This window comes from Alteromonas sp. BZK5, assembly GCF_014349115.1.
Lineage (GTDB): Bacteria > Pseudomonadota > Gammaproteobacteria > Enterobacterales > Alteromonadaceae > Alteromonas > Alteromonas macleodii.
Genome location: NZ_JACSOE010000038.1, coordinates 1 through 41,415, shown reverse-complemented (window position 1 = coordinate 41,415; position 41,415 = coordinate 1). Strand labels below are relative to the sequence as shown.

The following is a 41,415-nucleotide window of genomic DNA, read 5'->3' as shown; positions in this document are numbered from 1 at the left end:
CACTAGCTGTGTGAAAATAACCGCCACAATCATTGCCCCTCCCGCTGGCCACGATTGTGCAAACGCCCTTTCTACCGCTTTTGATGCCGATCAGGTAGTCGATGCATCAAGCACCGACTTTACTTTTCAAACGGCCGATGAAAATGGCGATAGCTTTTCTCAAATTCAGTTTGATGGGTTTGGCAGGCCGCGAAATATCGCGTGTTCAACGAATTGTAGAATTCAAATAAATACCTTTGCCATGTGTTTACAAAGCGAAGGGGCAGTTTATGCGTGCTAGGGTTGTATTGCCTGTACATAAAAAATGCGTGAACGGCTTTACCCTGTTAGAGCTGGTGATTGGTATTGTTGTATTTACGATTAGCCTAACCGTAGTTCTGTCGCTTATTGTCCCGCAAGCTGAACAAACCGCAGAGCCATTTCGTCAGGTGAAAGCGGCGAAGCTAGGGCAGTCTTTAATGAATGATATTCTTAGTCGCTCTTATGATGAAAATAGTGACAGAAGCCCGCCATTTGAAACCTGTAATGCCAAAGGAAATTGCTCAACAACACTTGGTCCAGAAGAAGCCAACGAAGACGACTACGACGATGTAGACGATTACAACGGATACACAGTTAACGACGTGGGCGGAAACTATAGCAGTTTCGGTTTTACCGTAACGGTAGATTACGACAGTGACCTAAACGACAGTACGCCAACAGACGGCCTAACGTTTAAACGTATTGACATCGCAGTTACGGCACCAGACGGCCAAGTTTACAATTTTAGCGCTTATCGAGGGAGCTATTAATGTCTCCACGACGAGCACAGCGACAACACGGTTTTACATTAATAGAACTTATTTTAGTGATCACTATTTTAGGTGTGATAAGCGTATCTGTAGCTCAAGTGATTTCTTTAAGTGCACAAATCTATATAACCGGCGCAGAGCGTACCCGCCTTGTTTCAGATGCGCGCTTTATTATTTTGCGGCTCGAAAAAGAACTGCGTAATGTGGTGCCAAATTCTGTGTCATTCGATTCGAGTTTAGGGTGTCTTTCTTACTACCCAATTAAGGAAAGTGGCACCTATGTGGGCGACGCGTTTAATAATCCTATGCACGTAGTCGTGTTCAATAGTCAGTTAAGTAAAGACGACACTCTTGTTATATACCCAACAAACCCACAGAGCGTGAATGATAACGGGCGAATAATAGATGCTATTGCCGACGCTGCTTCCGATCCGACTAGCGATAATCAATATGACCTCACACTCAGTGCCCCCAATACACAATCTTCTCCGGGAAAGCGCTTCTTTATTCCTGAAGCGCAAGTAACCGTTTGTAGAACATCTACCGTTCAAGGTGAACGCTTAATTAGGACGCAAGGTGCTACGTCGGGCGTCCTTGGTACTAATGTGGTTTCGTGGAGTGCGAATGTGGTCACTGCAGGGTTACGGCAAAATGGCTTAATCGAACTGCAAATGACCTTACAAAGCAGTGACGATGAACAGATATCGGTTGTACACGAGGTGCATTTCCCTAATGTGCCATAGTAAAACACGCCAACAAAAAAAGTATCGTATAGGCCAACGTCCTGTTGGGTTGTCTGGTTCTCCAGCGCGCCAACAAGGCTCAACCACCATTGTAGCAATTATCATTAGTATTATACTTTTAGGTCTTGGTATTGCGCTGTCTAATCAAATCTCATCGAATATTCGCCAGCAATCCATTGAATATTATGGCGCTCGTGCTTACTTAGCGGCGCAAAGTGGGATGGAAGTCGCTATTTCTAGGCTAATTAACGGCGATAATCCGGCGTGCACAGTCATAACACAGCCGGTAGTTATTAGTGTAGTCAACATGCAGAATTGTACGATTACGCTATCTTGTGAGGTGGAAACTGAAGTCGAAGAGCCTGAAGTTGCCGCTGGTGAAATAAGGGTTTATGCGTTAGGGGCCGAAGCGCAGTGCAGTACCGGCCAGCTCGAAACCTCAAAACGCGTTCTTGTTGAAGTAAGGCAGGAAGAATAATGACATACTGTAATTCTGTTGCTCGACTCTTTTTGATTTGTGCCTTGTTTATACAAGCGTTAGCTGTGCAAGCCGTTCCTCAAATCGAAGGCAGGTTCATCGAGCTTCAAAACACCTACAATAAAGCAGAGTGGACAACCATTAGCTTTTCACAGGTATACGACGAGCCGCCAGCAGTGTTTATGCTCTCTACCAATCAAGGTAGCAACCCAGCGATTGTCAAAATTCGCAATGTTACCCGCACAGGTTTTGAAGCTTTGCCCCTTGAGCCTTCTGGAGAAGATGGTCCGCATATCACGATGGGAGCACATTACTTAGCGATTGCGTATGGCGTTCATGAATTTCCTGACGGTGATATTGTTGAAGTCGGTAAGATGGAGCTCGGAGGGGGGACTATTCAGGCATCGACAAGCTCTCCTTGGTATGAACCTAACGGCCCTTTGAAGGTGGGCGAAGAAAATGCGAGATATGCTCGCGTTTCACTTGAAACTGATTTTGGTGAACAGCCTGTTTTCTTTCACTCTATTCAAACGTTAAATAACCAAGTTGACGTTAATGGAAAGAAGCCACCCAACGAACATTTGTTACCGTTTCTAACTATTGCAGCAAAGTATGAAGCACCGTCTTATTTTATGGCGTTGGAAGCGTCTGAAACGGATTATGCGCCAGTTACACGCAATGAAACGGTAGCTTACATGGCGACAACAGAGGGATTCAATCGTAGATTTTTCGATGACAATGGTATTGAAGTGGTTTGGGAAGCCGATTTTGCCGACGTACGCATACAGGGGTGGGACGATGGTTGCTTTCGAAATGACTTTAAAAATAACTATGCGCAAACTCCTTTGGTTGCAGCCAGTAAAATAAGTAGAAACGGCGGCGACGGCGGTTGGCTTCGCAGCTGCGGCGTAAACAAAAATAGGCTTGGACTGCGTGTAGATGAGGATAGAAGTTTAGACTCTGAGCGCAACCACACTGAAGAAGACGCTAGCATTCTGGCTATGACTTCAGAGTTTGTGTTTAGTGGTGAAGTTCCTAGTTGTGATGACGCCTTTCCTGGCGCGGTTGCCGCTTTTAGTGGTTCCGCAATTTCACTCGCAGCTGGTAGCCGAATGATTGATGAAAATGCAGGTGTGTTGTCAGCACAGCAGTTTATCACCGACGCTACAAGTGGATCTGTAGACTACCCAAAATGCGGACAGAACCCTGTCGACTGTACCGTGAACAACATAGATGCGCTTACCGACTCACAAGCGAGAGCGATACCAACAATTACCATTGACGATAGCGGCCCAGAGATAGCAGAAGGGGATTTAGCGGGGGATTATTATTTTAACCGTCAACTGGTAACCATGGCGGCGGGTAACTACACCGTAATTGCACCCACGCGAATTTATGTTTCTGACCCAGGGGACAATATAGATGGCGTGGCTACAAAGTTCACCATGGTGAACGCAAATATCACTGTCGCTGAAGGGGCTTATCTCGCTATTTATGTCGATGGAGATGTGGTCATCGATGGCTCAAACCCCAACGCATTGGTTTTAGCAAAAGGTGAAATAACCTTTGCCAATGTGTCTGAAGGCACATTGAGAGGCCGCTTTACCGCAGGAGGTGGCGTCGGCTCACCTGCTACTCTGAGGGTGACGGCTAATGCAGTGCCAAACAATATTCCTGGCATCTGCGGTCGGGAAGTCATTGAAGTACTGAATCACTATCGTTTTGAACTAGCTGATAACAAGGGTAGTAGCTGCGCCGCGAAAGAAGTTACCCTAAAAGCCTGTGCAGACGTCAACTGTAATTTACTCTACTCCCAGCCATCAACAGTTAACTTAGTGCCCGTTAATAGCGGTAACTATAGATGGTCGCCTGACGACAGCGTAACGTTTATCGGGCAGACCTCGCTAACGCTCGATAGCCTAAGAGGCGCAGATCCTGAACTTGCTACTTCGGGAGAAAATCCATCTTCTCAATTGCGTTGCTTTATCGGTGGTAAAGAAGTGAATTTAGGTAGCTGTAAAATAGATTATGAATCCGACGGGCTGGTGTTTAAGAATATCACTGATGATTCAGAAACCATCGTTACTCAGCTTTCTGGTAAGCCTTCAGACACTGGCTTTAACAGCAAGACCTATGCTATCGAAGCATGTGGGAATTCTGACACGCTAAAAAATCAAATTGTCGATGTTGAATTAAATTATAACTGTTCTAGTTCGAGTAATTGTTCTAACACCCTACTGCTTATCAATAACGGTAATGAACATCAACTGGGGCTAACCCCACGCACCTTTCCTATTCAATTTGATGCTGACTCGCGAGCTGCCTTTACAATTCAATACCCAGATGCGGGAGAGTTGTCGTTGTCAGCAGACATAACAAATCGAAGCGGTATTGCAGGTTCTTCTAATACTTTTAAAGTGCGTCCGTTCGGCTTTGCTATGAATATCTTAAATGATAGCGGCACGAGCTCCAATCTTAACGGTTACGCGAATAGTGCGAATGGTTCGCTGCTCAAACTGACAGGGGAAGACTTTGTCTTAGGCTTGCGAACAGTACAGTGGGTCGATGGTGAAGACAGTAACGACGATGGAATACCAGATAACTTTGCAGCACTGGAAAATAATAATACCGCGGAGCATTTTTCAGGTAGCGCGTTGTTAACACCCTTAAATATACTTCCTAGTGGCGGCGCAACGGGTACATTGAGCGTGCCCAGTGTTTTATTTAGCGATGAAGGTAAAGTTAACGTTGGTATTAATTACGATGAGGTAGGTACAATTTCCATTGCGGCACAGAGTACTTATTTGTCAGATACCACCGTGCAAGGGCTGGTGCAAAACGTTGGGCGTTTCGCACCTTCTAATTTTGCCTTGAGCGGAAATGTTGAAGCGGCGTGTAACGTCAATGGCGCATTTAATTACTTTGATCAACCCATTAGCGAAGTAAGCTTCTCGCTAACCGCACTTAACCAAAATGGCAGCCGCACCACAAACTACTACGATGGTTTTGATAAACTGGTCAATATCAGCTTACAAGTCGAGCACGGCACAAGCTTGCTAAATAGGCTTGAAAACATTAATTCAATAAGTTGGCCGCAAAATACCAGTGCTGGTCTTATTTCATTTTCTGACAACGATATCGTATTTAGTCGCCTTGCTGATAACAGCGTAGATGGGCCTTACCTCGAAGCACACATTGCGCTGGTGGCAGACCAAGCACAAACTGAGGGCGCAAACTTCAATGGACTTTCTTGTTCCGGTCAGTGCGTTGACGATTTTGGTGATTCAATCAGCTTTGCCTACGGTCGTGCAACGTTGATAAATAACTACGGTGCAGCCGACGAAGCGCTTTTGTTACCGCTTCGCACCCAATATTGGGACGGAAATAATTGGCGAATTAATAAGTATGACAGTTGTACGGCTTATGACCACGATAACGTGAATGACGAATCTGGTGAATTGGTTTCTTCGGGGGAAGAGTCGTTAAGTGAAGGAGCCTATAGAAATAGTGACGGAATTCGCCTGTCATCACCAAACGGTGCTGGCAATTATCCTGTAAGTTATACGCCTGATGCTTGGCTATTTTGGGATTGGGATGGAGATGGTGAAGCTGATAACCCTCCAAACGCAACGCTCACGTATGGTGTGTATCGAGGAAACGACAATATCATTTACAAGCGCGAGCAAATTAATAATTAGCAAAGAAGGTTATCCCGCTTGGTCGTAATGCTGGTTGCGTAGCACACCGTAGTGGCGCCAACATAAAGAGATGTAAATTATTAGCAAATTGTTTTTGAACCTTCTAATTTTCACAGGGTCACTATGTGGGTCTAATTTTAAAATTATTTGGAAACGCGTGTGTGGTATCCCTTCATGGGTAAAGCGCTAAAACTACTAAGCAAAAATGCAGTTATTTCGTCACTTAATTACAGCATTACTTGCCCAAAATAGCCCCCATTGTTAAAGTGTGCGGATAAATATCGACTTCACGTTAAAGCGTCGCCATCTCACCTTTGCAAATACGCGTTAACACAGAAACAGGAATACACTCTTCATGTTTAAAAAGCTTCGAGGCATGTTCTCTAACGATCTGTCCATCGACCTCGGAACAGCTAATACGCTGATTTATGTAAAAGACCAAGGTATTGTTCTAAACGAGCCTTCAGTAGTAGCTATTCGTCAAGAGCGCGCAGCAGGACCAAAAAGTGTTGCAGCAGTAGGTGCAGAAGCTAAGCGAATGCTTGGTCGTACGCCGGGTAATATACGTGCAATTCGTCCGATGAAAGACGGTGTTATTGCCGACTTTTACGTCACTGAAAAAATGCTTCAGCACTTTATTAAACAAGTGCATGACAATAATTTCTTGCGCCCAAGTCCTCGTGTATTAGTGTGTGTTCCTTGTGGTTCAACACAAGTAGAGCGCCGCGCAATTAAAGAATCTGCATTGGGTGCAGGTGCCCGCGAAGTTTATCTTATCGACGAGCCAATGGCGGCTGCTATTGGTGCGGGTTTACCTGTATCAGAAGCAACAGGTTCAATGGTGGTCGATATTGGTGGTGGTACAACAGAAGTTGCCATTATCTCACTTAACGGCGTAGTTTATTCATCATCTGTTCGCATTGGTGGTGACAAGTTTGATGAAGCTATTATCAACTATATTCGTCGTAACTTCGGTTCACTTATAGGTGAAGCGACAGCCGAACGTATCAAGCATGAAATAGGTGCTGCCTACCCAGGTGAAGAAGTGCGCGAAATTGAAGTGCGCGGTCGCAACCTAGCAGAAGGCGTACCTCGCGGGTTTACGCTAAACTCAAACGAAATTCTTGAAGCGCTTCAAGAACCACTAACCGGCATTGTTTCAGCAGTTATGGTGGCGCTTGAACAGTCTCCGCCAGAGCTTGCTTCAGACATTTCTGAGCGCGGTATGGTACTTACCGGTGGTGGCGCGCTACTCAAAGACTTAGATAGATTGCTAATGGAAGAAACGGGCATTCCAGTTGTTATTGCTGATGATCCGCTTACTTGTGTAGCACGCGGCGGTGGTAAGGCATTCGATATGATTGACCTTCACGGTGGCGACCTGTTTAGCTACGAATAAACAGGAAAGGCAACCGTAAGGTTGCCTTATTTGTATCATGGATACTATTTTTACCCGCGGCCCTTCGTTAAATAACAGGCTTACACTGGCGCTTGTGCTGTCGGTGGTTCTGATATTTGTCGACCATAAGCTAGACGGTTTCAATTCAACGCGGGTTTATCTAAACTCATTAATGAGCCCACTTCAGTATTTAGCAAACCTTCCCGGTTTAATGCTAAATGAAAGTGCCCAGCGTCTTACGTCTCAAGAACAATTGCTGTCCGAAAACCAGAAACTTAATAATCAGCTGTTGCTAATGAGCGAAAAGCTCCAGCGGTTCGATGTAATTGCAAAAGAAAACGCGCAATTACGAGAGTTACTGCAGGCCCCTATTCGGGTTTCTTCTCGAAGAATGGTTGCTGAGTTAATGGCGGTGGATAAAAATCCGTACAGCCAGCAGGTGGTTATCAACAAGGGGGCAATAGACGGCGTATATCTGTCTCAGCCAGTCATTGATGATAAGGGCATAGTGGGTCAGGTAATGGAAGTTGGGTCTACAAACAGCCGTGTATTGCTGATTGCCGACGTTACCCACGCTATTCCTGTGCGATCTCTTCGAAACGATATTCGCTTTATCGCAACCGGAAGCGGCGCGCTAAACGAGCTGTATCTAGAGCATGTTCCTCACAGTGTCGATATTCAAGAAGGTGACACATTAATTTCGTCTGGCTTAGGAAAGGTCTTTCCAGAAGGTTACCCTGTGGCAAGAGTTTCACAAGTCGTCCGAGATGAAAGCCGCCCTTTTGCTCGTGTTATTGTCACACCTTTAGCAAACCTAGACAGGCTTCGACACCTATTGCTGTTATGGCACACGCCTGAGTCAGAGAGTGAGTCTGATGCTAACTCTACTGACGACACTGATAAGCCAGCTGTAAACGAGGAAGAATCTTCAGATGCGTAAACGTAACCTCGTTATATGGATTAGTTTGTTAGTTGCTCTGGTACTGCAAATTGTTCCGCTGCCCACTCAAGTAGATGTGTACCGCCCTGACTGGGTACTGGTTGTATTAGCATATTGGAGCATGGCACTGCCCCACAGAGTGAATGTGGGCGTGGCGTTTTTAACTGGTGTTGCTATGGATGTGCTTGTAGGCACAACCTTGGGCATTCATAGTTTCGGCTTAAGTATTTGTGTTTATATATTAGCGGCTAATTACCAAAGACTAAGAAATTACTCCGTTTGGCAGCAAGCCATTATTATCGGTCTACTATCGGCGCTATACCACTTACTTACATTTTGGGTGCAGCATCTACTGACTGATATTTATTTCCAAGTCGATTACCTGTGGCCGGTGATAACGTCAATGGTGTTGTGGCCGTGGGTATTTTGGCTGCTTCGACGCACGCGCAGACAGTTTTCAATTTCGTAACCCGAACACGTTCTCGATTAAACCAAAGGTAAGCCAATGACAAAATCGGTAGTGTTAGCGTCAGCCTCTCCACGACGCACCGCTTTGCTCAAACAAATGAACATAGCCCATACAATACAGCCTGCCGATATTGACGAGTCGCCCCGTGACAACGAGCCACCGATGGAGCTTGTCGCAAGGCTAGCCAGTGAAAAAGCCCAAGCGGTGAAAGCATACCTTGAGGATCAGCTGGCAATGACCGACGACAAGGTTATTCTGGCCAGCGACACCCTAATATCGTTTAACGGACAAAGTGTTGGCAAGCCAGAAGACAAAGCAGATTCTAAGCGCATCCTCACTATGCTTTCTGGTAAAACTCATGACGTCCTTACCGCTATTTGTGTGCTTGATAACGCTCAGCAACAGACTCAAGTAATTACCACATCTGTGACTTTTGCAGCATTGACGGATGAGCAAATTGACGCATACTGGGAAACAGGAGAACCTGCCGACAAAGCAGGGAGTTACGCTATTCAAGGTATTGGTGGTGAGTTTGTAGTTTCCATTAACGGCAGTGCAAGTGCCGTAATAGGCCTACCACTGTACGAAACCCGCCAATTACTTAATGCATTTGGAGTTGTGTCGTGAGTGCTGAACTGCTTATTAACGTTACCCCGTCAGAGTCACGGGTGGCGCTTATTGAAAACGGAATACTGCAAGAAATTCACGTAGAGCGTCATACCAAACGCGGTTTGGTTGGCAATATCTATCGCGGTAAAGTTAGCCGTGTATTACCGGGAATGCAGGCAGCATTTGTTGATATCGGTTTAGAAAAGGCCGCCTTCTTACATGCATCTGACATTGTCATTCACAATGAAATTGCTGAAGAAGTCTCGGCAAGCCATATTCAAAAGCAAGACATTCGCGAGTTGGTGCGAGACGGTCAAGATATTGTGGTTCAGGTAGTGAAAGATCCTATCGGTACCAAAGGCGCACGCCTTACCACAGACATTACTATCCCCAGCCGTTATCTTGTATTTATGCCTTCGGTAACTCACGTAGGCGTATCTCAACGCATTGAAGAAGAAGCAGAAAGAGAGCGCTTAAAGTCGCTGGTGCAAGAGTTTTGTGATGAAAACGGTGGCTTCATTCTGCGTACTGCGGCTGAAGGCGTGGGCAAAAACGAACTGCAGTCCGACGCAGCATTTTTGCGAAGGCTGTGGGATAAAATTCAGTCGCGTATGAAAAAGCGTAAGTCGAACGTGCTTTACGAAGACTTACCGCTAGCACGACGAGTGCTACGCGACTTTGTTGGTACAGAGCTCGACAGAATTCGAATCGACTCGAAACTATCATTCAATGAACTTCACCAGTTCACCAAAGAGTACGTGCCTGAAATGAACGGCAAGCTCGAATACTACCCGGGTGATAGACCTATTTTTGATTTATACGATGTGGAAAACGAGGCGCAGCGAGCCTTGGAACGCCGTGTCGATTTAAAATCTGGCGGCTATTTGATCATCGATCAAACCGAAGCGATGACCACAATCGACATTAATACGGGCGCTTTTGTTGGCCACCGGAACTTAGAAGAAACAATTTTTAACACCAATATTGAGGCGACGCAGGCGATTGCCCGTCAGTTAAGATTGCGCAACTTGGGTGGGATGATCCTTATCGACTTCATCGATATGATTGAACCAGACCACAAACGACGTGTCTTACACTCATTAGAGGTGGCGACGAACAAGGACAGAGCCAAGATAAATATTCACGGTTTTACTGCGCTAGGGCTAATTGAAATGACCCGTAAGCGCACCCGTGAAAGCATTGAGCATATATTGTGCGGAGAATGCCCGGTGTGTAAAGGGCGAGGCACGGTAAAAACCATTGAAACCATTTGCTTTGAAATTATGCGTGAAATTGTACGGGTGAATCGCGCCTACGACGCAGACAAGTTTGTGGTTTACGCTTCACCAAAAGTGGCGGAAGCCTTAATGGGTGAAGAGTCTCATATGCTGGCAGAACTGGAAGTATTTGTGTCTAAACAAATCAAGGTTCAAACAGAAACATTGTACAATCAGGATAAGTACGACGTCGTCATGATGTAATGCATTAACGTATACAAAGGCAAAATGTGACAAATTTTTCGTCGGTAGCCGCTTATCTACTTAAGAAGTTTTGGCTGCTACTCGCCGTATTGCTTGTACTTTTCGCGCTTGTTTTAAGCGCTGCACGCTATGCTCTGCCGCATATTGAGCACAACAAACACCTGTTGGAAAATTATATTAATGAGCAGTATGGCGTAAACCTATCCATCCAAAGTGTGCATGCTGTTTGGCAGCGCAATGGTCCAAGTATTGTGCTCAATTCGGTGTCGTTGGCAAAAAACGATGCTTCCCCTGTTGCATTGGATATCAGGCAAATCTACGTCGAGCTAGATTTCTGGCAATCGCTACGCCACCAACTTATCTCATCTACCCGTTTTGAGCTGCGTGGTCTTAAGCTTGATATTGACGCCGATCGCCTTTCTGGAGGCGATAAGAATAATTTCCCTGTAGTAAATGCACTAGAGCGTCTGTTTTTAGAGCAGCTTCAAAGCTTCTCGTTAGAAGACGGGGTGGTATCTGTCACTCATCTTAATGAAACCAATTCATTTGATATTGAAAGTTTATCGTGGAACAACCATGAAGAGCGACACCAAGGTTTAGGTCAGCTCAAGGTTGCAGATTTAGCGGCTAACTCGGCGTCGTTTATCATTGATATCACGGGCACGCGGGAAGACTTTGACGGCGTGTTTTACGCCAAAGCAGAAGAGCTCGATATTTCTCCGTGGGTTAGCGATCTCATCAAAACCAAGCGTCCACTAGCGCAAAGCCGCGCAAACTTTGAAGTATGGACTAACTTTTCTCAAAGTGAAGTCACTAGCGTACAAGCCGAGCTTAGTGAAAGCCTTTTAGAGTGGGGCAGTGGCCGCGCGAAAACGGTAACAGGTATCAGCGGAGGTAGTCTTCAAGCGTTGCCTAACGATGAGAACAGACAGGGAGGCTGGAATGTCCGAGTGGATCAATTGGTGCTTAATTCTCGCAACGAGACCCTTACAACAGACCTAATTGGCAGTATAAGTGCAAATGGTGATGCGCTGATAAACACCGTAAAGCCAGTGCAAATTAACCCCTTTCTGCTGCTGTTGCCGCTTTTCATGGATGATACCAGTGAAGAAGAAATACGCGGGCTTAATCCAAAAGGCGAGTTGGCCACGTTGCAGATTCAATGGCACAACGGTCAGCCTTCTTTAGCTGCTAAAGTGCTAGATTTGCAGTGGGACAAAACAGATAAGGTACCAGGTCTTTCGTCGCTAGACGCAGACTTTTTCTGGTATAAAAATAATGGCGCTATCTACTTAGAGAGTGCGGATAGCTTACTAAGTGCCAACGGCGTAATTAAGAAAGACGTCAATATAAAGCTGTTTAAATCTCAGTTTTATATTTACCCAGAGCAGATAGATAGTGAAGACAAGCAGTGGGTAGTAAAAGGCAGCGATATGCTGTTCGATAGTGATGCCGTTACTCTTCGCCCGCAGTTTAAACTGAATACGTCGACAGGGTTTATGTCGCTTTATGTGGATGTAAGCCCATTGGCGTTAAATGAGGTGAGCAGTTTATTTCCCTCTTCTTTAATGGGGACCAATACCGATAAATACCTTACTCGCGCGTTTACAGGAGAAGGTGAAATCGCAAATGCGCGCGTGCTGTGGCACGGTCGCACGAGTGACTTCCCGTTTGACGACAACACGGGCATTTTTCAGGCGTATGTCGATATTGAGCAGGGGGATTTTCTTTTTGCTCCAGACTGGCCGGCACTTAATAACTTAGACCTATCTTTGTATTTTGTGAATAATGCATTAGTGATGGAGAGCCCTAGTGCGACGCTTGCTGGTATGAAAATCAGTGATATGTCGGCTGCCATTCCAAGCTTTAGTCCAGATGCTCGCCTGATTATTTATGCCAATGGTACTGGCACTGGTAACGCGCTAACCGCGTTAATGATGGATTCGTCCCTTAAAAAATCTTTAGGCAAAGTACTTAACGAAGACGTGCAAATTGGCGGGCCTCTATCTGCCGATATAAAGCTTGATATCCCGTTTAAAGGCAAAGATGTGGTGGCATCGGGAACGGCGCACTTGTCGAATAACCCCGTTTTTGTTGCGACCACAAATATGCTATTTGATAAGGCATCGGGAGAGGTGTCATTTGTTAATGGCGATATAGACGCAAGTGGGCTTCAGGCGCAGTTTCTTAAACAGCCGGTGAGCTTGTCGCTATCCGGTAGACAGGGCGACACGTACGACCTAAATGTAGAGTTAGGTGGACGATGGCATGTACATCCGCTGGCTAACTATGTGAATACAGACCTCACCGAATACATCGACGGCGAAAGTGATTGGAACACTACAGTTCAACTGTCGCTTTCAAACAGTGGGTTTAACTATACTGCCAATTTAACTGCAGATTTAACGGCGACACAAAGTGTACTGCCTGCTCCCTTCGATACGCCAGCAGGCAGCAGTTTACCGCTGCTTATTACCAGTAAAGGCGATAGCAAAGCATCAAATGTGGAGGCGTCACTTGGTGATAACATTCGTTTTGATGGCATACTACCGCACAAAGAAATGCAGTTTTCACGTGCGCACTTGGCACTTGGCGAAAGCGATATAGCCAACATTGGTACAGGTTTTAGTATCAGTGCGAATCTAGCTCAAGCTGATGTGCAAGAATGGTTTACCACTATAAATATGTTACTTTCCGGTAAAGGGAAAGACACCAGCACCGCCGTTGCAAAAACAAATGCTCAATCGAGTATCCAATCAAACGAAAGCAAAAAAGCGAATTTGTTTGGTACTCCCTCGCGGATATTCGCCAAAGCCGACAAGCTAAATTTTGCTGGCCACAGTATTAAAGATGCGCAGCTCAGTGCAACAGAACGCAATAAAGATTGGATCCTAGACTTAGCGTCGCCTCAGGCAAGAGCCACTATTCGTATTAATAGTGATTTAGACGAGCAGGGCATTGAGATAAATGCCGACTATTTATCACTAGAGAAACCTGTTGAAGCCGGGGGGACGACAAAAGCCGACTCAGAGAGCGGCGTTGAGTTAGCTACCAATAGTGCTATGCCAAATGAGGAAGGCGAGTCGCCCTACAATATTGACCCAAATACGCTACCGCCCATTTATTTTTATTGTCAGTCCTGTGGCGTGCATGGCATCGATTTAGGTGAAATTACCTTAGACATCGCGAAGGAAGAGAATGGTTTAGCCATTCGTCAGCTTCTAGTGAAATCTGATGAAACTAACGTTACCGCAACGGGTTATTGGAAGCACATCGGAGGCGAGATTCAAAGCGCGTTAAACGGAACATTAACGTCTCCCGACGTTGGGCAGATGCTAAAAGAGTACGGTGTTGAATCAGGTATAAAAGATTCTAGCGCAAACGTCGCGTTTGATATCAACTGGCCAAATGCGCCGATGGATTTCGGGTTTGAACAGCTAAACGGTAATGTTGAGTGGTCGCTGTCAGATGGGTATCTAACTGAGTTGAGTGATAAGGGGTCACGTATCTTTACCCTGTTTAGCTTGAACTCGTTAGTGCGAAAGCTCAGCCTCGACTTTCGAGACATTTTTGCTAAGGGTTTTTTCTACGACGATATGGGCGGTACGTTAAGTATTGTTAATGGCAAAGCGTATACCGACGATACTGAAATTGACGGCGGCGCTGGTGAAATAGAGATCACAGGCTTCACCGACCTCAACACTGGTGGATTAAATTACAACGTATCGTTCGCACCGAACGTAACCGGGAACTTACCGTTTTTAGTGTATTTCTTGGCTACGCCGCCCACTGCACTCGCTGCTCTTGCCATAGACCAGGTGCTAACCTCTGCGAAAGTTATTTCGAATGTGAACTATCGCGTTACAGGCACCATAAAAGATCCTAAGTTCGACGAAGTTGAGCGCAACAGCAAAGACATCAGCTTACCTGCGCAAAATGCGCCTGTACCGGCCAACCCGCAAGACAGGCCATTAACGGAAGATGACGTACGCAGGCTTAAAATGGAGGTGATCGATGGTTAATTTAGTTGCATTACAAATGACATCTGCGCCAAGCGTGGAAGAAAATCTCGACACCGTTGCAAACGAAATGGCATCGGCAAAGATTGAGAAAAACAGTTTAGTTGTGCTTCCAGAGTGTTTTGCTTATTTCGGCGGTAAAGACAAAGGCCAACTTGCTGTGGCAGAAACAAAGGGCGAAGGCGTAATTCAGCGACGTTTGTCAGCGCTTGCTGCACAATACCAGTGCTATCTGGTTTCGGGTACGTTTCCAGTGAAAACCAATAGCCCAGAGAAGTTTTCCGCAGCCTGCATGCTGTTTGGCCCCAATGGTGATGTGTTGGCAGACTACCGAAAAATTCACATGTTCGATGTATCAGTTAACGACAACACGGGCAGTTATCGTGAATCGGCGACAACCGAAGCGGGCAGCAAGGTGGTTACTGTTGAAACGCCAATAGGCAACATTGGTCTTGCGGTGTGCTATGATGTACGCTTTCCAGGGTTATTTACTGCAATGGGCGATATCGATATTTTGGTGTTGCCAGCGGCCTTTACCCAGCGCACCGGAGAAGCGCATTGGCATGCGTTGTTGCAAGCCAGAGCCATTGAAAAGCAGTGCTTTGTGGTAGCTGCAAATCAAAGTGGTGTGCATGCAAATGGCCGTGAAACATACGGTCACAGTCTTGTACTGTCGCCTTGGGGGGAGACCCTTGCCGAACGCAAAACCGACGTAGGGTTAGTTTCGGCAAAAGTAGATATTGCAGAAAGAGAAACCATTAAACAGAATATGCCGGTTGCCGAACATAACCGATTCAGGAGTCACTTTGTCTAAATCTGTTGAGCGTCATTTATTATCTGACTCAGGGCTAGATATCTCTAAGCTAGAGCGTGCTTTAGCGACTATTCATCGTCACGATACCGACTATGCCGATTTGTATTTTCAGTCAAGCCAGCACGAAAGCTGGGTGTTGGAAGACGGCATTATTAAAGAAGGCAGCTATAACATAGAGCGCGGCGTAGGCGTGCGTGCAATTAGCGGCGAGAAAACAGGGTTCGCTTATTCCGACGAAATAAGCGAAGAAGCGTTGACCAAAGCGTGTAAAGCGGCTCGTGGCATTGCGCCAAGCGGCGGGTCACAACAAGTTGCTTCGCTTGGACAAAAAACAGTGCAAGCGCGATACAGCGAAAATAACCCTATTCTTGCGATGCAAGACGCTGAGAAAATTTCGCTTTTAAAAGCAGTTGATGCCTATATCCGCAAACAAGAACCGTCTGCCAATCAGGTAGTGGTGAGCTTAAGCGGTGTGTATGAAGAAATTATAGTTGCTGGCAGTGACGGTACGTTAGCTACTGATATTCGCCCGCTAGTGCGCTTGAACTGCTCGGTATTGCTAGAACAAGGCGATAGACGTGAACGTGGTTCAGCGGGGGCTGGTGGTCGCTATGCCTACTCGTTCTTTAAGCAAGACGAAAACGGCAAACCGTATTACGAAACCTTGGCAGAAGATGCCCTTCACATGGCACGCGTTAACATGCAGGCTGTGGCGTCACCGGCAGGCGCTATGCCTGTAGTATTAGGTAACGGTTGGCCAGGTGTTTTACTTCACGAAGCGGTAGGGCACGGTCTTGAAGGCGACTTTAACCGTAAGGGTGCATCAACATTTAGTGGCCGTATTGGTCAGCGCGTTGCAGCAAAAGGCGTGACGGTTGTTGACGATGGGACATTAAACGACCGTCGTGGCTCGTTGTCGGTAGACGATGAAGGCACACCAACAGCGCACAACGTGCTTATTGAAGATGGTATCTTGAAAGGTTATATGCAGGATAAACATAACGCCAAGCTTATGGGCGTTGCGCCTACCGGTAATGGTCGTCGTGAATCCTATGCGCACTTGCCTATGCCCCGCATGACGAATACTTATATGTTGGAAGGCCAACACGATCCGCAGGAAATTATCGCGTCTATCGACAAAGGTATTTACGCGCCGAACTTTGCTGGCGGACAAGTAGACATTACGTCAGGAAAATTTGTATTTTCTAGCGCGGAAGCTTACTTAATTGAAAACGGTAAAATTACTGCGCCAGTAAAAGGGGCTACCTTAATTGGTAACGGTCCAGAGGTTATGCAAAAAATCTCAATGATTGGCAACGACACTGCCCTAGATAAAGGCGTTGGTGTATGTGGTAAAGACGGTCAAAGCGTGCCGGTGGGTGTAGGTCAGCCTACGCTTAAAATTGACGAGTTGACGGTGGGTGGTACGGCTTAATTCAGCCTAAATCATCACACGAAAATTTCACACAAAAACTAAGAAAAGGTTGGGCTTGGGCACCAACCTTTTTTTGTAAGCGGACTGGTATAAGTCGTGGCTAACTTTCAAATCCTTTTTCATTCAACCACTTAATGGCATCTTCCTCATTGCCAAAAATACCTAGCTCAAGGCCTGCATTGTCGTAAATTCTCTGAAATTGGGCTCTTACAATGGGCTGCACCGTGGTATCGCCGATAACTAGCGCGCCAAGCGCCATTCCGTGCTTCGCACGCCACTCTATTGAACGCTGCAGTTCTGTCTCACCCGCTTTAGTGAGAAGAGCAGAACCATGCAAAAAACCTAAAAATGCCCAGTGATTCCCATCAAAACTGTTAATCACATCCATCATATCCCGCGCATAGCGTTCAATGGCTGAACCATCGGCAATACCTTCGGCCGACACGCCAACAATGCTACCAAGCACAGCAATTTGGTACTGGCCGTACTTGCTTTTCAGTGTTGCGTTAGGGTTGGAAAATATTTTCACACTATCCCCCTTTGGCTGGTGAACGAAACTGTGATGTTGAGATTAGTTTTATTTAATTATAGACGGTTAATCCTCATGAATAACGTCTTTTAAATACTGAAACAGCTCTCTGAATGCTTTAGGAGGCGCATTTTTTTCACGCTCTTTCTTAATTTGGCGGTGAAATTGGCGCAGCTTCTGGCGGTCAAGTTCAGGGTGCGCTTCAATCAGCTTTTGAATAGCGGGGTCGCCCTGTTCAATTACGGCTTCACGGGCTTTTTCTAGTGCGTGAAAAGCAGCATTGCTCGCCTGGTGCTGATGAGAAATTTTAGCCAACGCCTCTTCAATAGGGGCGGTGTCTCGCTGGCGCAATACCTTGCCGATAAACTGAAGCTGGCGACGATAACCGTCTTTTTTCTTGTTTACTTTGCGGGCAATAGCGATGGCGTCAGCAAGCTCTTCATCCATAGGGATCGTAGCGATGTGAGCATCGGTCAGGTTAACCAAGGTTTCACCTAGCTTGTGAAGTTCTTTAGCTTGACGCTTCAGCTCAGTTTTACTGATTAATTCTTCCTCTTCGAACTCATCTGCTTGCGCATCTTCGAAGTAAGGATCTTCAGGAGAATTGTATTTCTGATCACTCATTTCAAACTCATTAGTGTTACACTTTAGCTAAATTGTAACTATCACAGTCGAATTAAGACAGCGAAACTTACTATGCAAATTGAGCAGCAGTTAGCCGACATTCAAAATGTCGTAGATGATGTACTGAAATTAGCCCTTTCTAAAGGCGCAACACAAGCCGAAGCCAGCATGTCTAAAGTGCAGGGCATCGCCGTTTCTTCACGTATGCAAGAAGTTGAAAACGTTGAATTTACCAACGACGGCGGCTTAGGTATAAGCGTATACGTAGGCAAGCGAAAGGGGAGTGCGTCTACCGCAGATCTGAGCAAAGCGGCGCTAACACTCGCGGTGGAAAAAGCCGTCGATATTGCTCGCTATACCAGTGAAGATCCTTGTACAGGTTTGGCCGATGCCGACCTTATTGCTACCGAGTTCCCTGATTTAGACCTGTATCACCCTGAAGAATTAGATACTGAAAAGGCCATTAAAACTGCTATTGAAGCCGAAACGGCAGCAATGAATTATGACTCGCGCATTACAAATTCAGATGGCGCGTCGTATAACGCAAATCTAGGTATGCGCGTGTACGGCAACACGCATGGAATTAACGCCGGTTATCCTAGCAGCCGTTATTCACTAAGCTGTATGGTTATTGGCGCACAAGATAACGATATGCAGCGCGATTACGCTTACACAGTAAGTCGTAAAGCCTCTTTGCTGCAATCAGCTAGTGCAGTGGGTATTGATGCCGCTAAAGCTACTGTAGACCGTTTGGGGGCTCGTAAAATCAACACCGCAAACGTGCCTGTGCTTTTACACCGTGACATCGCATCTAGCTTGTTTGGTCATTATGTCGGAGCTATTAGCGGTGGTAGCCTTTACCGTCGTTCTAGTTTCTTGTTAGATAGCTTGGGTAAACAAGTTTTCCCAGAGTGGCTTAATATTGAAGAGCGTCCGTTTATTAAAGGCGGTCTGGCAAGCTCAAGCTTCGATAACGAAGGTGTGGCATGTTCAGACATGACCATTGTCGATGCGGGTAAATTGGCTACATATCTTTATACCACTTACTCGTCGCGTAAGCTAAACACCCGCTCGAATGGCCACGCCGGTGGTATTCATAACTGGCTAGTAGGTGATACGGGTCACAGCGACGCCGACCTGCTTAAAGAAATGGGCACAGGTTTGTTCGTAACCGAACTGATGGGGCAGGGCGTTAACGGTGTGACGGGCGATTACTCGCGCGGCGCAGCGGGATACTGGGTTGAAAATGGCATCATCCAATACCCAGTTCACGAGGTAACTATTGCTGGCAATCTGAAAGATATGTTTAAAGGCATTGTGGCAATTGGCGCTGAAAAAGATGTGCGTGGTAGTGTACAGACCGGTTCGGTGCTTATTGACCAAATGAAGATAGCAGGCAGCTAGTTTACGCTTTCTCGAAACGCTGAAGGAGACAGCCCGGTGGACTTCTTAAAGCGTTTCGAGAACGTAAATACATTTGCGTAGCCTACATAACTGGCGATATAAGATACGGGCCACTGCGTGCTTAGTAATAAGCTTTTGGCTCGTGTCATACGCAAATGGATAACGTGCTGTTTGGGGCTGCGCCCAAACACTTGTAAGCACAGCCTATGAAGGTGAGGGGAAGAATAATGCGCTTTCTCACTTAAGCTCTCCATATCCCAATCAAACTGAAGCTGTTTTTCAACCGCTGAAAAGAGGCTGTGTAGTCTGCTTACCTGGCGTCGTTCTTTCTCATCGTGAGTATGTACGTCACTCAAAGGCGCATCAATAATACGATACAGGTATCTAGACACGAGCTGCATTGCCGCCCCTCGACTGTCCACATCGCGCTCTATGTAAAGCAGCTCCATAGCGTGATGTAGACCCTCTAGCTTGGCATTATCTAACACCACAGCCTCACTTTTACTGAATGATTTCCAGCGTTCGGAGTCTGCCAAGTTTACCCAAATTATATCCCATTGCTCACTGACTATTGTGACTTCGAAACTTTGTCCAGCGGGTAAAATAATTAGCTGTCCTTCATCCAATTGCATCTCGCCTGACGGGACACGAAATTTTCCTTGACCATGAATGCTGTAAAACAAGGTGTGGTTAGGAGGCGAAACGCGACCTACCGTATAGTTACCTGATAAGTTAGAGCATCCTGCTAGTTCAATCTCCAGGTCGCTGATTTCAGGCGTATCACTACTATCAATAAAGCGTTCAAAGCACTTAGGGCCTATGTCTACAATGTCTCTAAAGCTAAGTTGCATAAATGTGAAATAATAGTTTTGGATAAATATATGAAAGATTAGAGCATAAAGGATTTAATGAAAGTTAGCTATATTGCGCTTAACGAAAAAGTAAAGGATATGACATGCTTAATGTTGCGCAAGTAGTGGCTCAAAACGATTGGCAAAACCCGGTTGTATTTCAGAGGAATCGCATCAATGCCCACAGTCCACATCACGGATATAAAACGCTAAAAGACGCATTGCAAAATACCAATGCGCAAAAGCGTAGTTTAAACGGTCAGTGGGATTTCCGTTTATTTGAAGCACCAGCAAACGTACCTGAAAGCCTGCTTTCTAAAACATTAAGCGATGATGAATCTGCTAATTGGCAGCCTATTGCGGTACCTTCTAATTGGCAGCTGCAAGGTCACGATAAACCGATTTACTGCAACGTGAAATATCCCTTCGCGGTGAACCCTCCAGTGGTACCCAGCGAGAATCCAACGGGTTGCTACCGAACAACGTTCAACGTTACCAAGGATGAGTTAAAACAGCGCAATCATATCGTCTTTGAAGGGGTAAATAGCGCGTTTCACTTGTGGTGCAACGGCGAGTATGTAGGCTATTCCCAAGACAGCCGACTACCGGCTGAATTCGATTTGTCTGGCTATTTGGTAGAAGGTGAAAACCGACTAGCGGTAATGGTTATCCGATGGTCAGACGGCAGCTACTTAGAAGATCAGGACATGTGGTGGCTTAGCGGTATCTTCCGCGACGTAAATCTAGTCACCAAACCTCAGCATCACATTCAGGACGTGTTTGTTACGCCAAGCCTTGACGCATGCTATCGCGACGCAATAGTAACCGTACGTACCGCCATCAATGCGCCTTCTACTTACAAAGTGGGTATTCAGCTTTTTGATGGCGATAACGCTGTTACCGAGCAAGTTATTACCGGCACTAACAATAAGCGTATTGATGAAAAGGGCGGTTGGGATGATGTAGTTTTTCAAACGCTTCATGTGAATGAACCTAAACACTGGACTGCTGAAACACCGAATCTGTACCGCATCGTAGTCTCACTTATTGATGAGAATGGCAACGCCGTTGATGTTGAGGCCTATAACGTTGGCTTTAGAAACATTGAAATGAAAAACGGCCAGTTACTGATAAATGGTAAAGCTGTGCTAATTCGTGGGGTTAACCGTCACGAACACCATCAAACGAAAGGGCATGCAATCAATGAAGATGACATGCTTGAAGACATTAAGTTGTTAAAGCAAAACAACTTCAATGCTGTGCGTACCGCTCATTATCCAAATCACCCTCGTTGGTATGAGCTTTGTGATGAATACGGGCTTTATGTGGTAGATGAAGCCAACATCGAAACCCACGGTATGTTCCCAATGGGAAGGCTTTCTCGCGACCCGCTATGGGCCGGCGCCTACATGGCGCGCTTCACGCAAATGGTCGAGCGCGACAAAAATCACCCCAGCATCATTATTTGGTCGTTGGGGAATGAGTCTGGTCACGGCCCTACCCACGATGCAATGTATGGCTGGGCAAAGTCATTTGACCCATCGCGCCCTGTACAGTACGAAGGCGGCGGCGCTGATACTTCGGCTACCGACATTATTGCGCCAATGTACGCACGGGTTGATACCGACATTAAAGACGATGCAGTGCCTAAGTGGGCCATTAAAAAATGGTTGTCGATGCCGGGGGAAAACCGCCCCGTTATTCTATGCGAATATGCGCATGCTATGGGTAATAGCTTGGGTAGCTTTGATGAATACTGGAAAGCGTTTAAGGCTTATCCTCGCCTTCAAGGTGGCTTTATTTGGGACTGGGTTGATCAAGGGTTAGTAAAGCACACTAATAGCGGCGAAGCATACTGGGCTTACGGCGGAGACTTCGGCGATACTGAAAACGACAGACAATTCTGTATAAACGGTCTGTTATTTCCAGACAGAACGCCACATCCGCACTTATTAGAAGCTAAATATTGTCAGCAGCACTTAAGCTTTTCGTTGGTTGAGAAAGACAACAAGTTTGAGCTTACAGTAAGCAGCGGTTACTTATTTAGACGCACAGACAACGAGTTATTACGTTGGCAAGTGTTAGAAAATGGACAACTGATTGCTGAGGCGAAGGGCGAATGCGAAATCGACATAGCGCCACAACAAGCACAAACGCTCAGTCTTAGCCCAGATATTACGTTTAAAGCAGGCGCTGACTACCACTTAAATATTGATGTGGTACTAGCGAATGACTGCTCGTGGGCTAAAGCAGGGCATGTTATGGACACCGCCCAGTTAGCGCTAGTCAACAAGCGTGGAATAGTATCGTTTTCTCTTAATGATAACGAAACAACAAGCGGCACTAGTGAGCTATCAATTGAAGCTCAGGATGGGATGTTGCTGGTACATGCGCAAAATAACGTATTTAGCTTTAATAGTGAGAGAGGGCTATTAACCTCGTGGCTTCAAGGCGCGGAGGAAACACTTGCCGCGCCGCTAGAAGATAACTTCTTCAGAGCGCCGCTAGATAACGACATTGGGGTAAGCGAAGTTGATAATCCAGACCCAAATGCGTGGGAGTCTCGCTGGCGTCGTGCTGGTATTGGCAAGTGGACACGCACTTGCACGGGCGTAAACGTAGAGCAGGGCGCGCAAGACGTGCGTATAACATCGTTATTTGATTATCACCATTCAGAAAAGCTGGTAGCTGCAACAAAGTGGGTTTACACCATAAATGCACAGGCTAAGCTATCGGTAGACGTTGAAGTGCTCTTGGATGACGGTTTACCACCTATGCCGCGAATTGGTATACAAACGGCAGTGCCTGTAGCCGATAAGCCAACGTCGATTACCTGGCAAGGACTAGGGCCATTTGAGAACTATCCTGACAGAAAAGCGGCAGCGCGTTATGGTCGCTACACCTTACCTATAGAAGAGATGCAAACGTGCTACATATTCCCAACGGACAACGGCTTGCGCTGTGGCTGTACGCAACTTGAAGTTAGCGGCCTGAAAGCAAGAGGACAGTTCTATTTTAACGTGAGCGAATATGGGCAAGCACAGCTAGACGAGGCAAAACACACCTGTGATTTAACACCTCAAGATTGTGTGTTTGTGTACATAGATCATGCCCACATGGGCGTAGGCGGCGATGATTCATGGAGCCCAAGTACACATAAAGCATTCTTGTTGGAAGAGAAGCAATACCGCTACTCAGTTTGCTTTAGCGCTGCTGACAGCTAATCCTCAGTGTGAAGCCGAGCATTTAGCACTCGATATCTCAAATGACAATTCGCGGCATAGCATAGCTATGCCGTCATTGGGATAAAGTGTTTACATATAAAAAAGCCGCTACACAGTAGCGGCTTTTCATTAATTCAAAACTCGTTCAGGCAACGTCTTAGCCGTCAACCTGACCGCAGAAACGGTAACCTTCACCGTGAATGGTTACAATCAATTCTTCATCTGAAGGATCTGATTCGAAGTGCTTACGAATACGACGAATCGTTACGTCAACCGTACGGTCATTCGGACGAAGTTCACGCCCCGTCATTTCCATAATTAGCTGCTCACGGGTAAGGATCTTACCTGGATTGCTTAGGAAAAGGTGAAGAGCGCGGAATTCACTGCGTGGTAGACGGAATTCTTTTCCGCTAGGCGAAATCAATGAACGGCTATCACCGTCAAGCGTCCAACCGTTGAAGCTTACACGGCTTGGTAAATCGTCGTCTTCTGAAGAGTTTGTAGTACGAGACAGTAAGTTGCGCGCGCGAATAGTCAATTCACGAGGGTTGAATGGCTTAGTCAGATAATCGTCTGCGCCAATTTCAAGACCTAGAATACGGTCAACGTCGTTATCACGACCCGTTAGGAAGATAAGCCCAACGTTTTTACGGTCACGTACTTCACGTGCCAAGATAAGGCCATTTTTACCCGGTAGGTTAATGTCCATGATAACCAAATTGATAGCGTGATTCTCGAAGAAATCATGCATTTGATCACCGTTCTCGGCCTCAAACACATTATACCCTTCCGCTTCAAATAAACTCTTAAGCGTGGTACGGGTTACCACCTCATCTTCAACAATTAACACATTTGGCGTCTGCATGGTGTTCTACACTCTTTCTAAAATACGATTTAAGCAACTAACTGGTTAAATTTTAATATTCATGTACTTGATTGCAAGCAACTTGTGAATATTCTTACTGTTAAGGTATTGGGGTTAGCCAATAAAAATCAAGAAAAGTTCATACTTTATACAACTATTCTGACGTTTTCGCATTAACAACGGGGAAGATAATTACAAATTCTACGCCGTTGCCTTCCTCACTGGTGATCGATATTGAACCATTAAGGGCTTGCGTTACTAAGTTGTATACCAAGTGCATTCCCAATCCGGAACCACCTTGCCCACGCTTCGTGGTGACAAAGGGATCAAATATCCGTTTGCGAATCTCTGGGGAAATGCCTTTTCCGTTGTCGGTATAAACAAGCTTGAGCTTATTGTTACTCACCAATTCGGCACGTATATCAATTGTGCCTTCATCCATGGTTTCAAACCCATGAATAACCGAATTCATGATTAAATTAATCAAGATTTGATTTATTGGGCCAGCCTTCGTTTCAACGCTAAGGGTAGGGTCGCATTCTACGTTGATGTTGTGTTTTAATTTTTTGAGTCGAGGCTGCAATGACAGTAGTATCTCATTAACTAGCTGCACAACGCAAAAACTTCGACTAGATTCTGAGGTTTGATCGACAGCAACCTGCTTAAAACTGCTAATAAGCTCGGCAGCTCTGTTCAAATTTCGGTAAATAATATTCAGGTTTTCATTACTCTCATCCAAAAAGCGCTTCATTGCACTGGCTTTGAGCGTTTTATTTTCGAAGTCTTTTTGGATAACCGCTAATCTGTCTAACATCATTGTCGACGCAGTAACACCTAAACCTATCGGAGTATTTACCTCGTGCGCAACGCCCGCAACCATATCTCCGAGCGAGGCCATCTTTTCATTCTGTACAATTTGACGCTGGAACTGATGTAGCTTTTCTAACGTTTGAATAAGTTCCTGGTTTGCATCCTTAAGGGCGGTGGTTCGGTGACTTACCATATCTTCTAGGCTGGCATTGAGCTTTCTATGTTGCTCCTCCGCCTGTCGTTGCTTTTGCATATACTCTTGCATGCGAAATAGCATCACATTCACGGCGTCAGCCAAGATATCGAGTTCTCTAATGGTGGAGCCGCTGGCACGGGCTGAATAATCACGTTGTCGTGAAGTACGCTGCAAGAAGTTAGCAATGTCTTCAACGGGGCCAGTTACAATACGCTGCATACGCACTGCAAAGTAAAAGCTAATAGCCAATAGCGCCAAGGCTACTGCTAAATTAAGCCAAATCGACTTTCCAACAAGCTGGTTAAAATTCTCTGAGGAAATTCGTAAATATATCCAGCCCAACTGAATGTTCGTCTCTGTGTCGAAGACTTTTGCACTTAATTCAAGGTATTGCCCATTGTCGGCCAATTGAGGTGTCATAAACATGGACGCCAGTTGATTTTCCTTGCCTCCTAACAATAACTGGCCTTCCTTGTTATAAGAGGCGAAAATCTGGGGCTCTACGTTACCGCTTTGTGCTTTGTAAACGTGGGCATTTAATACATGGTCGGCGGCAGCAAGGTTACTTAGGGCAAGTTCAATGCGCTCTGGCGTTTCGTCATAAAGATACATAGCTGAACTGCTTGCGACCAACTTGGCTAACATGAGTGCGTTAGACTCAAGTTCATGACGGTAGGTTTTAATTTGCGTGTAGACGGCAAGACTGGATAACACTGCAAGCGAAAAGGTAGCAATTGACATTACCACCCAAATGAAAAGGCTTTTTATAGTAAGCTTGACTACTTTATCCGTCATATCCGTTTTGCGTATTGTCCATCCACGTCTTACATACATCAATAGTGGCGCAAAAATGCGCAAAAAGGAAGATGCCTATAAACAATAATTAATGTAAGCAGCGCCCGCTAGTTGAGGGTTGAAAGGTAAAGTTGCTGGTAATTTTTTGCAGCCGCTTCCCAAGTGAATCGCGTTCGCATACCCCGTTGCTGCATTGCTCTGAACTTGCCAGCGTCTTCGTAGAACGCTAGCAGTGCTCGGCGAATACACGATAGCAAGGCGTGCGGCGTAGGGTCGTCAAACACAAAACCCGTCCCATCGCTATCATTACTGTAATCGATAACCGTGTCTTTGAGTCCGCCCACCGAACGCACGATAGGGATGGTTCCATAAGCTAAGCTGTACATCTGGTTCAATCCGCACGGCTCAAACTGAGAAGGCATTAGAAAAAAATCAGCGCCGGCTTCTACAAGGTGGGCATGTTCGGAACTAAAGCCGTTTATAAACGCGAATTGGTCAGGATGCTGTTGAGCAAATTCGCCAAGATCCATACAGACTTTAGGATCGCCCGTTCCCACAATTACCATTTGAACATTGTGCTTAATCAGGTCGTCCAAGATGGGCAGTATGTAGCCAAAGCCTTTTTGTTCTGTAAGGCGGCATACCATTCCAATAAGAGGAACATTGCCATTCTCAGGTAATCCTGACTTTTCTTGTAATGCTCGCTTACATGATGTTTTCGGGTGAAGATTATCTACACTGTAGTTCTCAGGTAGGAATGTATCTGTCTCTGGGTTCCACTGGGTGTAGTCGCATCCGTTCAGAATGCCACTTAAATCGGCTTGACGGCTTACCAGGCGTTCATGAAGGCCATGACTACCCAAGTCAGTGAGTAGCTCTCTTGCATAGTTTGGGCTTACCGTTGTCACCTTCGTGGCAAATTCAATGCCGCTTTGCAGCATGTTTATGTAACCGCCGTGAACTTGCGCCAGAATATTAGGGTGATGGCGAAGAAACGGGATAGTTTCCAGCCTATGAACGCCTTGGAAAGCGGCATTGTGGATAGTGAATACCGTTTTCGTGCTGTCGAAATACCCTGATTTGTCATGGGTAAGTAAAAACGGAAGCATGGCTGCATGCCAGTCGTGACAGTGAATAATGTCAGGCTTTTTATCGATAGCTTTTAGCGTTTGAAGTACGGCGCCACTGAAAAAGCTAAAGCGCTCACCATTGTCTTCATAGGCTTCAAATGCGTTGGCGTATAGCCCTTCACGCATAAAGTATTCGGGCGAGTCTACAAAGTAAATAGGAATACCGTGCCATTGCATGTAGCGAATATCAAAATGGTACACCTGACCTTCAGTAAACAGGGTTTGTTGCTCGGTTACAGTTGGTAGGTTCAACTGTTCAGCCAGTACTTGGTAATAAGGCATAACAATGGTGATGCTTTCGCCCAAGGTATCAAGCGCGAGTGGGAGTGCTTTTCCAACGTCTGCAAGGCCGCCGGTTTTTACCAATTCTTCAACTTCTGAAATAGCAAATACAATATTCACAGGTGATCCCCCAGAGCGTAACGTGCAGTGCACTTGTAATGCTTAAATATAGTGTACGGAAAAAGCGCCGTATGCCATTGCGTGGAGTACGCAATGGCATGAGCAACAGGTAGAAAAGCTAAATTAGCACAAGCTAATGGTTTTTTTAATTACAAAGCCGCTTGATAAACAGAAAATTGCGACGTTTGTGCTGTGGTATAGACCGTTTGGAAGTGCTCAGCGAGTAAACCTGGGTAGGGTAAGAATCGGTTTGCCACCATCTGCATAGTGCCGCCACGACTTAAGCTTGCTTTAGCGTCAGAAATAAAGCGCTTAGTGATGGTGTAGTCAGTTTTAATGCCAGTATGAAATGGCGGGTTGGTGACAATGTGCTGTACTTTTTGAGTAAAACCGTGCAATCCATCCGCAGCATAGAGTGTTGCTGATAACCCATTGTCAGCTAGGGTGAGTGCACTACAGTAAACCGCAAGTGCGCTAACATCAGTAAGATGAAGCTTCAAATGCGGATACTTAAGCATTATATAACTGGCAATCACGCCAGCGCCGCATGCGAAATCCAGAATTTCACCGCTCAGTGATGTTGAGAGTTTTTCTAGTAAAAGCTCAGTTCCCGCATCCAGTTCTTTGTAGCTGAATACGCCAGGCATAGAGGCCACTTGCCAAGCTGTGCCCTCAACGTGATAAGTATTCATATCGAGCCATGCATCCGGTTCAAAGGCAAGATGTGGCTCTTCAACAAAAACGGTAATAAGACTGCAGTGGCGAGCAGAATCAACCTTTTGGGTTGGGCCGTATTGGTCCATCAACTTAGCAGCACTCTTTATACCGCCCTTATTTTCACCCACCACGTGAATACGACCATTTTGGCCCACCATACTCGCGGCCATTCGCAATAGCATCTGAAAATGGGTTTTTGCTTTGGGTAAGAAAATCATCACGTCAGTGTGAGATTTCTCTAGTGCAACGAAAGGCGTAAATATATGAGTATGATTTCCGACTTTTTGCGTCACCTCAAAACCTGTGCGCGTAATATCTCGGCTATCAAACGATACCGAGGGTACGACTCTTACGCACTCTGAAAAAATATCGAAATACTGGTGAATTACCGTGACTTCTTGCGATTTAAGACCGTCCAGAAAATACGCATCAGAAGGGTTGATAAATGCCCACTGACCTTCGTCGAAAAGCGCGATATTACGTTCTAACAGTTGGCTTTGAGGAGATAAAATCATTACTTAGTACGCTCGAAAATTAGATCCCAAACGCCATGACCTAATTTTTGGCCACGGGTTTCAAACTTGGTAATTGGGCGGTAGTCTGGACGAGGTACATAGTCGCCGTCAGTTGCAGTATTGGTGTAACCGTCGGCATTGATCATAACGTCTAACATGTGCTCAGCATATTGCTCCCAATCCGTCGCCATATGAAAACAACCGCCAATAGCTAACTTGGTGCGAACCAGCTCAACAAATTCAGGCTGAACAATACGGCGTTTGTGGTGACGCTTCTTATGCCAAGGGTCTGGGAAAAATAGCTGTAGGCGAGACAACGAACCGTCTGGGATCATATTTTTAAGGACTTCTACCGCATCATGGTCCATTACACGCAGGTTTTCGACGCCTTGTTCGCTTGCTTCAGCTAAACATGCGCCAACGCCAGGACGGTGAACTTCAATGCCGATAAAGTCTTTCTCAGGGGCATTCGCGGCCATTTCAACCAGTGACTTGCCCATACCGAAGCCTATTTCTACAACGACAGGTGCGCTTCGGCCAAAAATTTCTGACAGCGATAACGGTGCTTCAGCGTAGTCAATGCCCTTGGTTGGCCAGTGATCTTCTAGCGCTTTTTCTTGTGCTTTAGTAAGTCTACCTTCGCGTTTCACGAAGCTTTTTACCTTGCTTACGTATACTCCAGCGGCTTCTGCTTCCGCCTGACTTTTGAATTGCCTCATTTGCAATGCCTTTCTTACCCAATTTTATGGTGGCGCATTATCCACTTACCCACGGCTTATGCAACGCTATCGTGGCAAAAATGCTGTAATTTTATACGCCAATTTGTTTCGCAATAATAGACGCTACGGCGTCAGTTTTCTCAAGTACTATCATATGCCCGGCGTCACTAATGGTGTGGAACGTCGCTTTGGGTAGTACATTTTTTAGCTGCTTAATTGTTTCTGCTGGTGCAATGGCGTCTTGCTGGGCAGTAATAAACGTTACTGACGCGTTGATCTTTGCGAGCGCTTTAACGGTACTTTCTCGTGGTGTGGTTGCTAGCGTGTGGTTGAGTAACGTTGTTTTACCTAAATCCTGCGCCATCGATTTTACCACACCAGCCACGTTTTCATCCGCTAAGCGGGAAGGGTGGATAAATCGCGAAAGATAAGCATCGTTGTCGGGCTTGAAGTTTCCTTGCTTAAGCATGGTGGTCAGCTGCTTACGCTTGGCTATTTCTTCTTTTGAAAGCCCTTCTGGGTTATAGCCAATCAATGTTATGGAAGCTACATTTACAGGGTTGCGCTGCGCCACCAGCGCGGCAATAAATCCGCCCATGGAATAACCCACAAGGTGCACTTTTTCGTTTTCGAGAATACGATCTTCGCTTAATGCTAACATTTCTTCTTGTGAAGCTGCCCACTGAAGTGGCACATAGCGACGTTGCGCAATACTGAGTGTGCGCCAAAGAGGCAGAAATATTCGCTCGTCACAGAGCGTACCGGGAAAAAATAAAACAGGGTGCTGCACAGACACGTGTGCTCCTTAACAATAAACTGGCTAGTTACATGCTACCATAGCGCGCTTTTTAATGAATGGTCGCTAGGTAGAAAGCGACCAAGCGGTAGTAATTGCCCATACAGACGATTATGACAGAACAACAATATACAGGTAGCTTTGCAGAGCGAGTGCTCGCATGGTTTGATAAACACGGGCGAAAGCATTTGCCTTGGCAACAAGACGTTACGCCATACAAAGTGTGGGTGTCTGAAATAATGCTTCAGCAAACCCAAGTCACTACGGTAATTCCCTATTTCAAACGCTTTATGGCGTCTTTTCCTACCGTGCACGACTTGGCTAAGGCATCTCAAGACGACGTGCTTCATCATTGGACTGGGCTTGGCTACTACGCAAGAGCAAGAAATCTTCACAAAGCTGCGAATACGCTGGTAGAAAAATACAACGGCGAGTTTCCCTATAGTCTAGAAGAAGTCATGGATTTGCCCGGCATAGGGCGCTCTACCGCTGGGGCGATACTTTCGCTATCTCGCAATATGCGCTTTCCTATATTAGATGGCAACGTGAAGCGTGTGTTGGCCCGATACTATGCAATAGGCGGGTGGCCGGGACAGAAAAAGGTAGAGAATCAGCTTTGGGAAGTGGCCGAGAAAAACACGCCCACTAATTCAGAAGGCGGACGTTGTGCCAACTATACGCAGGTGATGATGGACTTGGGCGCGATGATCTGTACGCGAAGCAAGCCAAAGTGTGATGAGTGCCCGCTTCAAGCCGACTGTATAGCCTACGCCCAAGGCACGCAAACCGACTACCCGGGTAAAAAACCAAAAAAGACGCTGCCCGAGAAATCCACCTTTATGATGGTGGCACAGTTCAATAGCCAAGTATATCTAGAGCAGCGCCCTTCAACAGGGCTGTGGGGTGGCCTATATGGTTTTATTGAGGTGTCTTCAATAGAAGAGGGGATAGAGCAGTTGGCCAAGCGAGGTATCAGTGTCGACGAAACCCGAACGCTTGAAGGGTTCCGTCATACCTTTAGCCATTTTCATTTAGATATCACCCCGGTGGTGGCCGTGGTAAACTCTGCTCCAACAAAGCGCGTAGCCGAAATGGCATTTCGTTGGTTTTCGTTGAACGAGCCTATTGAAGTTGGTTTAGCGGCACCTACAACCAAGATTATTCAGCAGTTAATGCGTTAGGCGTTCTAAGCCCAACGTAATATTGATTGCTAAGCAGATAGCGAACGAAAGGAAATAACATGGCAAGAACGGTATTTTGTCGCAAGCTTCAAAAAGAAGCTGACGGCTTAGATTTCCAACTTTACCCGGGTGAGCTGGGTAAGCGTATTTTCGACAACATTTCTAAAGAAGCATGGGCTGAATGGCAAAAAAAGCAAACCATGCTAATTAACGAACATAAGTTGAATATGATGGAGCCGAATGCCCGTAAGTTTTTGGAAGAAAAAATGTCGGCATACTTGTTCGACGACGTAGAGCCTACGATTGAAGGCTACGTTCCGCCTGAAAAATAAGCAAAAAAGCCTTTTTTGAGCAAACAATGCGCAAACAGTAATAAAAGCGCAAAAAAAGCGAGAAAAACGGTTGACTTGTGAAGGCGAAAACCGTTTAATACGCACCCACAGCAGGACAGGCAGTAAACGCCTAGAACGCTAACAAGTTTCAGCCTCGATAGCTCAGTTGGTAGAGCAGCGGATTGAAAAGTGCAAGCACTTCCAATCAGATTTACCAAGAAAGCTTTTAGAGCAATAGTTTTAAAGTTAGTAAGCACTTCGATAAAGCTTGCAAAGTTTTGTAAAGTTTTTTATAAAGCTTACATAGCACAGTTTAAGTGCCTCGATAGCTCAGTTGGTAGAGCAGCGGATTGAAAATCCGCGTGTCCCTGGTTCGATCCCGGGTCGAGGCACCATTTATACGAAAGCCCTGAGCAGAAATGTTCAGGGTTTTTTTTGTTTAATCTTAGAATAGTTCTAATCTTAAAAGCTTTACTGTATGGTCTAAATTGTAAAGGTGTAGCTTTTCATCTTTACAACATGTTTTTGCTTGATGCATTGAATACAAAAGGAAATGTTTTAGATCTATGAAATTGGCTGTAATTAGTGATCTTCATGTCGGAGACTATGCTAGAGCGAAGGACTTCAATCCTAGTGAAGGTGAACATTCGGTCATCGACTGTTTCATGGACTCCTTTAAATCTAAATTTGGTAAATGTGACTACAAATGCGATTATTTATTTGTAGCTGGTGACATAACAAACCGAGCAAATAAAACAGAATTTGACTTAGCTACCGTAAGGATATTAGAGATTGCTGAAACCTTAACTGTTCCGGAAAGTAACATTTTTATTGTTCCTGGTAATCACGACTCAAACTGGAGTTTAGGAGCGGCCGATGCAGAAAATGGAGTAACTAATAAGCAAGATATTCGAGACTCCAGATATAAATATTTTAATTCTAATGAACTGATTAAAAATATGCTGAGCAGAGCAAAATTTGGAAGCTTTCATGAAAGCCCATATTTTGTATTTTGGGAAACAGAAGATATCGCAATTTTGGCTTTTAACTCATCTGCAAATGACAATGATGAGGTAGCTATTCACCATGGCGAAGTGACGTCTCAACTAGTTCAAAGTGTTAGGGTTGAATTAGACCAAGTCGTAGATTTGCACGAAAAGAAACTTAAGGTAGTACTTTTTCATCATCATCCATTGAACTACGAAGAAAAGACTTACGTTCAAACAGATCATAGCATTATGAGTAATGCTGAGGCGTTACTCGATCTAGCCAGCGAATACTGTTTTGACTTTGTGATACATGGGCATAAACATATTCCAAGATATAACCATTTTGTCAAAAATGGTCTTCACCCACTTAATATACTCTGTTCAGGAAGTTTCGTTGCTCGACTTGATGACCGTTGGTTTGATGATGTTGGAAATTCTTTTCATATAATTGAAATTAATCAGCATTGTTTGACACATCGCATTCCACAGGGACGTATTTGGAGCTGGAGTCATTTTGTTCAACACGGATGGATTGAGAACAATCAGGCTAGAGATTCAATTCCTTTTGAATCTAAATTTGGCAGTGGATACAGTCGAACGGTGTTAGAAACTAAGCTGGAAAAGCTTATTAAACAGGAATTCACGAAGAGCTCTTACGTAAAGTGGTCTGACTTAGAAGAGAGAGATAGCGAACTGAGCTTTTGTTCCTCGCAAATCTTGACATTAATATTGCAACGCTTAAAGAGTAAGATTGGCTTTTCTATCTACTCCGATCCAGAAATAATTTTACTCAAGGATTAAGGCTTAGATATGGACAAGAACGTATTTGAATCTTCTAACGCAAGAGATATGACGACAAAGCAACTTGCTTCTGAATTCATATGGACTAATACATTTGAGCGACTTTTCTCTAAAAGAAATCATATTATTCTGGGAGCCAGAGGTACTGGAAAAACTGCTTTTGCCAAAATGCTAGCGTTCGATGGGTTATCTCAATACACGGATGAAAGAGCCAAGAAAATAATTCGTAATAAGCAGTTTATTGCTACTTTTGTCCCTTTCAAACCTGAATTCTTAGCAAAGCTTAAAACTATCCAAATTGATAGTCAGTTAGAAGATTTTTTCTTTATTTGGGGAGTCAATTTATCTAGTAGTAGTCGTTTTTTAAATGTTGCAAAGCATTGTGTTCGTGCTTACTCCAAAAATTCAATTGAAAGCGCACAGCATGAAAAAAATATTTCAATAAGCCTAGGGCAACATTGGCTGGGCGAAAAGCATACTACTTTTAATAGTATAGATAAATCATTATCGTTGTTGGAATTTGACAAAAACTATAGCTTCAATAAAGCTGCTTTAGGTTTTAATTTAACACACGACGATTTTAAGGTAGGTGAAAAATTTCATACTGATTTATTTTCCCCTTTAAAATTGGGCATTGATACTCTGAAACGTGAGCTAGATATTTCAGACGAAACTACGTGGGCAATATGTTTAGATGAAGCCGAGGTATTAAACGAGAATCAATGGAAAATCGTTAATACCCAGTTACGGACTTATACCGAAGTGGTTTTCAAAATAACGACAATGCCTTATAAGCATAAGACCTTGAAAACTAATCTTGATGAAAATTTGAACCCAAAGCATGATTTTGATTATTTGTATTTAGATCGTTTGGGGACAATTGATAAGGCTCAAAAGGATGCTGATAGAATAATTTTGGATTTTGCTGAAAAATTATTTTTAAAAAAAGTCAGTGGCTCTAATTTATATAATTCAGGTATTACGTTGAAAATGTTATTAGGTAATTCTGACCTTACTGATAACTCAGCAACAATTGTCCCGAACGATAAATTAATGACGTTAATAGAACGCTATTGCAATGAAGCTACCGTAACTAGAGCTAAAAGGCTTTACGGTAGAAATCCGAAAGGGAAAAGTTTCAGTGATGAAATTGAGCGAAAGCTCAGACCATTTTTAATAATTAAAGATTATATTGAATCAACTACAGGTCAAGGATACGCAGCTCCAAAAATATTTTCTGGATACGATGTGGCAGTGAAATGTTGTGATGGGAATCCTAGAAAGCTAATCAATCTATTTAACAGGTTCATTACTTCATTAAATCCTGGAATAGGTTTTAGTCCGATTGAAAAAGGAAAACAAGGGCGGATCATCAAAAGTTTCTCTATTTCCGAAATTGACTCAATTCGAGCAGAAGAGAATGGACTAAAGGCCGCGAATTTTCTAACTCAAGTCGGCAACTATTTTAAAGGCGCGCTTCACAACGAAAAAATAGGAACTGAGATTAACTTGTCTTTTGATTTTGACCTTGATGATAAAAGTATGTGGGAATCCGTAAGAATTGCTGTTGATCTAGGTTTGTTAGTTCCACACATAACGACAGCCGACGGTGATGATAATATGCCTGTAATGTCGGGACGGTTTCACTTTTCTGGAAGCATTTGCCCTCAATTCTTCCTGCCCCCAAGACGCGGGGGCGTATTGAAGCTCAGTACAATATTGAGACGAATATCTAGCAGTTCTATTAGAAATGTAGATAGTTCTGGTTCCAACCAATTGGAAATGTTTAATGAGTAAGTTTGATGTTTTAGATATATCTAGAAAAGACATGCTTAGTAAAGAATATGATCTGGGTATCTTTTGTTGTGGATATGAACCCCGTTGTACGTTTCTTTCGGAAATATTAGATCGAAAAAGGTTAAGGAAATCGATTGTCTTTAGTTACAAGGAGCTTTCTGAACTCCCACATAGAAAGTCTATAGATAGTTTTTTTATCAATTGTTATACAGAAAGTGATATTTTTAATACATCAACTATGGACGTGCGAGGTCAGTTCCAGAAGCTTAATTCTTGGTTTAATGACGATAATATGGAAATCAAAGATGAGTTGAATATATTGATCGATTATTCATCGATGACTAAATCGCTGCTTTCTGTATGTGTATTTTTTTTTATAAGGTTCATTCAGAGAATAAAAAAGATATCGGTTAATATAGATTTTTCTTATTCAATCGGTGAGTATCCAGAGATAAAGCAACATTCTAATTTTTCCCCTCCTTTAGTTCTTCAGGGCTGTGAAGGCGCGCCGCTTACATACACCAAAAAGGCAGGTATATTTCTACTTGGTTTTGACTCTGTCGGGCCTCAGGTTGTTTTTAACACAGTGAATCCGGATGAGAGCTATGGGGTTTTTGCTTCTCCAAGTGCTAAAGAAGGGTATGCAGAAGCTGTACTAGCGTACAATTCTGAGTTTATCGACTCCCAATTAGGAGGTAAAAGGAAGGTTCTGGGTTTACCGTTGACTAACGTTACAATCTGTTTTGATTATTTAAATCAGATAATTTCACCACTTAAAAGCGAATGTAATATTTCGATAGGATTATTTGGTCCGAAGCCTCATATTTTAGCTTCCATATTGACTGCAAATTTCCATAATAATGTTACATGTCTGCATTGTAAGGCTATAGATTCAAAACCTCGATTGGTTCAAGGGATCGGTGAATTAGTTTTGACTCGATTGAGCTTCGCTTAGTAGTTACCTTTTAAATGATACCTTCTGACTTATCGTTTAAACTATGATTGGAAAAGCATCTCGACATGATTACCTCCTTTGGTTTGTCAGCTTTCCCAATGTGTTTACACTTTTATGTTTTGTAGCTACTCGGATACCGATATCGAGAAAACATCTAATTCCAGCCAGTAATGCAAGAAGTTACCTTCCCATATTTGATACGTATCGGTTGCTTGCTCAATAGGAAACACACCGAACAGGTTTTGAAAAACACCTGCATCGAAATCAAAGTCGAGGTCTTTTGCTAGCTCTGCATAGAGGCTGTTTCCTATATGGGTAAAATCGGTGACATAGCAAAAGTGCCATGCGTTGTTGCGTTTCTCCAAGCGAATCTCTACAGGGTGAAAACCACCACTTTCAGCTGAATAGTTAGGATCTCTGAAGTTAATTGTCACGCTTTGCTGTGACATGCGATGCTGCACAAGTAAATCGACCAGTGCTTTTGCAAATCGCTTTGAGACAGGCAAAGCGAGTCCCTCATAATGAATATGCATGATAAAAACTCTTCTAATTGAAATCTATGAATGTGAGCGCTGCCTAGCGCGTCTGTACGATGCTTTCAAGCAGCTAAGCAAAGTAACTGACTAACAGTTAGCGGTGTCTTCTACGTCGCTTTCAGTAGCGTTATTCGTTATGTTTCTGAAACGCTAGTGCGACTTACTTTTATAAAATAGACAGCACTCGATTCTTGGTTCGCTATCGTTGTTCGCGCAATCAAGCGCTAAGGACGATAACTGATGAGTAGAGCAGGGGGCTAACTACGATTTTGCTAACTTTGCGTTGGCTGGAGTTTTCCCCTTGGTTTCAGTCTTTGGCGGCGATATTAAGAACTCATCAAGCTCTCCTTTTTCTACCGCGCTTATCAAGATGTCGATGACCTCGGGGAGCTTTTCTTTATCGCCAACATCTATGGCTGGTTTTCCCTTTTGTAACTCTATCGCTCTTATGCCCACTTTTACTTCAAGGAAATAATGGTTATCGGTGTTGTAGTACCAAGGACGAACAGTAGCCTGCCAACGCTTTTTAATCCGCTCTTCTGTTTCTGGATCTTTGACTGTTTTTTCTTTGTATGCCACGAATGGTGTGCCTTCAAGCATACAAGTGGCGAGCTTTTTTTGCTGTTCGAGTCGGTTGATTAGCTTCATGCGCTTGTTCAATACCGGTGGCTTTTGCTTAATTTCAGGACGAGCGATAACCTTGAGCGAACTCAATACAGATGTAGTCATAATGTTTACCTTTGAATGTTAAGGGCGGATAAAGCCCATTGAGGTGCGTTTCTGCTTACGCAGGTTTTCGTCTGCCAACAGGTTGATGGCAAAGTCACGAATTTGAATTTTGGGTTGAAACTTCTTTCGACGAGCCAATAGAGCGAAATCACCGGGTGTAAGGTTGCGCAGTGAAGATAGCTTTTGTGTCTCAGCTTCCTTGAGCGTTCTAACTTTAGTGAGTTTTTTGTACAACTCTACTACTTGAGTAGATGTAAGGTATTGGCAGTCTAGTTTGAAATCGAACCGACGTAACACGGCTTTATCAAGCTTGTCGGAAAAGTTAGTAGCAGCGAATAAAGGCTGTGTGAAACACTCTATTTGCGTTAAGAACTCATTAACAAGCTGATGTTCGTGATGAGCGGTGAGCGCTTCGCGTGAGCTTAGTAAGCTATCCACTTCATCAAGCAAGATGACTTGCTCTTCATCATGAGCGCGTTGAAATAGTTCAGCCACCTTTTGCTCACTTTCTCCCACCCATTTACTTAAAATATCAGAGCATTTAACACGTAGCAGTTTCCTACCATGTAGCTCTGTCAAATAGTGCGCGAAAGCAGTTTTGCCTGTTCCTGGAGGACCTGAAATTAATGTTCTCGCTGGCTGGTTGTGCTTAAGTGCAAACGCTATTTCGTTGAGATACTCCTTTGACTGCTTAATATTTAAGTAGCTCGTATCGAAAGGTAGCTCACTTTTGTACTCAAGTTTATTTTGCCATTGCTCCGTCGCTCTAAGTGACGCTTCGACAACTTGACCGATTACAGCTTCTGCGCGAGCACGTTTAGCGCTTACAGCGTGAGCGACATGTGTTGCGTTAGCAACAATTGCTGGCGTAATGTTCTCTGTTTGACTAATCATTTTTCGTGCAGATGAAGAAACACTTAAGCCGTGATAGTAAGGCCGCGTTATCTGTTCGATTTCTTCTGGTCTCAACGTAGGAACATCTAATACGAGCTTGAATCGCCTGATAAAGCTTGGCTCAAGATATTGGATATGATTTGTAATCCAAATACAGGGAATTTCGTTTTGCTCAATGAATCGCTGTAGATGTTCTTTACTGTATTGGCTGTCAGCACAATCGAATAAACTCTCGCATTCATCTACCAGCAACATAGCGTCTGTCTTATGCGTCAGCAATGATTGAAGTAACGCTAAATAACGAAGCCTTTCTTTGTTGGGAAAGCGGCTATTGAACTCATCTTCAGAGAAATTGCTAGCAAGTGCAGTAGAGCGAATTTCGTAAAGTGTTCTATCGCAGTATTTGGCAAGTGTCCTCGATAACTCTGTTTTACCTGTTCCTGAAGCTCCATAGAGCAAAATGCTTGCTCCAGACTGTCTAGACTTACTAGCAGCAGTGAGATATTGCGACAAAAGCGCAGTATTCACGTGAGGAAAATCATCTAACGTGAAGCTTGCATCGGGCGAAGGATGCAGCAACGGTGCTATAAGTGTTTCCCTTGAGGTAATTGTTTCACTTAACAACGTTCGAACAAGTGCTTTTGGCATTGCACCATACTCGAAGGACAAAAAGTCTGTATCAGGCAGAAAACCATAATGATTTAGCTGTGCAGTTGCGTGAGAAAATAGTTCGTCACTGATGCCTGAAATGTCTTTGAGGATTTCGTTTAACGAAAGGTGGCTTGTTTGCATGTGCACCTCCGAGGAAAGCGCTCTAATCCACTTGTTAACCTGCGAGAGTAAGGCGAACTGAATCAGTAACTCGGTTTGCTTAGGCAAGTCCATCACGGTTCTGATATAGCGACAATTTGCTAAAAAGGTTTTCGTTACCTGAGGCTGAGTATCAGTAATAGTGAGGCAAGCTTTGTAATTGACGTTTTTGCTTCTACCTATGAAAAACGATTGTGTAGCTACCTTGCTACCACGCAAATTACTGGCAAGACTTTTACTGAGTATATCGGTATCGATTGAAGGCAGATAGTTGAGTAATCGCTTGCCCCATTCACATGCAAGGTAATTAAGCTCACTCGACTTATTGAGTACTTTATAAGACATGCTAGCGCCCCATTATTGATAGGAAAGTAGAGATGCAGCTTCTTGCATCACTTTTTCATTTCGCTTGTCGTACATGATGGTTGTACTGATATCCTCATGTCCTGCCATTTGGCGCACAGTGTTTATATCTACATTTTGTTCAAGTAATCGCGTGATAAACGTTCGTCGAAGGTCATGCGGCGAGACTCCTTCTACGCCAATTGATGCTAGCGACTTTTTAGTGAGTGAATAGATAGAGCACGATGACAACGCGGTGTTGTGTTTAATACTTCCACCTTTTGCGACACGAACAAACAAGTGGCCGTTGCTTTTACTTCGAAGTGCTAGCCATTGATTCAGCGCAAGTTGCGTCCATGCTGGCAGATGAACAGTTCGGCTCTTGTTACCTTTTCCTTTTTTGACGATCAGAGCAGTACCTTCGATAAAGTCTTCTACCAAGAGTGCTACTAGTTCACTTCGTCGTAACCCTGTGCCTAAAAGTGTTGAGATTAACGCGTAGTTTCGAATACCAAGAACAGATGTATCGCGTTGTAACTTTATCAGTAGTTTTCTGACCTGCTCAGTTGAGAGAGGCTTTCCATTATGTTTGCCGTGATTCACTTTGCTAATAGCCCGAAGTTGAATCGACTGCATTTCTGGAACGAGCTCAGACAGTACAGCTATTTTTACGATACTTCTGATTGCTATCATTGCTCTGTTGATAGATCTAGCTGACCATCCCTGAGTAATAAGTTTCGTTTTAATATAGGTCGCTTGTTGAAAGTCGATATGATGATATTTATCTGTTCGCTCTTCATCAGTCCAACCCATCATGTCTGCGATGCTATTTAGTTGTGAAGCAATAGAGCGCTGACTATTAGGCGCAAGTCGACCTAAATACAGCGCGTAGGGGCAAGCTGCATTCATAAGATGCTCCGAAGTTGTAGTTAAAAGTATTGAATTTGAATGGAAGTGCTTAGAAAGCGAAAAAGATAATATCAGGCGATATTAGTGATTTATATGGCTGTTTTGTCCCGGCAAAATAATAATTATTATTTCGCTATATCGGGTATATTCGGCATGAAAGTAGTGGTTTTTTAGTTAAAGTACCTTTGACGAAGCAATACGAGAAGTCTTAAAATCCTTCGAGGTAAAGGCTCAACTAGGTAAATTATGGAACCCTTTTGTAGAACTTTTTTAAAAGGCTCTGCTGTGTATTTGACGGTAGTCTCGAGTTTGTGGGTAAGAGAGCCGAACTGATAAACATTTCCGTGTATTGGTATATCACCTCTAGCATACATTGTTATCGCCACTAAGTTAATTTTCTTACCTCTATTTATACCGAGCATTAATTTTTTGCAAATCGATTTGAACAATATTCTCTCAGAATGTGTTAAGCTTTCTAAACCATTTAAATATTGTTTTTCTCGCCTGTCGATTAGATAGTATTTTTTGTTTATATTGTTTAATAAGTCTTTTTTTGAGATGGAACGTTTTTGTGCGATTTCATTTATTTCTTCAAATGTTTCATTGTTAATTCTTTGCTGTTTGTTTCTCTTACTATATTTTCTGTTTCTAATGTGGCTTTTCCACTTTTTCCAAACGTTTTTATCT

General features: G+C 44.3%; 33 protein-coding genes, 1 tRNA gene and 1 pseudogene. 21 read left to right on the top strand and 14 right to left on the bottom strand.

Annotation, left to right across the window (positions count from 1 at the left end; genetic code table 11):
* The 13 genes and pseudogenes from BIZ39_RS12300 to tldD all read left to right on the top strand — a co-directional run.
* A pseudogene (locus tag BIZ39_RS12300) lies at positions 1-280 on the top strand (type II secretion system protein); the annotation flags it as partial.
* Complete coding sequence (locus BIZ39_RS12295; protein ID WP_014975390.1) at positions 270-791, top strand: prepilin-type N-terminal cleavage/methylation domain-containing protein; 522 nt, start codon at positions 270-272, stop codon at positions 789-791. The pseudogene BIZ39_RS12300 and the gene BIZ39_RS12295, both read left to right, overlap by 11 nt.
* A complete protein-coding gene (locus BIZ39_RS12290; RefSeq protein WP_187447109.1) occupies positions 791-1,534 on the top strand; it encodes a type II secretion system protein J in 744 nt (247 codons plus the stop codon). Before BIZ39_RS12295 ends, BIZ39_RS12290 begins: the two co-directional genes overlap by 1 nt.
* Positions 1,524-2,012 (top strand): agglutinin biogenesis protein MshP, encoded by a 489-nt coding sequence (locus BIZ39_RS12285; protein WP_187447108.1) that lies wholly within the window; start codon positions 1,524-1,526, stop codon positions 2,010-2,012. The genes BIZ39_RS12290 and BIZ39_RS12285 overlap by 11 nt, the downstream gene beginning before the upstream one ends.
* Entirely contained in the window at positions 2,012-5,710 is a 3,699-nt protein-coding gene (locus tag BIZ39_RS12280; RefSeq protein WP_187447107.1) for an H-type lectin domain-containing protein, read from the top strand. The genes BIZ39_RS12285 and BIZ39_RS12280 overlap by 1 nt, the downstream gene beginning before the upstream one ends.
* Positions 5,711-6,065: 355 nt before the next feature.
* Positions 6,066-7,109 (top strand): rod shape-determining protein, encoded by a 1,044-nt coding sequence (locus tag BIZ39_RS12275; RefSeq protein WP_014947909.1) that lies wholly within the window; start codon positions 6,066-6,068, stop codon positions 7,107-7,109.
* Between the two features lie 37 nt (positions 7,110-7,146).
* Complete coding sequence (gene mreC, locus BIZ39_RS12270) at positions 7,147-8,049, top strand: rod shape-determining protein MreC (protein WP_187447106.1); 903 nt, start codon at positions 7,147-7,149, stop codon at positions 8,047-8,049.
* On the top strand, positions 8,042-8,518 hold the full coding sequence (mreD, locus tag BIZ39_RS12265) for a rod shape-determining protein MreD (RefSeq protein WP_061093985.1): 477 nt from the start codon (positions 8,042-8,044) through the stop codon (positions 8,516-8,518). The genes mreC and mreD overlap by 8 nt, the downstream gene beginning before the upstream one ends.
* Positions 8,519-8,554: 36 nt before the next feature.
* Positions 8,555-9,145 carry a Maf family protein gene (locus tag BIZ39_RS12260; RefSeq protein ID WP_187447105.1) on the top strand — a complete coding sequence of 197 codons (591 nt, stop codon included), beginning with the start codon at positions 8,555-8,557 and terminating at the stop codon, positions 9,143-9,145.
* Entirely contained in the window at positions 9,142-10,608 is a 1,467-nt protein-coding gene (rng, locus tag BIZ39_RS12255; RefSeq protein WP_014947913.1) for a ribonuclease G, read from the top strand. The genes BIZ39_RS12260 and rng overlap by 4 nt, the downstream gene beginning before the upstream one ends.
* 26 nt (positions 10,609-10,634) lie before the next feature.
* Positions 10,635-14,630, top strand: coding sequence for a YhdP family protein (locus tag BIZ39_RS12250; RefSeq protein ID WP_187447104.1), 3,996 nt, complete (start codon positions 10,635-10,637; stop codon positions 14,628-14,630).
* A complete protein-coding gene (locus BIZ39_RS12245) occupies positions 14,623-15,441 on the top strand; it encodes a carbon-nitrogen hydrolase family protein (RefSeq protein WP_187447103.1) in 819 nt (272 codons plus the stop codon). Before BIZ39_RS12250 ends, BIZ39_RS12245 begins: the two co-directional genes overlap by 8 nt.
* Positions 15,434-16,876 carry a metalloprotease TldD gene (gene tldD / locus BIZ39_RS12240; RefSeq protein ID WP_187447102.1) on the top strand — a complete coding sequence of 481 codons (1,443 nt, stop codon included), beginning with the start codon at positions 15,434-15,436 and terminating at the stop codon, positions 16,874-16,876. The genes BIZ39_RS12245 and tldD overlap by 8 nt, the downstream gene beginning before the upstream one ends.
* 100 nt (positions 16,877-16,976) lie before the next feature.
* Here tldD and BIZ39_RS12235 read toward each other — a convergent pair whose 3' ends face one another.
* Positions 16,977-17,405 (bottom strand): hypothetical protein, encoded by a 429-nt coding sequence (locus BIZ39_RS12235; protein ID WP_187447101.1) that lies wholly within the window; start codon positions 17,403-17,405, stop codon positions 16,977-16,979.
* A 66-nt stretch (positions 17,406-17,471) separates the two neighbouring features.
* Positions 17,472-18,029, bottom strand: a complete 558-nt coding sequence (gene yjgA, locus BIZ39_RS12230; protein ID WP_187447100.1) for a ribosome biogenesis factor YjgA — start codon at positions 18,027-18,029, stop codon at positions 17,472-17,474.
* A 72-nt stretch (positions 18,030-18,101) separates the two neighbouring features.
* On the opposite strand from yjgA, the gene pmbA reads away from it, so the two are divergent.
* Positions 18,102-19,433: a metalloprotease PmbA gene (pmbA, locus tag BIZ39_RS12225; RefSeq protein ID WP_039236933.1), complete on the top strand. Its 1,332-nt coding sequence runs from the start codon at positions 18,102-18,104 to the stop codon at positions 19,431-19,433.
* On the opposite strand, the gene BIZ39_RS12220 is transcribed toward pmbA, so the two are convergent.
* Positions 19,430-20,284, bottom strand: coding sequence for an AraC family transcriptional regulator (locus BIZ39_RS12220; protein ID WP_187447099.1), 855 nt, complete (start codon positions 20,282-20,284; stop codon positions 19,430-19,432). The genes pmbA and BIZ39_RS12220 overlap by 4 nt on opposite strands.
* Positions 20,285-20,388: 104 nt before the next feature.
* Here BIZ39_RS12220 and BIZ39_RS12215 point away from each other — a divergent pair, with 104 nt between their 5' ends.
* Complete coding sequence (locus tag BIZ39_RS12215) at positions 20,389-23,508, top strand: beta-galactosidase (protein ID WP_187447098.1); 3,120 nt, start codon at positions 20,389-20,391, stop codon at positions 23,506-23,508.
* A gap of 157 nt (positions 23,509-23,665) precedes the next feature.
* Here BIZ39_RS12215 and arcA read toward each other — a convergent pair whose 3' ends face one another.
* From arcA to BIZ39_RS12185, 6 genes are all read right to left on the bottom strand, one after another.
* Positions 23,666-24,373 (bottom strand): two-component system response regulator ArcA, encoded by a 708-nt coding sequence (gene arcA, locus BIZ39_RS12210; RefSeq protein ID WP_014947922.1) that lies wholly within the window; start codon positions 24,371-24,373, stop codon positions 23,666-23,668.
* A gap of 154 nt (positions 24,374-24,527) precedes the next feature.
* Positions 24,528-26,174, bottom strand: coding sequence for a sensor histidine kinase (locus BIZ39_RS12205; RefSeq protein WP_187447097.1), 1,647 nt, complete (start codon positions 26,172-26,174; stop codon positions 24,528-24,530).
* A 107-nt stretch (positions 26,175-26,281) separates the two neighbouring features.
* On the bottom strand, positions 26,282-27,706 hold the full coding sequence (gene glgA / locus BIZ39_RS12200) for a glycogen synthase GlgA (protein ID WP_187447096.1): 1,425 nt from the start codon (positions 27,704-27,706) through the stop codon (positions 26,282-26,284).
* Positions 27,707-27,855: 149 nt separating this feature from the next.
* Positions 27,856-28,938, bottom strand: a complete 1,083-nt coding sequence (locus BIZ39_RS12195; RefSeq protein WP_187447095.1) for a methyltransferase — start codon at positions 28,936-28,938, stop codon at positions 27,856-27,858.
* A complete protein-coding gene (gene trmB / locus BIZ39_RS12190; protein WP_014978023.1) occupies positions 28,938-29,657 on the bottom strand; it encodes a tRNA (guanosine(46)-N7)-methyltransferase TrmB in 720 nt (239 codons plus the stop codon). Before trmB ends, BIZ39_RS12195 begins: the two co-directional genes overlap by 1 nt.
* Positions 29,658-29,748: 91 nt before the next feature.
* Positions 29,749-30,453 (bottom strand): alpha/beta fold hydrolase, encoded by a 705-nt coding sequence (locus BIZ39_RS12185; RefSeq protein WP_187447094.1) that lies wholly within the window; start codon positions 30,451-30,453, stop codon positions 29,749-29,751.
* A gap of 113 nt (positions 30,454-30,566) precedes the next feature.
* Between BIZ39_RS12185 and mutY the strand changes: the two genes are divergently transcribed.
* The 6 genes from mutY (at position 30,567) to BIZ39_RS12155 (ending at position 36,508) form a co-directional block, all read left to right on the top strand.
* Entirely contained in the window at positions 30,567-31,634 is a 1,068-nt protein-coding gene (gene mutY, locus BIZ39_RS12180; protein WP_187447093.1) for an A/G-specific adenine glycosylase, read from the top strand.
* 59 nt (positions 31,635-31,693) lie between these two features.
* A complete protein-coding gene (locus tag BIZ39_RS12175; RefSeq protein ID WP_014947929.1) occupies positions 31,694-31,966 on the top strand; it encodes an oxidative damage protection protein in 273 nt (90 codons plus the stop codon).
* 319 nt (positions 31,967-32,285) lie between these two features.
* Positions 32,286-32,361, top strand: a tRNA-Phe gene (locus tag BIZ39_RS12170).
* A 171-nt stretch (positions 32,362-32,532) separates the two neighbouring features.
* Complete coding sequence (locus tag BIZ39_RS12165) at positions 32,533-33,756, top strand: metallophosphoesterase family protein (protein ID WP_187447092.1); 1,224 nt, start codon at positions 32,533-32,535, stop codon at positions 33,754-33,756.
* A 9-nt stretch (positions 33,757-33,765) separates the two neighbouring features.
* Positions 33,766-35,553, top strand: a complete 1,788-nt coding sequence (locus BIZ39_RS12160) for a hypothetical protein (RefSeq protein ID WP_187447091.1) — start codon at positions 33,766-33,768, stop codon at positions 35,551-35,553.
* A complete protein-coding gene (locus BIZ39_RS12155; protein WP_187447090.1) occupies positions 35,546-36,508 on the top strand; it encodes a hypothetical protein in 963 nt (320 codons plus the stop codon). The genes BIZ39_RS12160 and BIZ39_RS12155 overlap by 8 nt, the downstream gene beginning before the upstream one ends.
* 125 nt (positions 36,509-36,633) lie before the next feature.
* Here the strand turns inward: BIZ39_RS12155 and BIZ39_RS12150 are convergent, their stop codons facing one another.
* The 5 genes from BIZ39_RS12150 to BIZ39_RS12130 all read right to left on the bottom strand — a co-directional run.
* Positions 36,634-37,041 (bottom strand): DUF2787 family protein, encoded by a 408-nt coding sequence (locus BIZ39_RS12150; protein ID WP_187447089.1) that lies wholly within the window; start codon positions 37,039-37,041, stop codon positions 36,634-36,636.
* 264 nt (positions 37,042-37,305) lie between these two features.
* Positions 37,306-37,773, bottom strand: coding sequence for a DUF6641 family protein (locus BIZ39_RS12145; RefSeq protein ID WP_187447088.1), 468 nt, complete (start codon positions 37,771-37,773; stop codon positions 37,306-37,308).
* 18 nt (positions 37,774-37,791) lie between these two features.
* Complete coding sequence (locus BIZ39_RS12140; protein ID WP_187447087.1) at positions 37,792-39,822, bottom strand: AAA family ATPase; 2,031 nt, start codon at positions 39,820-39,822, stop codon at positions 37,792-37,794.
* A gap of 12 nt (positions 39,823-39,834) precedes the next feature.
* Positions 39,835-40,728, bottom strand: coding sequence for a tyrosine-type recombinase/integrase (locus BIZ39_RS12135; RefSeq protein WP_187447086.1), 894 nt, complete (start codon positions 40,726-40,728; stop codon positions 39,835-39,837).
* Positions 40,729-40,898: 170 nt separating this feature from the next.
* Positions 40,899-41,415, bottom strand: a 517-nt coding sequence (locus BIZ39_RS12130) for a hypothetical protein (RefSeq protein WP_187447085.1), incomplete at its 5' end; no start/stop codon positions are given.

Excerpts from the sequence above, each read along its gene's own strand:
- mreC (WP_187447106.1), top strand. The coding sequence starts at position 7,147 with ATGGATACTATTTTTACCCGCGGCCCTTCGTTAAATAACAGGCTTACA.
- BIZ39_RS12275 (WP_014947909.1), top strand. The coding sequence starts at position 6,066 with ATGTTTAAAAAGCTTCGAGGCATGTTCTCTAACGATCTGTCCATCGAC.
- BIZ39_RS12150 (WP_187447089.1), bottom strand. The coding sequence starts at position 37,041 with ATGCATATTCATTATGAGGGACTCGCTTTGCCTGTCTCAAAGCGATTT.
- mreD (WP_061093985.1), top strand. The coding sequence starts at position 8,042 with ATGCGTAAACGTAACCTCGTTATATGGATTAGTTTGTTAGTTGCTCTG.
- BIZ39_RS12135 (WP_187447086.1), bottom strand. The coding sequence starts at position 40,728 with ATGAATGCAGCTTGCCCCTACGCGCTGTATTTAGGTCGACTTGCGCCT.
- BIZ39_RS12295 (WP_014975390.1), top strand. The coding sequence starts at position 270 with ATGCGTGCTAGGGTTGTATTGCCTGTACATAAAAAATGCGTGAACGGC.
- pmbA (WP_039236933.1), top strand. The coding sequence starts at position 18,102 with ATGCAAATTGAGCAGCAGTTAGCCGACATTCAAAATGTCGTAGATGAT.
- yjgA (WP_187447100.1), bottom strand. The coding sequence starts at position 18,029 with ATGAGTGATCAGAAATACAATTCTCCTGAAGATCCTTACTTCGAAGAT.
- BIZ39_RS12245 (WP_187447103.1), top strand. The coding sequence starts at position 14,623 with ATGGTTAATTTAGTTGCATTACAAATGACATCTGCGCCAAGCGTGGAA.
- BIZ39_RS12165 (WP_187447092.1), top strand. The coding sequence starts at position 32,533 with ATGAAATTGGCTGTAATTAGTGATCTTCATGTCGGAGACTATGCTAGA.
- arcA (WP_014947922.1), bottom strand. The coding sequence starts at position 24,373 with ATGCAGACGCCAAATGTGTTAATTGTTGAAGATGAGGTGGTAACCCGT.
- BIZ39_RS12145 (WP_187447088.1), bottom strand. The coding sequence starts at position 37,773 with ATGACTACATCTGTATTGAGTTCGCTCAAGGTTATCGCTCGTCCTGAA.
- BIZ39_RS12140 (WP_187447087.1), bottom strand. The coding sequence starts at position 39,822 with ATGTCTTATAAAGTACTCAATAAGTCGAGTGAGCTTAATTACCTTGCA.
- BIZ39_RS12285 (WP_187447108.1), top strand. The coding sequence starts at position 1,524 with ATGTGCCATAGTAAAACACGCCAACAAAAAAAGTATCGTATAGGCCAA.
- BIZ39_RS12205 (WP_187447097.1), bottom strand. The coding sequence starts at position 26,174 with ATGACGGATAAAGTAGTCAAGCTTACTATAAAAAGCCTTTTCATTTGG.
- BIZ39_RS12175 (WP_014947929.1), top strand. The coding sequence starts at position 31,694 with ATGGCAAGAACGGTATTTTGTCGCAAGCTTCAAAAAGAAGCTGACGGC.
- BIZ39_RS12215 (WP_187447098.1), top strand. The coding sequence starts at position 20,389 with ATGCTTAATGTTGCGCAAGTAGTGGCTCAAAACGATTGGCAAAACCCG.
- BIZ39_RS12260 (WP_187447105.1), top strand. The coding sequence starts at position 8,555 with ATGACAAAATCGGTAGTGTTAGCGTCAGCCTCTCCACGACGCACCGCT.
- trmB (WP_014978023.1), bottom strand. The coding sequence starts at position 29,657 with ATGAGGCAATTCAAAAGTCAGGCGGAAGCAGAAGCCGCTGGAGTATAC.
- BIZ39_RS12220 (WP_187447099.1), bottom strand. The coding sequence starts at position 20,284 with ATGCAACTTAGCTTTAGAGACATTGTAGACATAGGCCCTAAGTGCTTT.
- BIZ39_RS12290 (WP_187447109.1), top strand. The coding sequence starts at position 791 with ATGTCTCCACGACGAGCACAGCGACAACACGGTTTTACATTAATAGAA.
- BIZ39_RS12155 (WP_187447090.1), top strand. The coding sequence starts at position 35,546 with ATGAGTAAGTTTGATGTTTTAGATATATCTAGAAAAGACATGCTTAGT.
- mutY (WP_187447093.1), top strand. The coding sequence starts at position 30,567 with ATGACAGAACAACAATATACAGGTAGCTTTGCAGAGCGAGTGCTCGCA.
- BIZ39_RS12160 (WP_187447091.1), top strand. The coding sequence starts at position 33,766 with ATGGACAAGAACGTATTTGAATCTTCTAACGCAAGAGATATGACGACA.
- BIZ39_RS12280 (WP_187447107.1), top strand. The coding sequence starts at position 2,012 with ATGACATACTGTAATTCTGTTGCTCGACTCTTTTTGATTTGTGCCTTG.
- BIZ39_RS12195 (WP_187447095.1), bottom strand. The coding sequence starts at position 28,938 with ATGATTTTATCTCCTCAAAGCCAACTGTTAGAACGTAATATCGCGCTT.